53 protein-coding genes (2 of these 53 only partly in view) are annotated in these 56,988 nt (G+C 61.9%); 19 read left to right on the forward strand and 34 right to left on the reverse strand.

What is annotated here, in order from left to right; genetic code table 11:
- The 8 genes from rdgB to R5R33_RS08625 all read right to left on the reverse strand — a co-directional run.
- Window positions 1-431 carry the 5' portion of an RdgB/HAM1 family non-canonical purine NTP pyrophosphatase gene (gene rdgB / locus R5R33_RS08590; RefSeq protein ID WP_318955607.1) on the reverse strand. Its footprint begins 214 nt before the window's first position, so the window shows 431 of its 645 coding nt (coding positions 1-431); it begins with the start codon at window positions 429-431; its stop codon lies off the left edge, out of view.
- Window positions 432-546: 115 nt separating this feature from the next.
- On the reverse strand, window positions 547-996 hold the full coding sequence (locus tag R5R33_RS08595; RefSeq protein ID WP_318955608.1) for a DUF4426 domain-containing protein: 450 nt from the start codon (window positions 994-996) through the stop codon (window positions 547-549).
- Window positions 997-1,102: 106 nt separating this feature from the next.
- Window positions 1,103-1,696: a methionine biosynthesis protein MetW gene (gene metW / locus R5R33_RS08600; RefSeq protein ID WP_318955609.1), complete on the reverse strand. Its 594-nt coding sequence runs from the start codon at window positions 1,694-1,696 to the stop codon at window positions 1,103-1,105.
- Window positions 1,693-2,892: a homoserine O-succinyltransferase MetX gene (metX, locus tag R5R33_RS08605; protein ID WP_318955610.1), complete on the reverse strand. Its 1,200-nt coding sequence runs from the start codon at window positions 2,890-2,892 to the stop codon at window positions 1,693-1,695. The genes metW and metX overlap by 4 nt, the downstream gene beginning before the upstream one ends.
- Before the next feature lie 71 nt (window positions 2,893-2,963).
- Complete coding sequence (locus R5R33_RS08610; RefSeq protein WP_318955611.1) at window positions 2,964-4,940, reverse strand: dynamin family protein; 1,977 nt, start codon at window positions 4,938-4,940, stop codon at window positions 2,964-2,966.
- Between the two features lie 166 nt (window positions 4,941-5,106).
- Entirely contained in the window at window positions 5,107-5,712 is a 606-nt protein-coding gene (locus R5R33_RS08615; RefSeq protein WP_318955612.1) for a YggT family protein, read from the reverse strand.
- An 11-nt stretch (window positions 5,713-5,723) separates the two neighbouring features.
- A complete protein-coding gene (gene proC / locus R5R33_RS08620; protein ID WP_318955613.1) occupies window positions 5,724-6,551 on the reverse strand; it encodes a pyrroline-5-carboxylate reductase in 828 nt (275 codons plus the stop codon).
- A 46-nt stretch (window positions 6,552-6,597) separates the two neighbouring features.
- On the reverse strand, window positions 6,598-7,302 hold the full coding sequence (locus R5R33_RS08625; protein ID WP_318955614.1) for a YggS family pyridoxal phosphate-dependent enzyme: 705 nt from the start codon (window positions 7,300-7,302) through the stop codon (window positions 6,598-6,600).
- A gap of 99 nt (window positions 7,303-7,401) precedes the next feature.
- Between R5R33_RS08625 and R5R33_RS08630 the strand changes: the two genes are divergently transcribed.
- The 4 genes from R5R33_RS08630 (at window position 7,402) to R5R33_RS08645 (ending at window position 12,378) form a co-directional block, all read left to right on the forward strand.
- A complete protein-coding gene (locus R5R33_RS08630) occupies window positions 7,402-8,436 on the forward strand; it encodes a type IV pilus twitching motility protein PilT (protein ID WP_318955615.1) in 1,035 nt (344 codons plus the stop codon).
- Window positions 8,437-8,718: 282 nt separating this feature from the next.
- The gene (locus R5R33_RS08635; protein WP_318955616.1) at window positions 8,719-9,870 is read left to right on the forward strand and encodes a PilT/PilU family type 4a pilus ATPase; all 1,152 of its coding nucleotides are present in this window, start codon (window positions 8,719-8,721) and stop codon (window positions 9,868-9,870) included.
- A 156-nt stretch (window positions 9,871-10,026) separates the two neighbouring features.
- On the forward strand, window positions 10,027-10,644 hold the full coding sequence (locus R5R33_RS08640) for a LysE family translocator (RefSeq protein ID WP_318955617.1): 618 nt from the start codon (window positions 10,027-10,029) through the stop codon (window positions 10,642-10,644).
- 99 nt (window positions 10,645-10,743) lie between these two features.
- Window positions 10,744-12,378, forward strand: a complete 1,635-nt coding sequence (locus tag R5R33_RS08645; protein ID WP_318955618.1) for an amidohydrolase — start codon at window positions 10,744-10,746, stop codon at window positions 12,376-12,378.
- Between the two features lie 14 nt (window positions 12,379-12,392).
- On the opposite strand, the gene R5R33_RS08650 is transcribed toward R5R33_RS08645, so the two are convergent.
- Complete coding sequence (locus tag R5R33_RS08650; protein WP_404810391.1) at window positions 12,393-13,151, reverse strand: LytR/AlgR family response regulator transcription factor; 759 nt, start codon at window positions 13,149-13,151, stop codon at window positions 12,393-12,395.
- A complete protein-coding gene (locus R5R33_RS08655) occupies window positions 13,148-14,392 on the reverse strand; it encodes a sensor histidine kinase (RefSeq protein ID WP_318955619.1) in 1,245 nt (414 codons plus the stop codon). The genes R5R33_RS08650 and R5R33_RS08655 overlap by 4 nt, the downstream gene beginning before the upstream one ends.
- Window positions 14,393-14,501: 109 nt before the next feature.
- On the opposite strand from R5R33_RS08655, the gene argH reads away from it, so the two are divergent.
- Together argH and R5R33_RS08665 are read left to right on the forward strand one after the other, a co-directional pair.
- On the forward strand, window positions 14,502-15,923 hold the full coding sequence (gene argH / locus R5R33_RS08660; RefSeq protein ID WP_318955620.1) for an argininosuccinate lyase: 1,422 nt from the start codon (window positions 14,502-14,504) through the stop codon (window positions 15,921-15,923).
- A 134-nt stretch (window positions 15,924-16,057) separates the two neighbouring features.
- On the forward strand, window positions 16,058-17,047 hold the full coding sequence (locus R5R33_RS08665; RefSeq protein WP_318955621.1) for a glycerophosphodiester phosphodiesterase family protein: 990 nt from the start codon (window positions 16,058-16,060) through the stop codon (window positions 17,045-17,047).
- Between the two features lie 69 nt (window positions 17,048-17,116).
- On the opposite strand, the gene R5R33_RS08670 is transcribed toward R5R33_RS08665, so the two are convergent.
- The 4 genes from R5R33_RS08670 to cyaY all read right to left on the reverse strand — a co-directional run bounded on the left by R5R33_RS08670 (window position 17,117) and on the right by cyaY (window position 20,345).
- A complete protein-coding gene (locus R5R33_RS08670; RefSeq protein WP_318955622.1) occupies window positions 17,117-18,562 on the reverse strand; it encodes an alpha/beta hydrolase family protein in 1,446 nt (481 codons plus the stop codon).
- A 96-nt stretch (window positions 18,563-18,658) separates the two neighbouring features.
- On the reverse strand, window positions 18,659-18,865 hold the full coding sequence (locus R5R33_RS08675; protein WP_318955623.1) for an Arc family DNA-binding protein: 207 nt from the start codon (window positions 18,863-18,865) through the stop codon (window positions 18,659-18,661).
- Window positions 18,866-18,899: 34 nt separating this feature from the next.
- Window positions 18,900-19,769, reverse strand: coding sequence for an SPFH domain-containing protein (locus R5R33_RS08680; RefSeq protein WP_318955624.1), 870 nt, complete (start codon window positions 19,767-19,769; stop codon window positions 18,900-18,902).
- 234 nt (window positions 19,770-20,003) lie between these two features.
- Complete coding sequence (gene cyaY / locus R5R33_RS08685) at window positions 20,004-20,345, reverse strand: iron donor protein CyaY (RefSeq protein WP_318955625.1); 342 nt, start codon at window positions 20,343-20,345, stop codon at window positions 20,004-20,006.
- Between the two features lie 112 nt (window positions 20,346-20,457).
- Between cyaY and lptM the strand changes: the two genes are divergently transcribed.
- The 4 genes from lptM (at window position 20,458) to R5R33_RS08705 (ending at window position 23,642) form a co-directional block, all read left to right on the forward strand.
- Window positions 20,458-20,712: an LPS translocon maturation chaperone LptM gene (gene lptM, locus R5R33_RS08690; RefSeq protein ID WP_318955626.1), complete on the forward strand. Its 255-nt coding sequence runs from the start codon at window positions 20,458-20,460 to the stop codon at window positions 20,710-20,712.
- Window positions 20,709-21,962 (forward strand): diaminopimelate decarboxylase, encoded by a 1,254-nt coding sequence (lysA, locus tag R5R33_RS08695; protein WP_318955627.1) that lies wholly within the window; start codon window positions 20,709-20,711, stop codon window positions 21,960-21,962. Before lptM ends, lysA begins: the two co-directional genes overlap by 4 nt.
- 15 nt (window positions 21,963-21,977) lie before the next feature.
- Window positions 21,978-22,808, forward strand: a complete 831-nt coding sequence (gene dapF / locus R5R33_RS08700) for a diaminopimelate epimerase (RefSeq protein ID WP_318955628.1) — start codon at window positions 21,978-21,980, stop codon at window positions 22,806-22,808.
- A gap of 72 nt (window positions 22,809-22,880) precedes the next feature.
- Window positions 22,881-23,642 carry a DUF484 family protein gene (locus R5R33_RS08705; protein ID WP_318955629.1) on the forward strand — a complete coding sequence of 254 codons (762 nt, stop codon included), beginning with the start codon at window positions 22,881-22,883 and terminating at the stop codon, window positions 23,640-23,642.
- A 156-nt stretch (window positions 23,643-23,798) separates the two neighbouring features.
- Here R5R33_RS08705 and R5R33_RS08710 read toward each other — a convergent pair whose 3' ends face one another.
- From R5R33_RS08710 to R5R33_RS08730, 5 genes are all read right to left on the reverse strand, one after another.
- A complete protein-coding gene (locus R5R33_RS08710; protein WP_318955630.1) occupies window positions 23,799-24,011 on the reverse strand; it encodes a hypothetical protein in 213 nt (70 codons plus the stop codon).
- 424 nt (window positions 24,012-24,435) lie between these two features.
- On the reverse strand, window positions 24,436-24,774 hold the full coding sequence (locus R5R33_RS08715; RefSeq protein WP_043319767.1) for a P-II family nitrogen regulator: 339 nt from the start codon (window positions 24,772-24,774) through the stop codon (window positions 24,436-24,438).
- A gap of 114 nt (window positions 24,775-24,888) precedes the next feature.
- Window positions 24,889-26,148, reverse strand: coding sequence for an ammonium transporter (locus R5R33_RS08720; RefSeq protein WP_318955631.1), 1,260 nt, complete (start codon window positions 26,146-26,148; stop codon window positions 24,889-24,891).
- Window positions 26,149-26,239: 91 nt separating this feature from the next.
- Window positions 26,240-26,578 (reverse strand): P-II family nitrogen regulator, encoded by a 339-nt coding sequence (locus R5R33_RS08725; RefSeq protein ID WP_318955632.1) that lies wholly within the window; start codon window positions 26,576-26,578, stop codon window positions 26,240-26,242.
- A gap of 56 nt (window positions 26,579-26,634) precedes the next feature.
- Window positions 26,635-27,339 (reverse strand): TorF family putative porin, encoded by a 705-nt coding sequence (locus R5R33_RS08730; RefSeq protein WP_318955633.1) that lies wholly within the window; start codon window positions 27,337-27,339, stop codon window positions 26,635-26,637.
- A gap of 455 nt (window positions 27,340-27,794) precedes the next feature.
- Here R5R33_RS08730 and R5R33_RS08735 point away from each other — a divergent pair, with 455 nt between their 5' ends.
- Together R5R33_RS08735 and R5R33_RS08740 are read left to right on the forward strand one after the other, a co-directional pair.
- Window positions 27,795-28,022: an accessory factor UbiK family protein gene (locus tag R5R33_RS08735; protein ID WP_318955634.1), complete on the forward strand. Its 228-nt coding sequence runs from the start codon at window positions 27,795-27,797 to the stop codon at window positions 28,020-28,022.
- Between the two features lie 50 nt (window positions 28,023-28,072).
- Window positions 28,073-29,563, forward strand: a complete 1,491-nt coding sequence (locus tag R5R33_RS08740; protein WP_318955635.1) for a YifB family Mg chelatase-like AAA ATPase — start codon at window positions 28,073-28,075, stop codon at window positions 29,561-29,563.
- On the opposite strand, the gene R5R33_RS08745 is transcribed toward R5R33_RS08740, so the two are convergent.
- The 7 genes from R5R33_RS08745 to R5R33_RS08775 form a co-directional block, all read right to left on the reverse strand.
- Window positions 29,560-30,111 (reverse strand): GNAT family N-acetyltransferase, encoded by a 552-nt coding sequence (locus tag R5R33_RS08745; protein ID WP_318955636.1) that lies wholly within the window; start codon window positions 30,109-30,111, stop codon window positions 29,560-29,562. The genes R5R33_RS08740 and R5R33_RS08745 overlap by 4 nt on opposite strands.
- Window position 30,112: 1 nt before the next feature.
- Window positions 30,113-31,015, reverse strand: a complete 903-nt coding sequence (gene bla, locus R5R33_RS08750) for a subclass B3 metallo-beta-lactamase (protein ID WP_318955637.1) — start codon at window positions 31,013-31,015, stop codon at window positions 30,113-30,115.
- A 1-nt stretch (window position 31,016) separates the two neighbouring features.
- Window positions 31,017-31,517, reverse strand: coding sequence for a GNAT family N-acetyltransferase (locus R5R33_RS08755; RefSeq protein ID WP_318955638.1), 501 nt, complete (start codon window positions 31,515-31,517; stop codon window positions 31,017-31,019).
- Between the two features lie 23 nt (window positions 31,518-31,540).
- Window positions 31,541-31,996 (reverse strand): YaiI/YqxD family protein, encoded by a 456-nt coding sequence (locus tag R5R33_RS08760; protein ID WP_318955639.1) that lies wholly within the window; start codon window positions 31,994-31,996, stop codon window positions 31,541-31,543.
- Window positions 31,996-32,217 carry a DUF3565 domain-containing protein gene (locus tag R5R33_RS08765; RefSeq protein WP_318955640.1) on the reverse strand — a complete coding sequence of 74 codons (222 nt, stop codon included), beginning with the start codon at window positions 32,215-32,217 and terminating at the stop codon, window positions 31,996-31,998. The genes R5R33_RS08760 and R5R33_RS08765 overlap by 1 nt, the downstream gene beginning before the upstream one ends.
- Before the next feature lie 71 nt (window positions 32,218-32,288).
- A complete protein-coding gene (locus tag R5R33_RS08770; RefSeq protein ID WP_318955641.1) occupies window positions 32,289-33,713 on the reverse strand; it encodes a hypothetical protein in 1,425 nt (474 codons plus the stop codon).
- 69 nt (window positions 33,714-33,782) lie between these two features.
- A complete protein-coding gene (locus tag R5R33_RS08775; RefSeq protein ID WP_318955642.1) occupies window positions 33,783-34,661 on the reverse strand; it encodes a helix-turn-helix domain-containing protein in 879 nt (292 codons plus the stop codon).
- Window positions 34,662-34,823: 162 nt separating this feature from the next.
- Here R5R33_RS08775 and rep point away from each other — a divergent pair, with 162 nt between their 5' ends.
- On the forward strand, window positions 34,824-36,857 hold the full coding sequence (rep, locus tag R5R33_RS08780; protein ID WP_318955643.1) for a DNA helicase Rep: 2,034 nt from the start codon (window positions 34,824-34,826) through the stop codon (window positions 36,855-36,857).
- Between the two features lie 86 nt (window positions 36,858-36,943).
- Here rep and R5R33_RS08785 read toward each other — a convergent pair whose 3' ends face one another.
- The 8 genes from R5R33_RS08785 to R5R33_RS08820 all read right to left on the reverse strand — a co-directional run bounded on the left by R5R33_RS08785 (window position 36,944) and on the right by R5R33_RS08820 (window position 48,685).
- A complete protein-coding gene (locus tag R5R33_RS08785; RefSeq protein WP_318955644.1) occupies window positions 36,944-37,363 on the reverse strand; it encodes a c-type cytochrome in 420 nt (139 codons plus the stop codon).
- Window positions 37,364-37,560: 197 nt separating this feature from the next.
- Window positions 37,561-39,222, reverse strand: coding sequence for an amidohydrolase (locus R5R33_RS08790; protein ID WP_318955645.1), 1,662 nt, complete (start codon window positions 39,220-39,222; stop codon window positions 37,561-37,563).
- 55 nt (window positions 39,223-39,277) lie between these two features.
- Window positions 39,278-40,483: a 3-oxoadipyl-CoA thiolase gene (pcaF, locus tag R5R33_RS08795; RefSeq protein ID WP_318955646.1), complete on the reverse strand. Its 1,206-nt coding sequence runs from the start codon at window positions 40,481-40,483 to the stop codon at window positions 39,278-39,280.
- Between the two features lie 87 nt (window positions 40,484-40,570).
- A complete protein-coding gene (locus R5R33_RS08800; RefSeq protein WP_318955647.1) occupies window positions 40,571-42,874 on the reverse strand; it encodes a TonB-dependent receptor in 2,304 nt (767 codons plus the stop codon).
- 60 nt (window positions 42,875-42,934) lie between these two features.
- Complete coding sequence (locus R5R33_RS08805; protein ID WP_318955648.1) at window positions 42,935-44,968, reverse strand: sulfotransferase; 2,034 nt, start codon at window positions 44,966-44,968, stop codon at window positions 42,935-42,937.
- Between the two features lie 116 nt (window positions 44,969-45,084).
- Entirely contained in the window at window positions 45,085-46,464 is a 1,380-nt protein-coding gene (locus tag R5R33_RS08810) for an amidohydrolase family protein (RefSeq protein ID WP_318955649.1), read from the reverse strand.
- 11 nt (window positions 46,465-46,475) lie between these two features.
- Entirely contained in the window at window positions 46,476-47,789 is a 1,314-nt protein-coding gene (locus R5R33_RS08815; protein WP_318955650.1) for a Xaa-Pro dipeptidase, read from the reverse strand.
- Window positions 47,790-47,899: 110 nt separating this feature from the next.
- On the reverse strand, window positions 47,900-48,685 hold the full coding sequence (locus tag R5R33_RS08820; RefSeq protein ID WP_318955651.1) for an IclR family transcriptional regulator domain-containing protein: 786 nt from the start codon (window positions 48,683-48,685) through the stop codon (window positions 47,900-47,902).
- A gap of 112 nt (window positions 48,686-48,797) precedes the next feature.
- On the opposite strand from R5R33_RS08820, the gene R5R33_RS08825 reads away from it, so the two are divergent.
- The 6 genes in view from R5R33_RS08825 to R5R33_RS08850 are tightly spaced (at most 37 nt apart) and all read left to right on the forward strand, a layout consistent with a single transcriptional unit that may run on beyond the window.
- A complete protein-coding gene (locus R5R33_RS08825; protein WP_318955652.1) occupies window positions 48,798-50,135 on the forward strand; it encodes an aminotransferase family protein in 1,338 nt (445 codons plus the stop codon).
- Between the two features lie 37 nt (window positions 50,136-50,172).
- Window positions 50,173-51,729: an aldehyde dehydrogenase family protein gene (locus R5R33_RS08830; RefSeq protein ID WP_318955653.1), complete on the forward strand. Its 1,557-nt coding sequence runs from the start codon at window positions 50,173-50,175 to the stop codon at window positions 51,727-51,729.
- 13 nt (window positions 51,730-51,742) lie between these two features.
- On the forward strand, window positions 51,743-52,594 hold the full coding sequence (locus R5R33_RS08835) for a CoA transferase subunit A (protein ID WP_318955654.1): 852 nt from the start codon (window positions 51,743-51,745) through the stop codon (window positions 52,592-52,594).
- On the forward strand, window positions 52,591-53,418 hold the full coding sequence (locus R5R33_RS08840; RefSeq protein WP_449843692.1) for a CoA-transferase subunit beta: 828 nt from the start codon (window positions 52,591-52,593) through the stop codon (window positions 53,416-53,418). The genes R5R33_RS08835 and R5R33_RS08840 overlap by 4 nt, the downstream gene beginning before the upstream one ends.
- Before the next feature lie 22 nt (window positions 53,419-53,440).
- On the forward strand, window positions 53,441-54,763 hold the full coding sequence (locus R5R33_RS08845; protein WP_318955655.1) for an acetyl ornithine aminotransferase family protein: 1,323 nt from the start codon (window positions 53,441-53,443) through the stop codon (window positions 54,761-54,763).
- Between the two features lie 30 nt (window positions 54,764-54,793).
- Window positions 54,794-56,988 carry the 5' portion of a CehA/McbA family metallohydrolase gene (locus R5R33_RS08850; RefSeq protein WP_318955656.1) on the forward strand. Its footprint extends 361 nt past the window's final position, so the window shows 2,195 of its 2,556 coding nt (coding positions 1-2,195); it begins with the start codon at window positions 54,794-54,796; its stop codon lies off the right edge, out of view.

A 56,988-nucleotide genomic window follows, 5' to 3' on the forward strand; every position in this document is an offset into this window, starting at 1 on the left:
ATCAGGCCCTGCCAGCGCGCGGTACACACCAGCGGCACCGGGTCTTCCGGGGTGCGCACAAAGGCCAGCGCGCAGTGGAAGCTGGCAGTGCGCAATTCTGCCGGCACATTCTCCAGCGCCTCCAGCAGCTTGCGATTGTTGTCCGCGTCGCTGGCGCCGGCCCCTGCGTAGCGCGCGGAGTAGATACCCGGCGCGCCACCGAGCGCATCTACCGCAAGCCCGGAATCATCCGCCAGCGCCGGCAGGCCACTGGCGTGACTGGCGTGGCGGGCCTTGATCAGTGCGTTCTCGATAAAGCTGAGACCTGTCTCCGCCGCCTCTTCACTAACAAAATCCGACTGCGGCAACACCGCGATCTGCCAGCCCGCAAACAACTGGGAAAATTCTTTCAGTTTGCCCGCGTTGCCGCTGGCGAGAACAATCTTATCCATGGGGGCTTTCTATATCAGGGGATTTCTATTTTGGAATCAGACAATATCGGAATTGAGCGCCGGAAAACGCAAACAGCGAGCGCAATACGCTCGCTGTGATGGGATTCAGCACCAGTCAGTTTTTGTGCAGCTGGCGGCGGAAGGTAAGTTGCTGGGCGCTGCCGTCGGGCAATACCAGGTCGATATTAAAGGTGAGACTCTCTTCATTCTCAAACCGGAAAGGGGCCAGATAATACACCGCCTCCTGATCGCGAATTTCCTGGAACTCCAGCGCCCGTGACTGCTGGATCAGATTCGTGGCATTACCGGAAACACCCGCGCTGGTGCCCTGAAGCTCGCCCTTTTTACTGACGGAAATATTCACGAACGCGCGGTCGCGGGCGCGCACCAGATTGTAGAGCCGCGCAATATCCGGTGAGATGAAATCGCTGTTGAACACCGAATAGGTAACCCGGTACTCACCGAAATCCTGAAAGTTTTCGATGACCTTGGCACCCTGCGCCGCTGCGGTGGCTGCCCACAACAGCAAGGCGATGGAGATAAATGCAGCATACAGACGTTTCACAGCGTCCTCCTGGGATTCCCGTGTATTGCGCTTGCGCTAATTGCCACCGGAGCTCAATCAATAAAGACCTTGCGGTGACGTGTTATACAACCTACTGCCAGTAATATTAGCGAGTCAGATGGTAGATCGCCGTTTCACCGAACAGATTCGGTAAAAAATCCTTCAAAACGCCGGAAATGGTGGACTCAGAGACCACCTGCCGGTGCTGAATCTGCCAATTGTGTTCGCGACACAGCACCTCGAAATCTTTGAAAGTACAAAAGTGAATATTGGGTGTGTCGTACCATTCAAAAGGCAATAAATCCGATACCGGCATCCGCCCGGAAAACGCCAGGTGCCAGCGCGCCTTCCACTGTCCGAAATTGGGGAAGGTAATGATGCACTCGCGCCCCACCCGCAGCATTTCCTCCACCACCAGATGGGGAGAGCGCAGCGTCTGCAGGGCCTGCGTCATCACCACGGTATCGAAGCTCTGGTCGGCGAAATTCGCGAGCCCCTTATCCAGGTTCTGCTCCACCACATTCACGCCGCGCTCGACACACTTCTGGATCTGCACGGGATCGATTTCCAGCCCGTAACCGCTGACCTGTTTCTGTTTTGCCAGCTGGGCCAGAAGTTCGCCGTCGCCACAACCGAGATCCAGTACACGGGCCTTGGGTGCAACCCAATCGGCAATTATTGCGAGGTCCTTGCGCGTCATGCCTGCAGCTCCCCGTGCAATTCTTTGGCGACGTTGTTCATGTAGGCAGCAAACACTTTCTCATAGCGCTCGTTGGGCAGCAGGAAGGCATCGTGGCCCATGGGAGACTCCACCTCTGCGTAGGTGACCGGCACATTTGCGTGCATCAGCGCATCGGCAATTTCCCGCGAGCGCTCCGGCGCAAAGCGCCAGTCGGAAGTGAACGACACCAGCAGGAATTTACAGCGCGCGTGGGAAAACGCCGTTACCGGATCGTCTCCGTACTCCCGCGCCAGATCAAAATAATCCAGTGCGCGAGTCATCAGGATATAGGTATTCGGATCGAAGCTGCCGGAAAAAGAATCGCCCTGGTGGCGCAGGTAACTCTGTACCTGGAATTCCACCAGTTCCTCCACACCCTGCTCGAAGGTGCCGGAGCGCAGTTCGCGGCCAAACTTCTTGCCCAGGCCATCGTCGGACAGGTAAGTGATATGCCCAATCATGCGCGCCACCGCCAGGCCGTGGCGCGGCAGGGTATTTTCTTCCAGGTAGCGACCGTCGCGAAAATCCGGATCGGAGGTGATCGCCTGGCGCGCGGTCTCGTTGAACGCAATATTCTGTGCAGACAGCTTCATCGCCGAGGCAATAACCACACAGTGGTGCACGCGCTCGGGATATTCCAGCGACCAGCGCATCGCCTGCATACCGCCGAGGCTGCCGCCCACCACTGCGGCCCATTGCTGGATACCCAGCAGATCTGCCAGCTGCGCCTGGCTGTGTACCCAGTCCCGCGCACGCAGCGGCGGAAAATCCGGGCCCCAGGGTTTTCCGGTGGCAGGGTTGATGGACGCGGGGCCGGTGGAGCCGTGACAGCCGCCGAGGTTGTTCAGCGCCACCACAAAGAATTTATTTGTGTCGATGGGTTTACCGGGGCCGATATAGTGATCCCACCAGCCCGGGCGCTTGTCGCTTTCGCTGTGGTAACCGGCGGCGTGGTGGTGTCCGGAAAGCGCGTGGCATATCAGCACCCCGTTGCTTTTGTCGGCGTTCAGGGTGCCGTAGGTTTCATACATCAGGGTGTATTCGTCGAGCACGCGGCCGCAGGCCAGCTTGAACGGCCCGGGAAAAGTATGGCTTTGCGGCTCAACAATGCCGACCGAATCGGCCGGTATTCCCGAACGGGGAGATTGCGCTTCCGTGGTCAAAATCTTTCGCATGTGGTTGCTTGGCGGGGCGCCAAGTTTACGGAAGGAGGCGGCGTGAGTACACCGCCCCTGTCAGCACTTTACTAAACGCTGGCGGGCGCTTTCAGCGGTGTCACATTGTTGGTTACTGTCGCCACCGGCGCCGGTGCAATCGGCTGCGGTGCGACCTGGGTCTGCTTGAGCAGGTCTTCCAGGTCGCCCAGCGCACTGTGGTTGCGCAGCAGCTCTTCCTCCAGCGCGCGCAGGTCGGTGCGTTTGCTCTGGGTCTTCTGCTTCAGCTCTGTCAGCTTGATCAGGTGGCGGTTCAGCAGGTGCTTCTGGTACTGCACATGCTGCTTCAGCGGCTCCAACACCTGTTCCAGCCAACCATCCACCGCGGCAATCATCTGGCTGTATACCCGTCCCACCTCGTTCGCCAGCGTCGCCACAAAGCGTTCGGTCAGGCGGTTGCGGCGGGCCAGCAGCAGCTGCGGCGAGCGGCGCAACTGGGCCGCCTGCCGGTGGAGACCGCGCAGCGCCGCACGGAAACCGGCGATATCGAAATGGTGCTCGGCGGAGATGACGTTGCTCAGGCTGGAGCGGTCGTAGATCGCATCCACAAGGCGATTGGCCTGATCCACCTCGCGCTCGAGGTTGGACAACTGGTGCTCCACCCCGCCCATAAAGCCGTCGATGGCACGCGCCAGTCCCAGCGGCGACCAGCGCTCGTTCAGTGCACGGCGGGTCTCATCGATCAATTGCTGGAGCTGCTGGCTGGATATCGGCGCCAGCAGTGAGGCCCGCTGGCGGGCCAGCATGCGCTGGCTGGATTTGAGCGTCAGTAATTCCTGGTGGCAGTATTTGTGCTGTTCCTTGGCGGTCTGATGCAGCTGCTTCAGTTCCTCCAGTTGCTCCTGGCTGGTGGCACCGTGACGCTTCAAATGCTCGAGAGTGGCGCGGCCGCTGTTCAAGCGGCGTTTCAGCAGATCGCGGGTATCCGCCATCAGCATCAGTGCCTGGTGCAGCGAGCGGTGGTTGGCCACCTTTTCCCGGTGGTCCATCAGACGCTGCACCAGCAGCTCCTCGAACTCGCCAAAACGGCTCTGCTTGAGCAGCACCGGATCGCGCTCGGCGCGGGCCAGCAGTGCTTTCTTGGCGGACACACCCACCACACTTTCCTGCGGCAGATCCAGCAGCTTGCTCACCTCGGCGCGCATCTTGCGCACCATCTGCTCGCAATCCTCGTCCGGATCATCCCACAGCACATCGATCTTGTTCAGTAGCGCCATTACCGCTGTGCCGCGGTGATGTTTGAGCGGTACCAGATGGGTTTCCCACATATTCAGGTCTGTGCCACTGACCCCGGCGTCGGCAGAGAGCAGGAAGGCCACGGCCTGGGCGCTGGGCAGGGTGGACAGGGTCAGTTCCGGTTCGTTGCCCAGTGCGTTCAATCCAGGGGTGTCGATGATGCGCAGGCCCTGGGCCAGCAGCGGGTGCGGCAGCGAGATAAGTGCGTAGCGCCAGGCGGGAATCTGTACCAGATTGCCGTTGCCATCCAGGTGGCGGCGATCAAAACCATAGCGGGCGGCCTCTTCCGGGGTCACCGCCTTGGTCGCGGCCACTCTCATCAGCGCCTCGCGGGTGGCCTCGGCATCGTCCGGATCAAAATCGAAATTGACCCACTTCTGCGGGATGCGGCGGAAGCTCTCGAGGCTGGTGTTGGTGGCGAGCGTCTCGATGGGCAACAGGCGCACCGACGCCTGCTCGCTGCCATCACTGAAGATTTCCGTGGGGCACATGGTGGTGCGACCCGGGCGCGACGGCAGCAGGCGCTTGCCGTAGGTGTGGGACAACAGCGCGTTGATCAGTTCGGTCTTGCCGCGGGAAAACTCCCCCACCAACGCCACAGTGAACTGGTCATCGACCAGCAGCTGGCGGGCCTGCTGAACCACCTGGCGGGCGCCGGCTGAGTTGGGAAAATGCTCCTCCAGCCAAAAACTGAAGCGCTTGAACTGAGTGTCGAGCCCTTTTTTCCACCGGTCGTAATCGGCAATGTGCTGGCGCAAGGTCGCATCTTCCATGTTTGGAGTTCTTATTGTTACTACTTACGGATTTGCAGGCCATTTTCCAGCATGCAGACGGCGAGTGAAACCCCATTGCGAGGGTTTCGCGAACTGGTTGCAGAGACAGGATCAAAATTGGCAGGAAAGTCAGATGGAAGCCGGTCTCTCCGGCTCCCGGGACAAATCAAAACGGAATGTGCCAGAACAAGTTATACACCAGCTGTGGCATCTGGGCGCTGCGCGCAAAACCCATCAGCAGTTTGTCCGCCACCGTGAGCAGGATAAACACGAAGATCGGGCTGATATCGATCACCCCCAGCGGCGGGATGATCTTGCGCACCGGCGCATACACCGGCTCCAGCAGCTGACGCAGCAACATCAGGGCGGGATTGCTACTGTGAGGTGCAACCCAGCTGACCACGATGGAGATCAGCATGCCGACGAACAGAATGGCGATCAGCGTCATCAGGCAGCCAATCAGGGACCACAACAGGGCCGACAGCGGGTTCAACAGGCCGGCACCGGCGAGGATTCCCGCCCCCATGATCATCACCCAGCCCACCAGCAGTGCGAGCACAACCGAGGCCATATCGATGCCGAAGAATCCGGGAACGATCTTGCGCAGCGGGCGCAGCAGTGGATTGGTGACCTTGACGATGCCCTGGGAGATCGGATTGTAAAAATCCGCCCGCGCCAACTGCAGCATAAAGCGCAGGATGACCGCAAACAGGAACAGGATGCCGAGGGTGGCGAGAATGAACACGCCGATATTGCTGAAGGTACTGACCATCAAAAGTCCTTTTACTTATCCAGTTCTTTTGCCATTTCCGCCGCGCGTGCGGCACAGTCGCTCATGGCTTGCTCGACCAGCTCGGGCAAGCCACCGTCCTGAAAGCGCTTGATCGCGCGCTCGGTAGTGCCGTTTGGGGACATGACATTGCGTTTCAGTTGCGCCACATCGATGTCGCTGGCCACCGCAAGTTTCGCCGCGCCCAGTGCGGTTTGCAAGGTAAGGCGCGCTGCGTCGGCGCGGTTCATGCCGGCCTTCTCGGCGGCATCGATCATGGATTCCATAAACTGGAAATAATACGCGGGGCCGGATCCGGATACGGCGATCACCTGGTCGATACCGGATTCCTCATCCACCCACAGCGCGATACCCACCGCATCGGCCATCTGGGTGGCGACGGACTTGTGCTCACCGGTGACCCCGGCGCCCGCATAAAGACCGGTAACCCCGGTTCCGACCAGTGCCGGTGTATTCGGCATGGCGCGGATGATCGGCACCCCCGCGCCCAGCCAGCGCTGATAGGCAGCGAGCGGAATGCCCGCCGCCAGCGTGATGATCAGGGGTTTGCGAGCACTCACTTCTGCGACGATGGACTCACAGAGTTCTTTCATCACCTGCGGTTTCACGGAAAGTACTATGACATCGGCATTCCGGATGGCGCTGAGATTGTCGGTGCTGCCACGCACCCCGGTGCGCGCGACAAAATCCCTGAGTTTTTGCTCGTCGCGCCCGGTGGCGACAATGTTGTCCGCCGGATAGCCGCTCGCCACCAGCCCGCCGATGACGGCGCCGGCCATATTGCCCGCGCCACCGATAAAGACCATTTTGTAATCAGACATCGCTAGCTCCTTGTAATTCTGTCTGCAGCCTGTGCAATCCGCACGACTACTTTCTCGCGCCAAAAATATCGGTACCGATGCGCACAATCGTGGCACCACTGAAAATCGCCGCCTCCATATCAGCGGACATACCCATAGACAGGGTATCCAGCGGCTGCTCCGGCAGCTGCGCCTTCAGCGTCTCCAGCAGCACCGCCAGTTGCCGGAACGGAATACGCTGGTCCTCGCTGGCACCGCGCGGCGCCGGAATTGCCATCAGTCCGCGCAGCCTCAGATTCGGCAGCCCCGCCACCGCCGCCGCCAGCGCCGGCAATTCTTCAGGCGCAATACCCGATTTGCTCTCTTCAGCGTCTATATTCACTTGCAGACAGATATTCAGCGGCGGCAAATCTGCCGGGCGCTGCTCCGACAGCCGCCTGGCGACCTTGAGGCGATCCACCGTGTGCAGCCAGTGAAAATGCGCCGCCACATCCCGGGTCTTGTTGGATTGCAGCGGGCCGATGAAATGCCACACGATATCGAGGTCAGTCAGTTCTGCCTGCTTGTCCAGCGCCTCCTGCAGGTAGTTCTCGCCGAAATGGCGCTGGCCGGCCGTGTAGGCGGCGCGCAGATCAGCGGCTGGGCGAGTTTTCGACACCGCCAGCAGGGTGACGGCATCCGCCGGGCGGTTACAAAATCGACAGGCTGTGACAATCCGCTCAGTCACGGAATTAAGGTTTTCGACAATCGACCCTCTCAAGCCTTTACGCATATACTGGAACCCAAATTTTGCTCGGCGGGCATTCTATGCGCCCACTGCCCCCGCGTCACATCGACAAGAGAAAGTTAAGAGAACAATAAAGGTAGCAGTATGGACATTACAGAACTCCTCGCCTTCAGCGCCAAGCAGAACGCTTCCGACTTGCACCTCTCTGCCGGCCTGCCCCCCATGATCCGCGTCGACGGCGACGTCCGCCGCATCAACCTGCCGCCCATGGAGCACAAGCAGGTGCACGGCCTGATCTACGAGATCATGAACGACAAGCAGCGCAAGGATTACGAGGAGTTCCTGGAAACCGACTTCTCCTTCGAAGTACCCGGTGTCGCCCGCTTCCGTGTGAATGCGTTCAACCACAACCGCGGCGCCGGCGCCGTGTTCCGGACCATTCCCTCCAAGGTACTCACCATGGAAGATCTGGGGATGGGCCAGGTGTTCAAGCAGATCTCCGACACCCCCCGCGGCCTGGTACTGGTCACCGGCCCCACCGGTTCCGGTAAATCCACCACCCTGGCGGCGATGATCGACTACATTAACGACAACAAGTACGAACACATCCTCACCATCGAGGACCCGATCGAATTCGTACACGAGTCGAAGAAGTGCCTGGTGAACCAGCGCGAAGTCCACCGCGACACCCACGGCTTCTCCGAAGCCCTGCGCTCCGCACTGCGTGAAGACCCGGACATCATCCTCGTGGGTGAGATGCGCGACCTCGAGACCATCCGCCTGGCGCTGACCGCCGCGGAAACCGGCCACCTGGTATTCGGCACCCTGCACACCACCTCCGCCGCCAAGACCATCGACCGTGTGGTGGACGTGTTTCCGGCGCAGGAAAAGGCCATGGTGCGCTCCATGCTGTCGGAATCACTGCAGGCGGTGATCTCCCAGACCCTGCTGAAGCGCAACGGCGGCGGCCGTATTGCCGCCCACGAAATCATGCGCGGCACCCCGGCGATCCGTAACCTGATCCGCGAAGACAAGATCGCGCAGATGTACTCCGCCATCCAGACCGGCGCCAGCGTCGGCATGCAGACCATGGACCAGTGCCTGCAGGACCTGGTGGAAAAACGCATCATCAGCCGCGAAGTCGCGCGCGAAAAAGCGAAGATGCCGGAGAATTTCTAAGGGACCTATCCAAGGCACTTAGGAAACTGGATCCCGGCTCAGGGCCGGGATGACGAATAAAAGCAAGTCGATAGCTAATCGGCTTACGCAGTACAAAAACGTGAATTGAAGGTTGGGTACCGGGGGCGGGTTTTCAGGATCGTCGCAAACAGGATGTTTGCGCCGAAGCTCCCAGGGATGGGTTCACAGCGGTCCTGAAAACCCGCCCCCGTTGCCCAACCGCCACAGGACTCAATCAAAGCAGTCCCCCGGAACCAGATAAAAACGAAGCGGTGTTTAAACATGGAAATCGAACGACTCCTACAACTGGTGACTGAAAAAGGCGCATCCGACCTGTTCATCACCGCCGGTGTGCCCGCCTCCATCAAGCTGCACGGCAAAGTCGTGCCGGTCAGCACCACTGCGCTCACGCCGGAAAAAGCCCGCGAACTCGTTATCGGCATCATGAACGAGCGGCAGAAAAAAGAGTTCATCGAAAGCAAGGAACTCAACTTTGCCATCTCCGTGCGCAATGTCGGCCGCTTCCGGGTCTCCGCCTTCTTCCAGCGCAACCTCGTCGGCATGGTGCTGCGCCGGATCGAAACCAAGATCCCCACCATCGACGGTCTCGGCCTGCCCGAGCAGCTCAAAGAGCTGGCCATGACCAAGCGCGGCTTGATCATCTTTGTGGGCGCCACCGGTACCGGTAAGTCCACCTCACTCGCCTCCATGATCGGCCACCGCAACGAGCACTCCAAGGGTCACATCATCTCCATCGAAGACCCCATCGAATTTATCCACCAGCACCGCGGCTGCATCGTCACCCAGCGCGAGGTGGGCCTGGATACCGACTCCTTCGAGACCGCGCTGAAGAACACCCTGCGCCAAGCACCCGACGTCATCCTCATTGGTGAGGTGCGCTCGCGCGAGACCATGGACCACGCCATCGCCTTCGCGGAAACCGGCCACCTGTGCCTGTGCACCCTGCACGCCAACAACGCCAACCAGGCCCTCGACCGGATCATCCACTTCTTCCCCGCTGACCGTCATCAGCAACTGTGGATGGACCTGTCACTGAACCTCCGCGCCATGGTTGCCCAGCAGCTGGTACCCACACCGGATGGTGACGGCCGCCGTGCCTGTCTCGAGATCATGATCAACACCCCGCTGATGGCCGACCTGATCCGCAAGGGCGAAGTACACAAAATGAAGGAGCTGATGAAGCGCTCCACCGAGCAGGGCATGCAGACCTTCGACCAGGCCCTGTACGAACTCTACGACCGCGGCGAAATTACCTACGAAGACGCGCTGTCGCACGCTGACTCCGCCAACGACCTGCGCCTGATGATCAAGCTCAAGTCCGAGTCAGACGCCGAGTACCTGAACAGCGCCGCCGACGAACTCAGTCTTGCCAGCGACTCCGACGGCAGCGGCGGCGGCCCGCGCCTTTACTGATAAAAGCGGACGCCAGACGAAGGGCAGGCGCGGCAACGCCCCTGCCCTTTTTTATGCCGGAGAACGGGGCGAAGATAGAGTTGCCCCACCCGTCGACTGCCAACTTTACTACGACGATACGCGGTTATTTCTGCGGCCCCAAAATAGGAATTTCCCGTGACACTGCTAAGTGCACTCGCGCTGTTAGGCACCATGATTATTCTCGCCGCTATTCCCGGCCCCGGCGTGTTCACCGTGATTGCGCGCTCGGTAAGTGGTGGTGTACTCCATGGCACTGCCACCAGTATCGGCATTTTGTTTGGCGACTATGTATTTATCGGCCTCTGCCTGTCCGGGCTTGCCTATGTGGCGGATTTAATGGGCAGCGCATTTGTGGTGATCAAGTATCTCGGCGCAGCTTACCTGATCTGGCTGGGCATCAATCTGGTCCGCGCCCGCACCCGCTTTTCCGAAATCGAGACCACCGCAAATCACTCGCTGCATTCCAGTCTCAGCCTCGGCCTGCTGACGACCCTGAGCAACCCAAAAGCGATCCTGTTTTACCTGAGTTTTTTCCCGGCCTTTCTTCCCGTCAATGCCATTGATGCCGCGGATGTACTCACTATCTATGCAATAGCCACCCTGTCCGTCGGCGGTGTCATGCTGATCTATACCTGGGCCACAGTGCGGGCGCGCCGGTACTTGCAAAGCGGCTCCGCCAACCGTTCGTTCAACATGGTCGGCGGCAGTGTCCTGGTCTGCGCCGGCCTGTGGATGGCACTCCGTAGCAGTTAACTTTAAAAGCAGTAGTTGGCTCAAAAAATAATGCGATTCCCCAAGTGTTTTTCAAACAGTTTAAAACTCAGTCTGCTTCCGCTACTGGGATCTCTGCTCTTGGCCTGTGCGGAATCGCCAGACGCCGATCGCATCTATATCAATGGCGAGATCGTCACCCTCGACGATAAAGATTCCGTTGCCAGTGCGCTCGCGATCAAGGATGGAAAGATTACCGCGGTCGGTACCAGCGAAGAGATCTCGGCACTCGCAGGTGTGCGCACCGAAACCATCGACCTCAACGGCAAAGCCCTGCTGCCGGGTTTTATCGCGGTACACGAACACCCGGCCATCAGCGCGGTATTCCGCAACTTTGTCGATATGAGCGGCTTCCGCCACCGCACCGCCGCTGAGGCGTGGCAGCAGCTGGAAAGCGCGATTGCCGCCGCACCGCAGGGGGAGTGGATCTACGCCATGGGGCTGGACCCGGTATTACTCGAAGGACTGCAGCTGCCGGACCGCAATTCCCTCGACCAGATGGCGCCGCACAACCCCGTGTTTATTCTCGCCCAGAGCATGCACACCGCGTGGGTGAACTCCGCTGCGCTGGCCGCCATGGACATCGATGAACAGACACCCGACCCCGGTGAAGGCTCCTATTACGGCCGCGATAAAAATGGCCGCCTCAATGGCACCCTGGTAGAAAAGCAGGCACTGGAGCCATTTCTCGCCAAACACAAAAATCCGTTCAAAGTCACCAACGCCTATACCGGTGTACTGACGGATTTACGCAACGCGGGCTACACCAGCGTGGCGTCCCTCGGCTTCAACATGCCCGCATGGCTCGCGCGCTGGGCATCCCTGGAAAGCCTGCAGCCGCGTATCCGTCAGTTTTTCTATTACCGCGGCGACAACCTGAACAAGTTATCCGGCAGCCCGGAACAAGACGGCGAGTTCTTCCACGTGCGCGGCGCCAAGTTCTGGTTCGACGGTTCGCCCTACAGTGGCAGCATGGTGGTGGAGCAGCCATACCTGGATAGCCATCTGGCCGAAGAGCTGGGCATCGTCCACGGCAGCCACGGCGAACCAGTGATTTCTGCGGAGCAGTTACGCAACCAGTTTCAGGAATTGAATAAACGCGGCTGGCAGATTGCCACCCATGTGCAGGGCGACCGCGCTGCGCAGGAATACGTGCAGATTCTGCAGCAGGTCTATGAAAGTTTGCCGGAAACACAGCGGCAGGAATTTGTCGCCCGCCGACACCGCCTGGAACACGGACTTCTACTCCGCAAAGAAATGCTGCCGGCATTTGCCAGGCTGGGTATTTCGCCGAGTTTTCACATCAACCACATTTACTACTACGGCGACGCCCTGAACACCGCATTGCTGGGACCTGAGCGCACCCAGCGCACGCTGCCAGTAAAGAGTGCATTCGAGCTGGGCATGCACCCCACCCTGCACTCGGATAGCCCCATGTTCCCGGCGGAACCCTTCAGCCTGATGCAAACAGCGATCACCCGTCGCAGCCGCGCAGGCACCGCGATCGGGGAGGCCGAGGCGCTGACCCCAAGCCAGGCACTGCGCACCATTACCATCAACGCCGCCTGGCAGCTGGGAATGGAAGAGGAAATCGGCAGCCTGGAAGTGGGCAAGCGCGCCGATCTTGTGATTCTGGATAGAAATCCGCTGTCGACGCCAGCGGAAAACTGGCGGGAAATCCGTGTCCTGGAAACCAGAGTTGCGGGGAGACGGTGATAAACGCGATCGGTTTAAGCCATTTCTGCCAACAGTGACTTGATGCCGGCGAGCAACCGCCGCGACACTACCGGGGTCAACGCAATCCCGGCGAGTGTCACCCGATAGCCGTCACCGCCTTTCTGCAACCCGGCAATGAAATCCACCGCAACAATTGCGTTGCGGTGCACACGCACAAAGCGCTCGCCGAACTCCGCTTCCAGTTCCTTCAGCGACTCATCCAGCACCGTCTCACCGCCGCTGTGGTGGGCGATGACGTATTTGTCTTCGGCAATGAAACAGCGGATATCGTCCACATCCAGCAACTGCACACCGCGGCGGCTCACCGCCTTGATCTGGCGGCGGCCGCTGGCGTGTTGTGGAACTTGTGTGTGCAGCGCCTGGCGTTGCGGTTTGCTCAGTCTTCGCGCCTGGGCAATCGCCTGTGCCAGTTGCTCCACATTGACGGGCTTGAGCAGGTAACCCGATGCAGCAACCGCAAAGGCAGGGAGCGCAAACTCGTCGTGTGCGGTACAGAAAATGATCGCGGGTGGATTGGGACGGTTGGTAATTTGGGTGGCGAGTTGGAGCCCGTTTTCTCCGGGCATTTCGATGTCCAGTAACAACAGGTCCGGGTCGAGTGAATCCAGCTGTTGTAACGCGCTTTCCCCATCGGCAGCTTCTCCCAGCAGTTGGCAACCATTAATAGTCTGCAACTGTCGGGCCAGTCTGGCCCGCGCCAGCGGTTCGTCGTCGACGATCAGCACTCCCAGTGGATGTTCGGCAGCACTCATTGGGCCACCTCTTCCAGCACGGGGGTTTTTGCTGGCTCAGTTATTCTGGTTTCACTCGTCGAATTGATGGCTTTGAACGGCAATCGCAATTCCACGCGGTACTCTTTACCGCACTCCCCATCGTGGACTTCCGCGGTAAAGCGGAAACGACTGCCGTAAAACGCACTGAGACGCTGGCGAATATTTTCCACCGCCATACCGTTGCCGGTGCTCACACCAGGGCTGATTTCCGTCTCAACGTTCGACTCAAAAACTGCAACAGGATTTTGAATCGACAATAGCAGCTCGGGTGCGCGACTGCCAATGACATTTTGGCGACTCGCATCATCCTGGCGAATCGTAATTTCAATTTTCCCACCCCGGCGCAGACGTGCAATTCCGTGCAGTACCGCGTTTTCCAACAGCGGCTGTAACAACATGGACGGCAGTTGTGCCTCTGCCGGCAGCTCCCCGATCTGCCACTCCTGTTGCAGGCGATCGCCAAGGCGCAGGGATTCTATTTCGAGGTAGCGCCGCGCCAGTGCAACTTCCTGCTCCAACGGTACCAATTTTGAGTCCGCCAGAGATGCGCGGAACAGCGCCGACAAATCTTCCACCAGTTTTTCCGCGCGCTCGGCATCCACGGCGATCAGGCTGGCGAGGCTGTTCATGCTGTTGAACAGGAAGTGCGGGCGAATGCGCGACTGCAACGCGTCGATTCGCGCCCCCAGTTCCGCTTGCTGCTGGTTGTGCAACTGCTGCTGCACATAGGCATAGCGCAGCACCACGCCCGCACAAATGGCGCCGACCAGAAAATTCGCCAGCAGCGCCCAGAGGTCCACAGGTACACCTTCCATATCCGCCACCCACCAGTGCTGCGCCAGCAACACCGTCAACAGCACCGCGAGTACGGTGGAATAGCTGAGCGCGGCGGCGAACTTGTGAGAGAGGCGCGCCAGGCGCGGGCGCAGCCGGCACAGGATGGCGGCTGCGGGCAGCATCACCCACTGCACGGTGAGAGACACCAGCCCCAGGCGCTGCCAATTGAACGGATTGAGCCCGTCGGTGGCGAGCACCAGCACCAGCGCCAGCAGCTCGCCCATCAATACCAGCGCAGCCACGCCGGTCACACCGCACAGCTCTGGCAAGAAATGGGGGGGAGCAGCGGTCTCGTGACGCGCAGAATCTTTGCCTGCGGGGGCAGTTTCGTGAATTTCCTGCGCTATAATGCCCGCCGCTTGCGCGGGCCGGGAAGATGTCATATCAGGTTATCTTTATTCTGGACTCGCTCTAAGACGGTGAAGATACCGCCATCACTGGCGCAGTTCCACTACCCGGTCGACATCGCAATCCACACACATCAGAGGCAGCATGAGTAACGACAACGCATCCGCAAACAACGCCCAGAATCCGGCCGCAAAGCTGTGGGGCGGCCGCTTTAGCGAAGCCACCGATGCCTTTGTGGAGCGATTTACCGCCTCGGTGATGTTCGACCAGCGCATGGGACTGGAAGATATCCAGGGTTCCCTGGCGCACGCACAGATGCTGTCGGAAGTGGGCGTGCTGACGGTGGAGGAGTTCCAGCAGATCGAGGGCGGCCTCAAGGACATCGCCGAAGAGATCAAGGCGGGCAGCTTCCCCTGGTCGGTGGAGCTCGAAGATGTACACATGAATATCGAATCGCGCCTCACCCAGCGCATCGGCGCCACCGGCAAAAAACTGCACACCGGCCGCTCGCGCAACGACCAGGTGGCGACCGATATCCGCCTGTGGCTGCGCAACCGCATCGACCAGATCGGAGCCGAGCTGACCCGCCTGCAGACCGGTCTGGTGGATCTCGCCGAGCAGAACGCAGACACCATCATGCCCGGCTTTACCCATCTGCAAACCGCACAGCCGGTCACCTTCGGCCATCACCTGCTGGCCTGGAACGAGATGCTGAGCCGCGACTATGAACGTCTGATGGATTGCCGCAAGCGCGTCAACCGCTCTCCGCTGGGCGCCGCGGCACTGGCCGGCACCAGCTACCCGATCAACCGCGCCCGCACCGCGGAGCTGCTGGGCTTTGATGCGCCCACCGAGAACTCCCTGGATTCCGTCAGCGACCGCGACTTCGCCATCGAATTCTGCGCCTTCTCCGCGCTGCTGATGACCCACCTGTCCCGCGCCAGCGAGGAGCTGGTGCTGTGGACCTCCAGCCAGTTCGACTTTATCGATCTGCCGGACCGCTTCTGCACCGGCTCCTCGATCATGCCGCAGAAGAAAAACCCGGATGTGCCGGAACTGGTGCGCGGCAAGACCGGCCGGGTTAACGGCCACCTGATAGCCCTGCTGACCCTGATGAAGAGCCAGCCACTGGCCTACAACAAGGACAACCAGGAAGACAAGGAACCCCTGTTCGACGCCGCCGACACCGTGCTCGACTGCCTGCGTGCCTTCGCCGATATGGCACCGGCGCTGAAGCCGAAGAAGGAAAACATGTACGCCGCCGCCGGCAAGGGCTTCTCCACCGCCACCGATCTGGCGGACTACCTGGTGCGCAAGGGTGTCGCCTTCCGCGATGCCCACGAGATCGTCGGCCACTCCGTGGCCTTTGCCATCGAGCAGAAGTGCGACCTGGCGGAACTCAGCCTCGCGCAGCTGCAGCAGTTCTCCGAGGTGATCGGCGACGATGTATTTGACGTGTTGACCCTGGAGGGCTCGGTCGCCGCGCGCGACCATATCGGCGGCACCGCGCCGAACCAGGTGCGCGGCGCCTGTGAGCGCGCGCGCACGCTGATCGCCTCGCGCTAAATAGCCTGGTGCGGCGGGCCGCCGGGCCCGCCGCCATATTTCGCCACAATTCATCCCGCCCGGCGCCATCTTTGCAATAGCGTGACCCGCTAGACTCCTCCGATCACAAGCTCCGATCAGAACAAGAGTCTCCCATGCGCAAATACCTGTTGCTCGGCACCGCCGCCTTCGCCATTGCCATTTACCTCACCAACGCCTCGTGGCTTGCAGAAAAACACACGGGCAAGCCCACGCTGATTGCCCACCGCGGCGTCTACCAGACCTTTAACCGGGAAAACCTTGGTCGCGACGACTGCACCGCGACGCGGATGTATCAACCGGAACACGCCTATCTGGAAAACACCCTCGCTTCCATGCGCGCCGCGTTCGAGTTTGGGGCGGATATCGTCGAGATCGATGTGCACCCCACCACCGATGGCGAATTTGCGGTGTTCCACGACTGGACCCTCGACTGCCGTACCGAAGCTAGCGGCGTCACCCGCGACCATGCGATGAGTTATCTGAAAACCCTGGATATCGGTTACGGCTATACCGCGGATAACGGCGAGACGTTTCCTTTTCGCGGCAAGGGCGTGGGGCTGATGCCAACTCTGGAAGAGGTCTACCGGGCATTTCCCGACAAGAGGTTCCTGGTCAATATCAAAAGCGGAAGACCACAAGAGGCGAAGCTGCTGGACAAGTACCTGCGCGAGCGCCAGTTACCGCTGCAGGGTCCGCTGCTCGTCTACGGCAGTGAGAAGGTAATGCAGAAGATACGTGCGTTGCGTCCGGATGCCTGGAGTTTTAGCCGCGAGAGCGTGCAACAGTGCACGGTGCGCTACCTGATGTTGGGCTGGAGTGGCTATGTGCCGGAAGCCTGTCGTAACGGCGCGGTGGTTGCGCCGAATACCTGGCAGTGGGCGCTTTGGGGCTGGCCGGATCGATTTATGCAGCGCATGCAAGACGCGGGCTCGCTGGTAATGGAACTGGATTTCGCGGGCCGCGGCCGCGGAATGCACGGCATATATAAACCTGAGGAGCTGGAGTTCCTGCCGGCGGATTATCGCGGCGCGCTGTGGGTCGAGAAAATCGAACGCATTGGGCCCTATGCGAAAACCAAATTTACCAGCGGACAACACCAATAACAGCAGAAGCCAATGTAGAGACGTTCCGCCGGGCTTGCGCAGGAATACCCTATATTTATTTTAAGAGACTCACTTGCGCAGCCCCGGCTGCGCAAAGTGTTTATCCAGCCACTCGTTGATGAGATTCAACGCCTTTGGCGCGATCGTTTCCTCAATGTTTCCGTACTCGGAAACAGCACCCGTCTCAGCGGTCTGGAACAGGTGATTCAGTTTATCCAGTTCCACCACCTGAACATCCCCATTGCCGCCATCCTCCAACGCCTGCCGGATTCCATCGAGGTTCTGTTTGGCGGCAACCTGGATATCCAGGCTGCCGTTCAGTGCCAGCACCGGCATTTCAAGTTTCTTGAGGTAGGTTTCCGGATCGAATTTCAGGAAATATCTGAACCAGGGAGAGGTTAAAATTTTCTCCTGCGCAGCAACCTGATTTTCGACGGCGCTCTCGTCTTTCTCACTCATGGCGCGGGAGATTTCGCGCATGGTATCGCGCATTGTCGGAGTCAGATTTGCGCCGTTCGGCAGTCGATTGAGATCCTGAAACAAGACCTCGTCGAGCTGCCTGATCTTGCTTAGGTTCAACGGCGGCACGCCCATCATCCGGAAAACGTTTGAGCGCTGCTCGATAAACAGGTCGATCACCTCAACACCCGGCGCGGCCATCAGGATGACAAACGCGATATCCGGCCTGCTCGATGCCACCATCGGGGCAATCATTCCGCCCTCACTGTGGCCAATCAGGCCAATGGTATTCGCCGGGATATCCGCGCGTCCCTTCAGGAAATCCACGGCGGCATTGATATCACCGGCAAAGTCTTCTGAGGTGGCGTTGTCAAAAACGCCGGAAGATTTACCAACGCCTCGATCATCCAGCCGGAGTACGGCATATCCCTTTTGGCTCAGGTGATCGGCAAGCACCGCAAACGGTTTGTGCCCGACAATGGATTCGTCGCGGTCCTGCGGACCCGAGCCGCTGATCAGTACCGCGGTGGCCTTGATTGGGCCCGAGGGTTTGGTCAGGGTTCCCGCGAGAATGATATCGGCCTTGGCGTTGTGCACCTCGACCTCTTCGGTTTTATAGGAAAAGGGCGCAACGGGCATTTGTGGACGGACAGGCACGCTGGCGTTGTTGTCTGCCGGATTTTGCCGGGAAAAAATCAGTTCAAATGACATTCCCTGGGTGAAAGTGCCGCGAATACTATCCGTACTGGAATCGTGTGTACCCCGGTACTTCGCCTGTAATCCGGAAATCTCGAAGCTCAACTGCTGCCCGACCACCTCGACGTTGGTCATGGGGATGGCAAATGCACCCTGAGCCGGGGAGTCCATTGACCCCTGCCATTTACCCGCGTTTTGCTGCAGGTGAATAACCAGTGGCAACTCCGCAGCTGCACTGACTTTCAGGTTGCCGGCCCAATTTCCTTCGAGACCGGCGGCGTGCGCCGTAAAAGGCAGTAACGCCATCATCACACTGACCATCGAATTTTTGAGTTTCTTGATCCATTGCGGGTATTGCATGTTCGATCCTTGGACTCGGCAGAGTTATATTTTTATCAGGTGCAGGGCTGTTTTCGCTGTGCGAAAAAATCTGCACATCCGCACACCCCGGCACGCTTACGATTCCTCAGGCTTTGCGTTTTTTTCCTCTATCTCTGTCACTACTTTCTGCACCAGCTTCACGCGGCCTGACTTCACCAGCGCATCCCGCAACACATATTCAATCTGTGCGTTCAGGCTGCGCAGGTCATCGTCCGCCCAGCGCTGCATCGCCGCCAGTACCTGCTCGTTGATACGCAGTGGGAAAGCTTTCTTTTTCGTCATGTTGATCCTGATCGTTCAGTAACCGCGTGGTCGATCAGTAGAGGCTGCCGCTGTTGATCACGGGCTGCGCCTGCTGTTCGCCACAGATGACCACCATCAGATTGTTGACCATATTTGCCTTGCGCTCGTCGTCCAGTTCCAGTGCGTGGGACTCCGCCAGGGTGGTAATCGCATCGGTGACCATTTCCACCGCACCGCGCACGATCAGCTTGCGTGCCGCGAGCACCGCACCGGCCTGCTGCTTGCGCAACATGGCCTGGGCAATTTCCGGCGCGTAGGCGAGATGGCTGATCCGCGCCTCGATCACCTGAATACCGGCACTGCCGAGACGCTCCTGTACCTGGTCGCGGATTTTTTCCGCCACCTCGATGGGATCACCGCGCAGGGACAGCGTGTCCTCACTGTGATTGTCGTAGGGGAATTCATTCGCCACGTTGCGCAGCGCCGCCTCGCTCTGGATGGTGACAAAGCTCTCGTAGTCGTCCACCTCGAAATAGGCCTCGGCCGAATCGACCACCTTCCATACCACCACCGTGGCAATCTCGATCGGGTTGCCGTTGGCGTCATTGACCTTGAGCTTGCCGCTCTCGAAATTGCGGATGCGCAGGGAGATGGGTGTGCGCTTGAAAATCAGCGGATTGGCCCAGCGCAGGCCGGTGACATGCTCGGTGCCCACGTATTTACCGAACAGCTGCAGTATTTTCCCCTGATTGGGAGCCACCATAAACAGTCCGAACCAGCAGAATGCAACAATTGCCGCCGCCAGGCCCCAGCCTGCGGCGAACGGGAATTCCGTGGCGGCCAGGTTTCGCAAAGCCATTACCACCGTAAACACCTGCAATACCAGAAGCAGCGCCAGCATTCCGTAACCATTGACGGTAAATGCGCGTTTTTCTCTGATCATCGAAATCTCCTTTTGATGTCAATTTGATATCAAATTAGCACCAAGATTGTGAATAGCCAAGTTTTTGTGCACATACAGTGGGTTCTGGCATGGACGGAGATGGGCGGGGAAGTCTTAACGGGCGGGAAACAGGTGTGGGGTATCAGGGGCGTTGCAGACGGGAAAAAGGCGAGCAGGCGGGGGGCTTGAACACGGACGCCCGCCAGTGCGGGCGACCATCGCGAGCCTGCGGGATCAGTCTGCTCCCAGCGCCAGCGATACCGGCGCACCCTGCTGTTCGCTCAACACCCGGTCCAGCAGCGTCGGCAGGTCCTCACCGGTGGTGGTGCACTTCCAGCCCGGGTTTTCAAACTTGAGGTGGTAGCCACCGGAGCGCGCCGCCACCCACAGTTCCTGTACCGCGCTCTGGCGCGACAGGATCACCTGGGTTCCGCTGTCTTCCAGGGTGATGGTGAGCACCGCGTCCGCACGCTCGTAATCCATATCCACATCGCAATTGTCGAGGGCGTCCTCGATCGCGATCAGGGTCTGTTCGATGGCGGCGTTGTAGGTTGCTTGAGAGGCGGCCTGGGTCATGATCCGGTTACTTCTGTTACGGTGTTGTTCATAGACGGGGGTCGCTATACTAGCAGGCTTTTCCAGTCTTCTCGTCCCGCGAAACGCGGCAGGTACTATCCAGGTAACACCGATGCGCACAACGTTGCTTTCAATGGCCTCTATCGTCGCCCTCACCACGTTGTTGAGCGCCTGTGGCCAGAAGGGCCCGCTCTACCTGCCGCAGGATCCGGCCTCGCCGACCACATCCCCGGCGTCCGCTACCCACAGCCACGGCCAGCCCGCAGGCAAGCGCAGCGAGGAGACCGAAAAAAATAATGACCCGGGTCAGCAAAACACCGAACAACAGTCCGAGCAACACACGGAAGCAGAAGCAGTATCGCAATGAGTGAATTCCACTATCAGCAGGGAAGCCTGTGGGCCGAGGGCGTGAACCTCGAGCAGATCGCCGAGCAGTTCGGCACCCCCACCTACGTCTACAGCCGCGCACATTTTGAAAGCCAGTACCAGGCCTACGCCGACGCACTCGGCGATCACCCGGGCCTGATCTGTTACGCCATCAAGGCCAACAGCAACCTGGGGATCTTGTCCGTGCTGGCACAACTGGGGGCAGGTTTCGATATCGTCTCCGCCGGTGAACTGGAGCGGGTACTGATGGCCGGCGGCGACCCGGGCAAGATCGTTTTTTCCGGTGTCGGCAAGACCGCGGCGGAAATGCGCCGCGCGCTGGAAGTGGGCGTGCACTGCTTCAATGTGGAATCGGAAGCGGAGCTGGAGCGCCTCGACGCGGTGGCCGCCGAGATGGGTGTCATCGCCCCGGTATCCCTGCGGGTCAACCCGGATGTGGATGCCAAGACCCACCCATATATTTCCACCGGCCTCAAGGAAAACAAATTCGGCATCGCCATCGAGCGTGCCCGCGACGCCTACCGCAAGGTGGCGGCCTCCCCCAGCCTCAACGCCGTGGGTGTGGACTGCCATATCGGTTCCCAGCTCACCGATATCGCTCCCTTCCTCGACGCCCTCGATCGCCTGCTGGTACTGATCGACGAGCTGGCCGAAGACGGCACTGTGCTCAAGCACCTGGATCTGGGCGGCGGCCTCGGTGTGCGCTACCGCGGTGAGGAGCCGCCGCTGGTGAGCGACTATCTCGGCGCAGTGAAAGAAAAGCTTGCGGGACGCGATCTGGCATTGGTGCTGGAACCCGGCCGCTCCATCTCTGCCAACGGCGGTGCTCTGTTGACCCGGGTGGAATACCTGAAGCGCACCGAGGGCCACAACTTTGCCATCGTCGACGCCGCCATGAATGACAATCTGCGCCCGGCGTTGTATCAGGCGTGGCAGGATATCGTTGCGGTGACGCCCAGCAACGGCGAGACCGAGAGCTGGGACATCGTCGGCCCGGTGTGTGAAACCGGCGACTTCCTCGGCAAGCACCGCCCGCTGGCGCTGCAACAGGGCCAACTGCTGGCCATGCTCTCCGCCGGTGCTTACGGTTTCACCATGAGTTCCAATTACAACTCCCGCACCCGTGCCGCTGAAGTACTGGTGGACGGCGACAAGACCTATCTGGTGCGCGCCCGCGAAACCCTCGCGGATCTGGTGCGCGGCGAAACCACGGTACCGGCCAAGGACTGACGGGAACGAACAACAATGCGGCTCAAGTTCACCAAAATGCACGGCCTCGGCAACGACTTCGTGATGATCGACGGCATCACCCAACGGGTGAAGCTGACGGCAGACAAGGTACGCCAGATCGCCGACCGCCACATCGGTATCGGCTGCGACCAATTACTGCTCGTGGAAGCGCCCCGGGACCCTGACGTGGATTTCCGCTACCGCATCTACAACGCCGACGGCAGTGAAGTGGAAAACTGCGGCAACGGCGCGCGCTGTTTTGCGCGCTTTGTGCGCGAGCGCCGCCTTACCAGCAAGGAAAAGATCCTGGTGGAAACCGCCGCCGGCATCCTCGAGCTGAATGTGCAGGGTGCGGACCAGGTGAGTGTGGACATGGGGCCACCGATTCTGGAGCCCGCGAAGATTCCGTTCCAGGCGGATATTCAGGCGGAGAGCTACCCGCTGGACGTGGACGGCGAAACCTACACCGTCGGCGCTGTTTCCATGGGCAACCCGCACACCGTACTGCTGGTGGAAGATGTGGACACGGCGCCGGTACACAGCCTCGGCGCGGCCATCGAACGCCACCCGCGTTTTCCCGCCCGGGTAAACGTGGGCTTCCTGCAGATTCTTGACCGCAAACGTGCGCGCCTGCGGGTATTCGAGCGCGGCGTTGGCGAAACCCGCGCCTGCGGCACTGGCGCCTGTGCGGCCATGGTCGCCGCGCGCATCCGCGGCCTGGTGGACGAAGAGGTCCAGATCACCCTCCCCGGCGGCACCCTGACAATCCACTGGCCGGGCCCCGGTGAGCCGGTTACCATGACCGGACCCGCGACCGCGGTATATCACGGACAGATAGTGGTTTAGGCAACGGGAGGTTTGACCTCCATTGCCAGAATACAGTCCCGGAACCAGCGACCGAGCAACGACGATACCGTAATGACCGAGCACAGCGACGCCCCCCTGATCGACAGCGCCGTCGAGGCAAGCCTGGAAAAACAGCAGGCCGCCGACAGCGAAAACCAGCGCAACAAAAAGGTGCTGGCCCGGCAGGTGGCGCGATATCTGATGCAGAATCCCACTTTCTTCGCGGAAAACCTGGATCTGCTGGAAACCATCCAGGTCCCCAGGGAATCCGGCAAAACCGTGTCGCTGATGACACACCAGACCAACCTGTTGCGCGAGCGCAATATCGAGATGCGCCAGCGTCTCGATCAGCTGCTGCAGAATGCCCGCGATAACGACCAGCTGTTTATGCACAGCCGCCGTCTGGTGCTGGCGCTGCTGGAGGCGCGCACCGTGGCCGAAGCCGGACGTGCGCTGTTGCAGAGTTTCCGCGATGACTTCAATGTCGAGGTCACCGCGCTGACCCTGTTCGGGCCGCTGCCCGGTTCCGGCAAGCAGCTGGGCGACGTGCGCAGTTATTCCCGCGCAAGTGCGGAAACCTCCATCGGCTCCATTCTGCGCAATGGCCGCACCGTGTGTGGCACCCTGCGCCCTGCGGAAACCAGCTTCCTGTTTGGCGACGATGCCGAGCGTGTCGCCTCCGCCGCCGTAGTACCGCTGGCAAACCAGCTGGGTATTCTCGCGGTGGGCTCCAGCGACCCCAATCACTACCGTTCCAGCCTCGGCACCCTTTTCCTGTCCTATATCGGCGAGATTCTTGAGCGCCTGCTGCCGGATATGCTGGCACGCAGCTGAATACATTCTTCCCGGCGACCACCGGGCAAAAATGAGACAAGGAAATTCTGGGAGAAGCGCGATCCATTGAAAACTGGACCCCGGCCTGGGCCGGGGTGACGCGTTTGCCGTCATGCCGGCCGGGCCGGCTCCAGTATCACCTGTTGCGCTAAGTTTTCAGATGGGCCTGCTGCCGTACTTTGGCTGCGGCTTGCGTGGAGGGTCTGCGGTGATATCCGGTGCTATCTCGTTGATGGCGCCGCCGCTGGCGAGGAAGGCCTCGACTTCGGCACTCAGTTCACTGCGGGCCCGCTGGCGGGAGGTGATTGAGCGTTCTTCGCCGAAGTCATCGGAGTCCTTTACCCGAACGCTGTACTGATCGTCTTTCATGTCACTTTACCCTGTAACTTGATACCCCTTGTTACAGAGGGAATACCCCTGTTGCCGCAGCTTGGCGCGGAAAACTCCGCTACTGCCCCACAGCACTATCTGCAAAAAAATAATCACGCGGCTGCGCCGTGTGATTACTGCAAATAAAATCCGCCGGGCAGAAGAATTCCTGCGGCGAAATAGTTATAGGCAGTGTCCAATCAGCCTGCCAGAAATGGTTCCCGGAATTGGTAGAACATTTTGATCGTTTTTTGTGCGATTTATCGCAGTTGGTTATGCAGAGTTTGGCGCCACAAATCGGACGACATTCGCAGCGGAGACGCCGTGCTCCAGCCACGCAACGTCAGATTCTTTTTTCACTTTTATCGCGCATAAAAAAGCCCCGCATTGCGGGGCCCTTAAAACACTGTGTCGGATTCTTTGATCAGACCGCTTCGCTGCCGGTTTCCCCGGTGCGGATACGGATAACTTCTTCGAGCGCAGTGATAAAGATTTTGCCGTCGCCGATCTTGCCGGTCTGGGCCGCTTTGGTGATCGCTTCCACGGCGCTGTCGACCATGCTGTCGTCCACTGCCAGTTCCAGTTTGACCTTGGGCAGGAAGTCCACCACATATTCCGCGCCGCGGTACAGTTCGGTGTGGCCTTTCTGGCGGCCGAAGCCTTTTACTTCGGTCACGGTCATTCCCTGTACGCCGACCTCGGAAAGAGCGGTGCGCACGTCGTCCAGTTTGAATGGCTTCACGACAGCCGTAATCAGTTTCATTGACTTATCCCCTGATATTGTTTCTTACGGGCACCGGCCCAGAAGTGAATCGGTGCCGGAAGATTCTTGCTGCTACCGGGCCTGGCTCAGGCCCGGTAGCGAGATTATGAGCGATTACTTGCTCATAAATTCCGGATAAGCTTCCATTCCGCACTCGGTCAAGTCAACACCTTGCTGCTCTTCTTCCTCGGTAACACGGATACCGGTGATGAGCTTGAGGGCGAACCAGGCAGCGAAGGAGGCGGCGAATACCCAACCAAAGATGGTTGCGGCGCCGATCAGCTGACCGCTGAAAGAGGAGCCGTCATTGGTAACCGGTACCAGCAGCAGGCCCAGCAGACCGACCACGCCGTGCACGGAGATGGCGCCGACAGGATCGTCGATCTTCAGCTTGTCCAGGGTGATGATGGAGAACACTACCAGCACGCCACCGATGGCACCGAACAGGGTGGCCTGCAGCGCAGTCGGGGTGGAGGGTTCAGCCGTGATGGCTACCAGGCCAGCCAGCGCGCCGTTCAGCAGCATGGTCAGGTCGGCCTTGCCGAACAGGATGCGACCGGTGATCAGTGCGGCAACCGCACCGCCGGCAGCGGCGGTGTTGGTATTCAGGAATACCATGGCCACGGAGTGTGCGTTGGCGGCGTCGCCCAGTTTCAGTACGGAACCGCCGTTGAAGCCGAACCAGCCCATCCACAGGATGAAGGTACCCAGGGTAGCCAGCGGCAGGTTGGCGCCGGGGATGGCGTAGACTTCGCCGTTCGGGCCGTATTTACCTTTACGTGCGCCCAGCAGCAGTACGCCGGCCAGAGCAGCGGCAGCACCCGCCATGTGCACGATGCCGGAACCGGCAAAGTCAGAGAAGCCCAGGTCGCCCAGGTTGTACAGGCCGAAGACTTCTTTACCGCCCCAGGTCCAGGAACCTTCCAGCGGGTAGATCACACCGGTCATGACCACCGCGAACACCAGGAAGCTCCACAGCTTCATGCGCTCGGCTACCGCACCGGAGACGATGGACATGGCCGTTGCCACGAACACCACCTGGAAGAAGAAGTCGGAAGCACCGGAGTAAACGGAGTCGCCTTCGAAACCATTTTCAGCAGAACTTGCCAGAACGCCTTCCAGGTCGAAGGTTTCAATGCCGTTCAACAGCCAGCCGCCGTCGTACATGATGGCGTAGCCGCACACCAGGTACATGATGCAGGCGATGGCGAACAGCGCCACGTTTTTGGTGAGAATTTCCGTGGTGTTTTTGGAACGCACCAGGCCCGCTTCCAGCATGGCAAAGCCAGCTGCCATCCACATGACCAGTGCACCGCACACGAGGAAATAAAATGTATCAATTGCGTACTGCAACTGAAAAATTTGATTTTCCATTTTTCGCTCCGTTTAACCCAAACTTTCCCGAGTTGCCCCGGCAGTTATTTCTGTTGATCAAAGAATCGTTACTGGCAATCGTTTGTGATTGTTAGATCGCTTCCGGGCCGGTTTCACCGGTACGGATACGGATTGCCTGCTCAAGGTTTGCAACAAAGATCTTGCCGTCGCCGATCTTGCCGCTCTGCGCCGCGCTGCCGATGGCTTCCAGCACAGCGTCGAGCTGGCTGTCATCCACGGCAATCTGCAGCATGGTTTTGGGCAGAAAATCCACCACATACTCGGCTCCACGATAGAGTTCGGTATGCCCTTTCTGCCGCCCAAAGCCCTTCACTTCACTCACGGTGATGCCTTTGACACCAGCCTCAGCCAGCGCATCGCGCACCGCGTCGAGTTTGAAAGGTTTGATAATTGCGGTTACCAGTTTCATGGTCTCCCCCCTAAGATGAAGCCCACTCGAGGAGCGGGCTTATGTCGTTATGGCTGTTACCAGCTGTAAGTGGCACCGGCCAGTACAGTTGCTTCACACCAGTCCAGGTTGTAACACTCCGCCTTGCTGGCATCGGTGCCAACCAGGGAAGCGCTCAGCGCCAGGCCACCAAACTCCTTGCCGATCGACACTGAGTAATCGATGTAGGAATCAGATTCACTCAGGAAGATTTCTTCATCGAACAGGTTCAGGCCGGCGCTCAGGTCCAGAGTGATATCGTTGGCCAGGCTGAAGGAGTAGCCCGCGTTCAGGTACACGAACTCGCCCGCCTGGTACCAGTAGTCGTCGGAGTAGGCAAAGCCCAGGCTCAGGTCGCCAAAACTCACGCTGCCATACACTTCCTGGTAGTCTTCATCCTGGCTGCTGCCGTGGTAGGCGTAATAGATGTAGCCCACGTCATAGCCCATACCACCGGCGGTTTCACCGGAGTAACCGCCGTAGAAGTCCTGTTCGAAATCGGTTTCGTCGGTACCGTAGGCGAAGTCGACCTGGGATGCCCAGGTGCCCAGATAGAAGCCATTGCCCATATCCAGGTCCACGCCGCCCTGAATGGCCGGGCCGGTGTCGGACTGGGAAACGCCACGGAATTTGTAGTCACTTACCACACCAAGGTTGGCGCTCAGGCTGGGACCGGAGTCCTGCGCAATCGCACCTGCGGAAATGGCCATTGCCAGTACGCTTCCGGAAACGATTGCTGCCATTTTATTGTTCAGCTTGCCCACTTTTGGTTCTCCTTGATCTCTGTGTGAAATGCTCGTTTTGTTTTTTATCTTTGCGGTCACAACTACACCGGGGAGACGGTATGCACCACATATCGTCCGGCACTTCACTTGAAGGCCTATCCCCGCCTTCACTACCAGGACGATTTGCACAGGACTACTTGCAGAGTTAGTGCCAACTCTGATATTTCACAATTAAATCAATTAGTTAGGGGATTTTTGCGGAGACTCCACGGGGCAAATGCGAGGTTGCGCCAGCGGCGTGCGCAAAAAAAGTGCGCACCAAAATTGAACCTGCACCGCATTTGCGCATTTGACTGGTGAATTGTGGGGCTCGCGAACCAAGAGTGAGCACTGACTCCGCCGCTTGGTGAGAAATAGCCGCTGCGGTACTATTTGCCGCTGTCGAAACCGGAGTTTGTAGTGGAGAATTGCGCGTGGCCGCGGAAAAATTGCAACAGTTACTAAGTGAACTGCAACAACAAGGGGCAGTTATCAGCAGCGATCTGCGCGACGCCCTCGAAGTGGCACTGGGGAAACTGCCGCTGGTAAACCAGCGGGAATTTGACATCCAGGCCGCCAAACTGGCGCGGGCAGAGGAAAAGTTGGCCCGACTCGAACAACAACTGCAGGCGCTCGAAGCGCAGTTGGACAACCAAAACTAACCAGTCATCCTAGCCAGGATTTCAGGGACGACCATTTTTCAGGAAGAAAAGTGAGCCTATCTATCACCTATGCCCGCGCGCAGCTGGGCATTCATGCGCCACTGGTCACCGTGGAAACCCATCTCGCCAACGGTTTGCCGGCATTCAATATCGTCGGCCTGCCCGAGGCAGCGGTGCGCGAAAGCCGCGACCGGGTGCGCAGCGCCATCGTCAACAGCCACTTCGAATTTCCCCAGCGGCGTATCACCGTCAACCTGGCACCGGCAGACCTGCCCAAGGCCGGCGGCCGCTACGACCTCGCTATCGCACTCGGCATCCTCGCTGCCTCCGGGCAGGTACCCGGCGATGCCCTCGAGCAGCACGAATTTATCGGCGAGCTGGCGCTGTCCGGCAGCCTTCGCCCCATTCCCGGTGCACTGCCCGCAGCCATCGCCTGCGGCGACTGCGACCGCACCCTGGTGATTAGCGCGGAATCCGCCAGTGAGGCGGCACTGATCGACACCCCGGTGAAGGCTGCCACCTCCCTGTTGCAGGTGTGCGCACAGCTGCATGGACGCGAACCGCTGCCGGACGCGGTGAGCGATGACACGCTGGAAGAAGTGCTGTGCGCGGATCTAGCGGATGTGCGCGGGCAACTGAAGGCCCGGCGCGCACTGGAAGTCGCAGCTGCCGGTTCACACAACCTGTTGCTCTATGGTCCGCCTGGAACGGGAAAAACCATGCTGGCCAGCCGCCTGCCCGGAATACTGCCGCCGCTCAGCGAGCGCGAACTGCTTCAGGTAGCTGCGCTCTACTCCAGCGCCGGGCTTGCGCGTATTCGCCAGCGGCCATTTCGCGCCCCGCACCACTCGGCCTCCCCCACTGCACTGGTCGGTGGTGGCAGCGACCCGCGCCCGGGAGAAATCAGCCTCGCGCACCGCGGCGTATTGTTTCTCGACGAGATGCCGGAGTTTCCCCGCGCAGCGCTGGAAATATTGCGCGAACCGCTGGAAAACGGTGAAGTCAGGATTTCCCGCGCCCGTGCCCAGGTCACTTTTCCCGCGGATTTCCAGCTGGTGGCCGCGATGAACCCGTGCCCTTGCGGTTACCTTGGCGAGCCGCGCTGCCGCTGCACGCCCGATCAGATACATCGCTACCGCAACAAACTATCGGGCCCGTTACTCGACCGCATCGACATGCAGGTAGAAGTTGCGAGCATGAGCGCCGCGCAACTGCAGGAATCCCCGCCCGGAGAAAAATCCGCAACCGTGCGCGAGCGGGTGCGCGCCGCGCGGGAAATCCAGCTGCGGCGGCAGGGAAAAATCAACGGCGAGCTGAAAGGCAGCGAGCTGGATGAGTACTGCCCACTGGGCAAGGCGGAAAGTGCGCTGCTGCGGGTGTCGGTGGAAAAACTCGGCCTGTCCGCACGCAGTTACCACCGGGTATTGAAAGTGGCGCGCACGCTGGCGGATTTATCTGGGCAGGAAAATATCGGTACCGCACAAATTGCCGAGGCACTGGCATATCGAAACCTCGACAGAAAAACCGCGGTGTCGGTTTAACACGAAACCATGCTGGTACCGGCTCGCAGGCGATAGAGCACATGTTCCTGCATCGGATGCCCCGCAGGCAATGCCGGGTGCAAAAAATTTTCGCGGTACTGCATGCCCAGTTTTTCCATTACCGCTCGCGAGCGCCAATTCTCGGGCACGGTAAATGAAACAATTTCCGGCAGCCCCAGCTGGTCAAATCCGACCTGCAGGCATGCGCGCGCGGCCTCGGTGGCGAAGCCCTTTCCCCAGGCATTTTTCGCCAGACGCCAGCCGATTTCCACCGCCGGAGCAAACGGCATATTGTCGGCAACGTGCTTGATGCCGACGAACCCAATAAACTGTTCGTCCCCCAGTGTTTCCACCGCCCAGAAACCCCAGCCATATTTTTCGATATGCGCGATCTGCCGGTCGATGCCCGCATCGCTTTCGGTGCGATCCAGCAACGCGGGGAAAAATTCCATCACTGCAGGGTCGGTATTCATCGCCGCAAACGGTGCGCGATCGCTGTCGCACCACTGGCGTAGCCGCAGGCGCCGGGTTACTGGTTCAATCACCATTTCAGTGTTTAGCCTGTTTCTTTTTTAACTGGCGCTGCTTTTCCAGTTGCTTATCCAATTGCAGCTGCGCCTGAACCGCGTAGTCTCTGCAGTCCATTTCTTTTTGCTGCCTTGCCTCAACGGTGTAGCTCCAACCACTGGCCCCCGGGTGGGGCGTCAATAACAGGTCACAGGGAAGATCGCGAACCTTGGCAAAGGTAAAGCCAAAGTCTTGCAGGAGATTCGGATAACGCGGGTTGTCCAGCAACTGGTAACCCGGGGCGGTCAAGCTGTCGACATAGGCCACATCCACGGTTTTGCCATTGCGACGATCCTGCCAGGTCCAGGCCATACTGCCGGGCGTATGGCCTGGAATAAAATGCACATTAAATTGGAAACCACCGAGTTCGACAGTTTCTCCGTCCAACACATAGCGATCAACGTCCACCGGCGAAAACAGCAGCGCGTCGCCAAAATGAATATCGCCGGCGCCCCCGCTGGCGAGCAGCCGCCCAGATTCGGCATTACTCACCAGCCGCGCGCCGGTTGCGCGGCGGATTTCCGCCAGTGGGCCTGCATGATCGATATGGGCGTGACTGTGAAGAATCCACTTCAGATCCTGCGGCCCCACCCCCAGCTTGCGCATGTTGTCGAGCAGGTGCGCTGCAGCCTGCGGCATACCACCGTCTATCAATACTGCACCGGCGTCGGTTTTAATCAGCAGCGCGCTGAGTTCCTGAGTGCCAATCTGCCAGGTGTGCTCGCTGATCTGCAACGGCGCCACCGGCGTGCGCCAGGGTTCTGGCACCTCGTAGGCTTTGAGCTGTGGCAGCGGTTGCTCGGCCGCTGTGGCAAAGGCTGCCGCGGTAATCACCGCGCCCGTCAGTAATATTTTCGCTGCACCCACCCCGAAAAAATTGCTCATTTCAATTTTCCATAACCAGTAATTTCTGCATCGGCGCGACCATGTAATGGCACATATCCAGCCACTCCATTTCCTCCGGGTAGCTGCACACTTCGAAGCCCATTTTTTCATACAGCGCTTTTGCCGCTCGATTATTTTTCAACACAAACAGCGAGCACTGCTCAAGACGCAATACCTCTTTTGCCTGCGCCGCCAGCTGGCGTATCAACTGTTGACCCACCCCGCGCCCGCGGGCATGAGGTGCCACGATCAGTCTGCCGAGATGGCAACAGTTCAGCCGTCGGTAAAACTGACCGAATGCCAACGGCTCGCCCTGTGCATCGAGCACGACAAAACTCGGCAATTCTCGCCAGCGGCTGTCTGTGGAAAAACTTTGCGTGTCGAACGGGTAGCGAAACTCCGGTCCGCCCCACTGCCGGCAATCCACTTCCGAATCTATCCACCCCATGAGGGCGGCAAGATATTTTTCCTTGAACGGAATGAGTGAACACGGGCTTTTCATCGCAACTCCGGGACTTGCTGTATTTATTTTTTCTTCGCCTGCGCCAGCCAGCGGTCCAGCTGATCCGCAAACGCCTTGCGCTCCTGCTGTCCAAGCGGTGGTGGGCCACCGGTGTGGACGCCACTGGAACGCAGGGTTTCCATGAAATCGCGCATGTTCAGGCGCGCGCGGATATTTGCCTTGGTGTATTTCTCGCCACGGGGGTTGAGCGCGGTAGCACCCTTGTCGATCACATCTGCCGCCAGCGGCAGATCGGCGGTGATCACCAGATCACCCTCCTCGCAGCGCTGTGCGATCTCATTGTCGGCAACATCGTAGCCGGAGGAGACCTGCAGCGAACGGATAAAGGGTGACGGCGGCACCCGGATAAACTGGTTGGCCACCAGCGTCAATTCGGTCTGGGTGCGCTCGGCGGCGCGGAACAGAATTTCCTTCATGGCGGTGGGGCAGGCGTCTGCGTCGACCCATATTTTTGCCATCAGATAAGCTCCTGCGGCTGTTCGTCGGCGGGGGCGCCTGCATCACATTTTTTGCACTCGAGGTTCACTCCCAGCATCTTCGCGCGCCCTTCCGGCGTGGTGACCCAGGGGCGATTCTGCCAGGGCGGGTCGTGCCGTACATGCTGGTTGTGGCCACAGGCGAGCTGTGCCACCCAGTGGTCTTGTTCGTCGCGGTGATAACCGCGAATAGGTTGTAACATGGTCGGCTGCTGCATAAAAAAGGCACCTCATGGAGGTGCCTTTATAGACAAATCGGGGTAGGAGGTAAAAGCTATTCGCGCAGTTTGGCGGCAGCGTCGAGGCCCGCGCCCCGGTTCCAGCGCGGCAGGTTGCCATTGATGCAGACCAGCAGAAACACCGACGCGGCGAGCGCGGTCCACACGTCGAACATGGCCAGCATGTAGCCGATCACCAGGGCGCACACCATTTCCAGCGGCTTTTTCACCAGCGGCGCGGCCACCAGGATACACGCGAAGGCGGTGAGCGCGAGGGTGAGCATCAGGGCGATGGCCATGATCGGCTTGATCAGGCTGATCCAGGGCCAGCACAGATAGATCAGCGGCAGGCCGAACCCGTAGTAAGAACCGATGCCGCTGTGCAGGTCCGCCATCTTGTCGCGGCCGCAGCGCCAGGTCTGGATGATGACCGCGTGCACCCCAGTCCACAGGATGCCCTGATAGGGAAACAGCGGCGCGATCAGCGCGGAGACGCCATTGCGCGCGGCCACCGCCAGCTGGCTGCGCTCGAAGTCGGTATCGACGGGATCGTCTTCCCGCGCCGGTTGTGCGCTGCGAATCATTTCCGAGCCGGTGACGAAGTCACCGAACAGTATCACGTAGGCCACAAACGCCAGCGGCAAAACCTCCAGGTACATACCGAGGGGCGGCCAGCCGATGGCAAACGGGGACACCTTGCCAAGGGTCTCCACCACTGGCGGCAGAAACAGGCCCCAGCGGATATCAAACTGCACTTCACCAACGACCCACCCCACCGCGGCGGCGGCGACAAATCCCGGCAACAGGCCGAGGCTGCAGAAGCTGTCGATCCACCGGTAGCGTGTCCGCAATATCTGTATCGGCGCGGAAAAGGTAAACAGCAGGGCCACCAGCAGCGCGGTAGAGGCACTGAAAGGGTGACTTGAAAACAGGGCCACATCTTTCACGAATACCCGGTCCAGTGCGGAAATCGCGGCGCCAAAAATGATCCCCGCCTTCAACGCGACCGGCAGTGCCGCGATCAGCCGGCGCGACAGCCCCGAGAGGCTGAACAGCACTGCGATGGCTGCAAGGATTAGCGAAAGCGCGGTCATTACCTGGAAGCGCGCGGGCCCTTCCGGGTAGCCGCTAACGATGAACGTGAGCACCAGCGGAAACGCCGGGGTCAGCATGCCCGGCGCGAAGGGTTCGCCAAACACCAAGAACGAGGCGCATAAAAGAGTATTCGCCAGCAGCAACAGCGCCAGGGATTCCTCGAAGCTGAGACCGAAGTAACCGATCATCACCGGTGCCATGATCAGGCTGGTGCCGCTGGCCACCACCACGCCCTGCAGAAACTGCGACGGCACGAACTTCAGGTGCAGGAACGGAACCCGAAAGGTGAACGGGCCCCAGCGCCAGCCCGGGCTTCGCGGACTGGCCACGGACGGGTCGGAAACGGGGGGATCGGCTGCGCCGCGGGTACTGGGGGTCTGGTTCATCGCCATGTGCTCGTTATTTTTATTGACGCTTCGAGCTTAGGTGGCCCCCGTTGCCGCGACCATTATTTGTCAGGTAATCGCCGCGCTCATCAGCGGGCGGTACAGCAGCGGGTGATCTTCCGGCACCGACGCCAGCTCCGCGTCACTCACTACCCGCTGGTTATCGTCGCGGTATATGTGCCCGATCAGCAGTCGCGGCTGCACCAGCTGCGAGGTGGAAGACAGGGTGTCGTTGTACACCGTGAGGTTGACGATGCCAGTTTCGGTGTTGAGCGCCAGCGGATAGTCGCTGGTGTGGATCAGGCGTCGCGCCAGCTGCTGCCAGTTGTCCGGCAGTGCCCCGGCCGCCTGCAACCGCTCCAGTATCGCCCACCCTTCGGGGGCATCGCTCTGCAGGGTTTCCATGGTGAGGTACAGGGCGAGGCCACAGGACAGCGCGGTGCCATTATGCAGATGCGGGCGCAGGCCCTGGGGATGCATTACCAGCTCGTAGATGTTGGGATCTTGCAACAACGTCGGGCTCACCCGCGACAGCATAAATGCCAGCCAGGCGCGGTTGGCGGAGATAACGCGGCCGAAATTATCCAACGCGAACGCGGGTTCCGGTTCCGCCCGCGCCATGGCGTTCTGCATCGATTTGTTCATCCACGCCGCCAGTTCCGGGGAGTCAAACACCGACTGGTCAGCGGAGAAGCCCGCCGCGGTGAGCAGGTAGGCGCGATCGCGCCCGCTCAGGCCAAAACAGTCCGCCAGCGACGCCGCCACCAGCCGCGAGGGCTGCGAACGGCCGGTCTCGAGAAAGCTGATGTGGCGGGTGGACACACCCAGCTCTTCCGACAGCTGCTCCTGGGACATACCCAGGGTCTTGCGCCAGAAGTGCATCAGGCGCCCGAACGCGCTTTCGCCGCGGGATTGGTCCACCAGGGACAGCGGTGTACTGGTCTTCATGGGGTCGGCCCGTATTTTTGTTATGTGCGCCTGCAACGCAGGCCGCTCTCTCGTCGCGTTGATCAATATAAATCCAACTCCGGGCGCAGCCAACCCGGGGCGCGGCTGATAGAATCCCCTCCTTCGAGTCGTTTCAGTCCTTCCCAACCCCGCTGTACCCCTATGACCAAACTCAATCCGCGCCAGGCGGAAGCAGTCAAATACGTCGACGGACCCTGTCTGGTGCTGGCCGGTGCCGGCTCCGGCAAGACCAGTGTAATTACACGCAAAATCGCCTATCTGATCGAAGAGTGCGACTATCAGGCGCGAAATATTGCCGCCCTGACCTTTACCAACAAGGCCGCGCGGGAGATGAAGGAGCGGGTCGGCAAGCTGATCGTCGGGCCGGACGGCAAGAAATCCAAGGCCTCCCACGGCCTCACCGTGTCCACCTTCCACAACCTGGGCCTGAATATCCTGCGCAAGGAGCACCGCGCCGCCGGCTTCAAGCCGGGTTTCTCCATCTTCGATGCCGAGGACGCCCGCGGCCTGATCAAGGAACTGATGCTGCGCGACGGCGATCTGGACACCGACCTGCTGGACCGGGTGCAGAACCAGATCTCCAACTGGAAGAACGACATGCTCACCCCGCGCAAGGCGCTGGAACTGGCGCAGAGCCCGGGGGAGCAGGCGATGGCGGTGGCCTACGGGCGCTACTGCGAGGCACTCAAGGCCTACAATTCCGTCGATTTCGACGATCTTATTTTGATTCCAGTGCAGCTGTTCGAATCTGATCCCGAATTGCTGCACCGCTGGCGGAGAAAAATCCGTTACCTGCTGGTGGACGAATACCAGGACACCAACAGCTCTCAGTACCTGATGGTCAAACTGCTGGTGGGCGACCGCGGCGGTCTCACCGTGGTGGGCGACGACGACCAGTCAATCTACGCCTGGCGCGGCGCGCGCCCGGAAAACATGAGCCAGCTGAAGCAGGACTACCCGAACCTGCGCCTGATCAAGCTGGAGCAGAACTACCGTTCCACCAGCCGCATCCTCAAGGTGGCCAACCACCTGATCGCCCACAACCCGCACGAATTCGACAAGGCGCTGTGGTCCGACAAGGGCCTCGGTGACGAGATCCGCGTGCTCAAGACCGCCAATGAGAACGAAGAGGCGGAGCGGGTTGCCAACGAGATCTTCCTGCAGAAGGCCCGCCGCGGCGCCAAGTTCATGGATTTCGCGGTGCTGTATCGCGGCAACCACCAGGCGCGCCTGATCGAAATGAAACTGCAGGAAAACCAGATCCCCTACCAGATGTCCGGCGGCACCTCCTTCTTCGCCCGCGCGGAGATCAAGGACGTGATGGCCTACCTGCGCCTGCTGGTGAACCCGGACGACGACAACGCCTTCCTGCGCATCATCAACACCCCGCGCCGGCAGATCGGCACCAGCAGCCTCGAAGCGCTGGGCAATTACGCCAAGGGCCGAGAGATCTCCATGCTGCGCGCCTGTTCGGAAATCGGCTTCAAGGAACACATCACCGAACAGGGTTACGAGCGCCTGGACCGCTTTGCCCACTGGCTCGAGGGCGTGGCCCGCAACTGCGCCGACAACAGCCCGGAAACCGCGCTGCGCGAGATGCTCGACGACATCGATTACGCCGGCTGGCTGTCGCAGAACGCCAGCAGCGAGAAGGTGGCGGAGAAGCGCATGGAGAACGTCTACTGGCTGCTGGACAGCCTGATGAAGACCATGGAGGGCACCGACGACGAGCTGGAGCAGGACGTGCGCCTGGAACAGGCCATCTCCAAGCTGATCCTGCGCGACATGCTGGACCGCCAGGAGGAAGAGGAAGCCACCGACAAGGTCAGCCTGATGACCCTGCACGCGGCCAAGGGTCTGGAGTTCCCCTACGTGTTCATGATCGGCATGGAGGAAAATCTGCTGCCGCACCGCAACAGTATCGAGGACGACAATATCCAGGAGGAGCGCCGCCTCACCTACGTGGGCATCACCCGCGCGCAGCGCACCCTGACCATGACCCTAGCGGGCAAGCGCAAGATGTTCGGCGAGAACCAGGACACCACCCCCAGCCGCTTCCTCGACGAAATGCCGCAGGAGGACTGTATCTTCGAAGGGTTTGGCAAGGCGACCCCGGAACAGAACCAGGCCAAGGGCGCGGAGACCCTGGGCTCGCTGCTGAGTATGTTCGACTAGTAACGGGACGTCGCTGCCCGCCGGATTCCGGATACAAAAAAGCCGCTCAGTGAGCGGCTTTTTTGTATCCAGCAGTAAGCGATCGCTTACTTGCTGTTTTCTACCATATGGTCAACGGCAGCTTTCACCTCATCCTCGGAACAGGTCATACACAGACCTTTCGCCGGCATCGCGTTGAAACCGTTCAGCGCGTGGGTGTAAAGCGTGTCCATGCCCTTGGCAATACGGGGACCCCAGGCAGCGGCGTCGCCGAACTTGGGGGCGCCAGCCGCGCCAGTACCGTGACAGGCAGCGCAGTTACCGGTGTAAACATCGCTACCGCTGCGGGCACCGCCAGAAGAGGCCGCTGCCGCCGGCGCTGCCGCCGCGCACTCGTCGCCTTTCATGCAGGTCTTGCCTACCGGGGCGGTTCGCTCGGAGATCTGCTCATCCACAGACTGCGCCACTGCAACCGCTGCGCCAGCCACCACGGCCAGCGCCGCCACGAAATTCAATACTACTTTCATCCTTTCCCCCTAAAGGCCCAGCCGGCCCGTAGATTTCGGCGCAATCGCCACAAACCTCTACCAAACAGCCGCGCATTATAAGCATAGCGCCCGCCCCTGCGAAGGCCCGCGCACCATTAGCAACCAATTCCCCGTCATTTCCCTTTGCCCCGCCACTCCGCCTGTGCGGCGAAGATAGGCAACGGCGCGGTTATACCCTAGTTATCCACAGATACCCGCTGACCGTCGAGGTAGGTGGCCAATACTCGCGCCTGGCGCAATTGTGCCGCGTCCAGAGTGCCCGGCTGCTTGTCCAGCAGGGTGAAATCGGCGGGCATACCCAGCTGCCACGGACGACTGAACATCGACAGGGCCTGTTCCAGCGGCAGCTTTTGTTCGGGGTGCCAGCCTGCGCGCGGGAATCCCTGGTAATTTTGGCGGGTCACGGCGCTGTACATGTCCGAGAGAGGGCCGGTGGGCAGGGTAAAGGCATCGCTGCCGCCCAACAGGCGGTTGCCGGCCTTGAGCAGGCTGGCGAATGCGTATACCCGGTCCGTGTCACCCAGTCGGGCATCCTCCATAGCATGCCCCTGGTCGTCGGGGTAGACGAAATTGGGTTGTACCGACAGCGAAATGCCCAGGCCTGCGGCACGGGCGCTGTCTTCATCGGACAGATACGAGGCGTGCTCCAGTCGCAGGCGTTCGGGACTAATATCGGGGTGGCTTTGCAATACGAATTCGAAGGCATTGAGCACGCGGTGGACGGCGTCATCACCAATGGCGTGGGCGGCAAGGCCGAGGCCTGAGTCCAGTGCGCGCTGGGTCCACTGGACAATTTCGTCGTCGCTCATGCGCATCAGGCCGCGGGTGGAGGGATCGTCGTTAAACGGATGGGTGAGCGCGGCACCGCGGCTGCCGAGGGCACCGTCGGCAAACAGTTTGATGTGGGTGACAGTCACCCGGGGTGAGCCCGGCCGCGGCGCACCGCTGACCAGTTGCTCGGCCAGGGCCGACGGCGCGGGAATCATCAGGTTGATTTTCAGTGGCAGCGGGTGTGTCCGGTCGAGCGCCAGCAGCGCGTCGAGAATGTAGCCGCTGTCCAGATTCAGCCCGACGATACCCGGAGGCGCCAGAAAGCCGGCGTCGTAGACTTCGGTATTGCCGGCCCGCGCCAAGGTCCGGGCGGCGGCCGCAAATGCCGACGTCAGCTCTGCGACATCTGGTTTGGGCAGCAGCGCCAACACAACTTCGTTGGCGCGCTCGAGCAGGACGCCGGTGGGCTCGCCATCGGGCCTGCGTAAAATCCGCCCCCCCGCGGGATCCATGCTCGCGCGGTCGATCCCCGCCAGGGTTAGTGCCGCACTATTGGCCCAGCCCGCATGGCCGTCCACGCGGGTGAGAAAAACCGGGCGGTCTGGTACCGCTTCATCGAGCCATTTGCGATCGGGGAGTTCGGTCGCGCCCCACGCCCCCTGACTCCACCCCTTGCCTAGCAACCACTGGCCTTGGGCCAGTTGGCTGGAGCGCGCGCGCAAACGCTCCACCAGCGCCGCTTTTGACGTGATGCCGGACAGATCCACAAACAGGGCTTCACCATTCTGCCGGTTAACCAGCGACCGCCCGACATTGAGCAGGTGAATATGGTGATCTACAAATCCGGGCAACAGCGTCGCGCCGGCAAGATCTTCCTTTGCCGTGGCGGCGCCCGCCATCGGTAAAATTTCCCCGTCCCTGCCCATGGCCAAGACTTTGCCGTCTTTGATGGCGACGGCAGCGGGGATGCCGGCACCGTTATACAGAATCCTGTCGGGGGCCTGCTGGCTGCAGGCGCTGGTCAGCAGCCAGCTGAACAGTATGAGTAGCTTGCGAATATGGGGCATGGAAATGCAGCTCCTTTATTTTTATGGATTCGATATCAACGGCATCAACGGCGCATCAAATCCGCTCGATCACCACCGCGATGCCCTGCCCCACACCGACACACATGGTGCACAGCGCATAGCGCCCACGGCGGCGGTGTAACTCCGCGACCGCGGTGTTGATGAGGCGCGCACCGCTCATTCCCAGCGGGTGGCCGAGGGCAATGGCGCCGCCATTCGGGTTTACCCGCGGGTCGTCGTCCCGCAGCCCCAGTTCACGCAGTACCGCCAGAGCCTGGGCCGCGAAGGCCTCGTTCAGCTCGATTACATCCAGCGCCTCAAGGCTCAGGCTCAGCTGCCGCAGCAGCTTGCGCACCGCCGGCACCGGGCCCATGCCCATCAGCCGCGGCTCCACCCCCGCGCTCGCCATACCCACGACCCGCGCGCGCGGCGTCAGGCCGAATTGGCGGGCCGCGTCCTCGCTCGCCAGCAGCAGCGCACAGGCGCCGTCATTGACGCCGGACGCATTGCCCGCGGTGACGCTGCCGCCGTCGCGAAACGGCGCGCGCAGTGCGGCGAGCGACTCCAGCCTGGTGTCCGCGCGCGGGTGTTCGTCACGGGCCACCAGCAGCGGCTCGCCTTTGCCGCGCGCCACCGGCACCGCTACCAGTTCTTCGTCAAACAGCTTCTCCGCCTGGGCGATCGCGCACTTCTGCTGGCTGCGCAGCGCGAAGCGGTCCTGGTCCTCGCGGGAAATCCCGTAGCGTTCGGCAACATTTTCCGCGGTCTCCGGCATGGAGTCGGTGCCGAACATGCGCTGCATCTGCGGGTTGATGAAGCGCCAGCCGATGGTGGTATCGAAAATTTCCGCCTGCCGCGAGAAGGCCGTGTCGGCCTTCGGCATTACCAGCGGCGCGCGACTCATGGACTCCACCCCGCCGGCGATGGCCAGTTGCGCCTCGCCGCAGAAAATCGCCCGCGCCGCCTGCCCCACCGCCTCCATGCCGGAACCGCACAGACGGTTGACGGTGACCGCAGCGCTGGCGACCGGCAGCCCGGCGAGCAGTGCCGCCATGCGCGCGACGTTGCGGTTGTCCTCACCGGCCTGGTTGGCACAGCCGTAAAACACCTCGTCCAGTGCCTCCCAGTCCACGCGCGGATTGCGTTCGATCAGCGCGCGCAGCGGAATTGCCCCCAGGTCATCGGCGCGCACCGACGCCAGCGCGCCGGCATAGCGGCCGATCGGGGTGCGGATACCATCGCAGATCAGTGCCTGTTTCATTGTTGTTTTTTTCCCAAGGATGAATCACACAAAAGGGCATCAAAAAAAGCCGCACCCGGGGGCGCGGCTTTTGGGAGTTGCCTCAGATCAGAAGCGGTAGCCGAGGCGGACGCCAATGCTGCGCGGCCGGTTGGTGGTGATGCGCGCGTCGTAGTCATTCTCGTTGCGATAGATCTCGGCGCGCTCATCGGTGAGGTTGCTGACGAACATATCCGCCGACCACTGCTCGCCGCTGAGGCCCGCCGACATATTCACCAGGTCGTAGGCGGCCTGCTTCTGACGCAGGCTCACGTCCAGGCTGTTCCAGGAATCGTCGGTGTGCGACCAGGCCATCTGCACATAGGCGGGCATGGAACCCAGCTCCATTTCGTAGCGCGCGGTGGCGCTCAGCTGGGTCTCGGGCACGAACGGCATGGCGGTGCCGGTGGGCGCACTGACAATGCCCTCGAGGCGATCGTCGTCGGTCTGGTAGTAGTCGTCCTGCAGTTCCGCCGCGTTGAACGAACCGGACAGCGACAGCAGCAGCTGTTCGCTGGCGGCGTAGGTCAGGTCAAACTCCATACCGTTGGTGCGCGACTGGCCCACGTTGGTGATCAGGGTCAGCGGCGATACCTGGTAGTCCAGGTAGGCGTACTGGAAGTTTTCCCAGTCGACCCGGTAGATGCTGCCGTTGAAACGCATGCGGTTGTCGAGCAGTGTCGCCTTCCAGCCGAACTCGTAGTTGTAGACCCAGTCCGGGGAATAGGCCGGCGACACCACACCCACCTGGGCGCGGTTGACACCGCCGGGGCGGTAGCCTTCCGAGTAGGTGGTGTAGAGCATCACATCGTCGTTGAGCGCATAGCTCAGGTTGACCTTGTAGGTCTCGCCCTTGTCGTCGGTGACCGCGTCCACGTTGGGGTAATCCACACAGGGGAAATCGGTACAGCGACCGAGGGTGCCGGCAAAGCCCACCAGGGAGTTTTCCAGATCGAAATGGCGGATACCCACCATCCCGGTCAGTTTCTCGGTAAGGTCGTAGCTGACTTCACCGAACAGGGCGCGGTCGGTGTCCTTGCGCACCTGGGCGGTCTGCCACACCACATGGCCATTCTCGATTACCGAGTCGTCGGTGCTGAGCTCCGGCACCTGCCAGCGCATATCGAAATCGTGCACCTGCTCCTGGTAGAAGGCACCGGCGATCCAGCGCAGGCGATTCTCCTGGTCCGACTGCACCCGCAGCTCGTGGCTGGTGCGACGATATTTACTGTTGTCGTCGATGTACTGGGTCGGATCGGCACAGCCACCCATGCTGTTGTAGTAGAGACAGTCGTAACCGTAGTCCGCGTACAGGTTTTCCAGGTACTCGGCGTAGGCGGAGTAATCGGAAGCCCAGTCACTGTCGCGATCCAGGTGGGCACCGGCGTAGGTCACCTCGAGGCCGCCGACGCTGCCCGTCAAGGTCAGCGAGCTCTGGGTCCAGCTTTCCTCATATTTGTCCGGGCCGAAGCGCACCACTTCGAGATCGCCCACGTCTTCCGGGTCATGGTCGAAGACGCCGTTGGTCTCCTGCTGCTGGGTGTTCACCCCGAGGTTCGCGGTCCAGTTATCGTTCAGGTCGACCTTCAACTGCGCGCGCATACCCTCGGTCACGCTGTCGTTGAAGTCTTTCTCCACATACTGGTCGTTGGTGACGGTGATACCGGAGGCGGCGTAGGTGCGGCTGCCGGCGACGCTGTCGATATAGCCCGCATCTTCCTGGCGCCAGCCCACCACACGCAATGCAGCCCGCTCATTGATCGGCAAGTTTACAAAGCCCTCGACGGAATTGCCCACACCGCCGTTTTTGGTGCTGTTCACGCCCACATCCATGGCCGCTTCAAAGCTCTCGGTGGTCGGCTGGTTGGTGATGATGCGCAGGGTGCCGGCCTGGGCACTGGAACCGAACAGGGTGCCCTGGGGACCAGACAGGGTCTCGATACGCGCGACGTCGTACACGTGCACATCCAGCACCTGGTTGATGGTGGTCACCGGCTGCTCGTCCAGGTACACCGCCACACTCGGCTGCGAGCCGGAGTGGTTGCCGTCACCGCCGGAGGAGATGCCGCGCATGTACACCTGTGACACGCCCGGGCGGGTGGACTGGAAGGACACCGCCGGCATGAAATTGATGTAGTCGCTGAAGTTGTTGATGTTCTGCTGTTCGAGCTTCTCGTTGGTCAGCGCCTGCACTGCAATAGGAACATCCTGCAGATTTGTTTCGCGCTTGGTGGCGGTCACCACCACTTCTTCCAGGGAGGCGTCCGCCCAAACCAGCGCGGGAGCCAACAGCGAGGATGCGATCACCACCGGCAGGCGCTTTTTCACAAAGCCGCCGAATTTCGGTGCGCAGAGTTTTTTATCAATTGTCATTAACACTCTCCGTTGGTATTGCAGTTTTTTCTGTTGTTTTTGATTGCTCGTCATTTCCATTCAAAGCGGATAGCGGGCCATAACCTCCTGCCCCAGTGCCTCGATCAATGGTTGCAGCTGCGGCACAAACGGCCGGAACTGCGACAGGCCGTCGCGGTATACCGGCTGGCGCACCTGCTCGGAACTCGCGGTGTGCACCGCGCGTTTGTTGTTGTGGAAATCCACACAGGCCTGTTCGAACGGCAGCCCGCAGTAGTCGAGCAGCCGCTGCACCTGCCCCTCGAGATCCGCCACCGTATCCTCGTACTGCACACGCAGCACGCGGCCGGGCAGTACCGCTTCGAAGTGGTCCATCAGGCGCAGGTAATCGCGGTAGTAGTGACCGAGCTCTTCCAGGTCATAGCTGAAGCGCTGGCCGCGGGCAAAATGCTGTTTGAAATTGGAAAAACAGCAGGCGATGGGATGGCGCCTGGCGTCGATGATTTTCGCGTTCGGCAGCATCTGGTGAATGAAGCCGATATGGGCGAAGTTGTTTGGCATCTTGTCGATGAAAAACGGCTTGCCGCGGCGCTGCACGCGCGTGCGCTCGAGATATTCCTCGCCGAGTTCGCGCCACTGCGCCGGCGACAGTTCCGCCAGCACGCCGGGGTAGCGCGATGCTTCGCGCATGTCCCTGCGCCCGCCGAGACGGCGCGCCATCGCGATCACGTCCGGCAGTTCCATGGTGCCCTCGATCTGCGAGTGGCTGGCGAGGATCTGCTCCACCAGGGTGGAACCGGAGCGCGGCAGGCCGAGGATAAAAATCGGATCGCTTGCGCTGCAACCTTGGTCGGCACGCGCGGCGAAAAATTCCGGGGTAAACAGTTCGATCGCCGCGTCTGTGCGCTCGGCATTTTCCTGCGCGGAATAGTGCAAGGTGCCGCGGCGCAGGTGGTTGCCGTCGGCGTAGTGCCGGAACGATTCCTCGTGCTGCTCCGCATCCTCACACGCCTTGCCGAGGGCAAACAGCAACTGCGCGCGCTGCTCCACGGATTTTGCCGGCCGTGCGAGACGGTCGCGCATCGCCGCCGCATCGGCATCGTCGAACTTCACCGTCTTCAGGTTGGCGAGGCTCCACCACGCCTCCCCCAGTTCCGGGTCCAGTGCGGCGGCGCGGCGGTAGGCGGTAACCGCTTCGGCCTGGCGCCCTACGGTCTTGAGGGTGTGGCCGTAACTCAGCTGTACCTGTGGCTGCGCGTCGCTCTGCGCCAGCAGCTGTTCATAGATGGCCAGCGCTTCGTCATTGCGGGCCAGGCGCACCAGGGTGGCGCCTTTCAGGATCAGGTAGTTGGGGTTGTCGGGCTCGGCACTGAGCAGACGCTGCAGTTGGTCGAGCGCCTGGGCGTGGCGGCCAAGGCGAATCAGCGCGAAGGTGTAGTTATAGCGCGCCAGCAAAAAGTCCGGCGCCAGTTCCAGGCAGCGCGACAGCAATTTTTCCGCATCGGCATAGCGCCCGAGTTTCAGGCCGAGCTCCGCCAGCAGGCGAATCGCGGTGACATCCGCGGGCCGGCGCTTCAGGTAATCACGGCTCAGCTGTTCCGCCAGCGCCAGCTGGCCCTGCTGCAGTGCCTGCAGCGCGCGGCGCAATTGCGGGTCGCGCGCGGTGAGCGCGGCAAACTGGCCGAGCGCCGCTTCGCCCTCGTCGGTTTTATCCAGCGCCAGCAGCGCGTCGCCGAGGGATTTCCACGCGGGGGCAAAGTCGCCCCTCAGGGTAACCGCGCGGCGCAGGGCTTCCGCGGATTCCGCCAGCCGCCCCAGGGCGCGCAGGCTCAGACCCAGTTCGTACTGGGCCTCGGCAAAACCGGGGTGTTCGCGCACCAGCGGCTCGAGCACCGCCAGCGCCTCGGGTACCCGCGCCAGCAACCGCAGCGCCACCGCCTGCAGCTGGCGTGCGTAAACCGACTGCGGATTGTCCGCCAGCAGCGCGCGCAGTTGCGCCAGCGCCGCTGAGGGCTCGCGCGCCAACTCCTGCGCTATGCGCTGCAGGGCAATATCCGCGCTCTGGGCAGTGTCCGCGCTCTGGGCACTCTGTGGTCGGGTAGCTGCTGAAGGCATAACCGGGTTTCGCTTGGCGTTTTGATTATTGATAGCTGCGTCCAAGACTACTTCCATCCACAAATGTTCACAATAAGAATGTTTGTGCGATTACCGCACAAACGGCGTTAACCGCCTCACTCAACATCCCGCCACTTGAAGACGTGGCCGCCCTTCACCACCAGCGACACCTGCTCCAGGCGGCGGATATCCGCCAGCGGATCCCCTTTCACCGCAATCAGGTCGCCGAGCAGTCCCGGCTTGAGTGCACCTACCTGACCTTCCCAGCCCATAAAGTGCGCCGCCACGCTGGTGGCCGACTGGATCGCCGCCATCGGCGACTGCCCGCGGGCCACGGCATAGCTGAACTGGCGCGCGTTCCAGCCGTGGGGATAGACCGCGGAATCGGTGCCGTAAATCAGTGGCACGCCGGCGGTCACTGCCGCACTGAACACCTGGCGCTGGGCCTCGGTGGTCTCGTCACCCTTGCGCACGAACTCCTCCGGCCAGCCCTCCTTGCGCCCCACTGCGGAGATGTAATCTCCGTCGTAGATATCCATGGAGAAAGCCACACCGCGCGCAGCGGCCAACCGGATGGACTCGTCATCCGCCAGCGACGCGTGTTCGATGGTGTCGGCGCCGGCGAGGATGGCGTCCTTGATGGATTCCGCGCCATGCGCATGCGCTGCAACTTTCAGACCAGCGGCGTGGGCCTCGCGCACCACCGCGGCAATTTCCGCACGGGTCATTTCCGGCGCGCCGGGGACCCCGCCGTAAGCGAGTACCGCGCCGGAAGCGATCACCTTGATCACGTCCGCGCCGCCGGCGATGGCCGCGCGCGCCTTCTCGGCAAACTGTTCGGGGCCGCGCGCAACACCCGCGCGCAACACCGCGGGAATCGTCTCCGGCGCCCGCCCCGGCACAATGGTGTCGCCGCCGCCGCCGGGGATCGTCAGGTAGAAACCGGCGGTCTGGATGCGCGGGCCGATGTCCTCGCCGGCGTTGATCCGGTCGCGGATGCCGTTGACCCCGAACGCCAGGTAGCTGCCCAGGTCGCGCGCAACCGTATAGCCCGCCAGCAGGGTGGTGCGGGCATTGGCGCGGCTTAGCGGCAATTGCTGTTCGGGCGTGAGGATGTCGAGCACGTCGGCGGAATCGATACCGCTGTCGGCGAGGTGGGTGTGGGTATCGATCAGGCCCGGCAGGCAGGTGTGGGTCGGCAGTGCCAGCAGCGGCAGGTCCGCGGGGGCGGCGTCCGCCGGGGCGACGGAGGCGATGCGGCCGTCGCGGATGATCACCAGCTGGTCCCGCAGCGGGGTGTCGCCAACCCCGTCGATCAGGCGGCCGCAGCGGATGGCGATGCTGCCGGAGTCCGGCGTGAACGGCAGGCGGGTCACGGCGATGTCGCCGCTGCCTTCCTCGCCGATACCTGTACCTACACCCGTACCAATACCGGCACCGATGGCGGCAGTGCCGGCGCAGAGCGCCAGCACCAGGGAACGCCACTGTTGTTTCATGGCGCTCACCCTCAGTTGATCACGGTAACCCGTCCGGACTGCACCACGGTATCCACCTGCTCGAGCACCGCCACGTCCACCAGCGGATTACCCTTAACGGCAATCAGGTCGGCGCGCTTGCCCGCTTCCAGGCTGCCGATGTCACTTTCCAGTCCCAGCAGCGCGGCGGCGTCCAGGGTCGCGGCGCGAATGGCTTCCGCCGGGCTCATGCCGTACTTCACCATCCAGCTCAGCTGGCGCGCATTCTGGCCGTGGGGATAGACACCGGCGTCGGTGCCGTACGCCAGCTTCACGCCGGCGCGGTGGGCGCGGCGGAAATTCTCGCGCTGGGCTTCCGCCACCAGTTTTTCCTTCTCCAGGGTTTCTTCCAGCAGGCCCGCCTTGCGGCCCTCCTCGCGAATGAACTCGTCGTTGTAGATGTCCATCACCAGTGCAACACCGCTCTGCTTGGCCAGGCGAATGCCCTCGGCGTCGATCAGGCTGGCGTGCTCGATGGAGTCAACGCCGGCGCGGATCGCGGTCTTGATGGCATCGGCACCGTGGGCGTGGGCGAGGATTTTTTTGCCCATGCGGTGGGCCTCGTCGACCATCGCGCTCATTTCCTCGAAGGTCAGCTCCTGGGTGCCCGGGTGATCGCCCTTGGTCATCACGCCGCCGGAGGCACAGAACTTGATCACGTCCACGCCGTACTTGGCGTTCTCACGCACCTTCGCGCGCAGTGCCCAGGGGCCGTCGGCGACGCCCTCGTCGCGGTGTTTGAATTCCTGTGCCAGCAGGTTGGTGTCGCAGTGGCCGCCGGTCATGCCGAGGAAGTTACCCGCGGCCAGGATACGCGGGCCGGGCACTTCGCCCTTGGCGATGGCATCGCGCAGGGCCACGTCCACATAGCTGTTTTCACCGGCGCTGCGCACGGTGGTGAAGCCGGCCTTGAGGGTGGTGAGCGCGTTGGCGGTGGCGGTGATCGACTGCGACGGCACGGAAATGGTGACAAAACTGTAGGCGCCACTGTAGGCATCCGCCCCCAGATGCACGTGGGCATCGATCAGCCCCGGCAGCACGGTGCTGTCACTGAAGTCGATTACCTTGGCACCTTCCGGAATCGCGTCGCGGCCGACGGAGCGGATAACCCCGTCCTCGACCCGAATCACCTGCTCGGCCAGCAGCTTGCCACTGCGCACGTCGAGCAGTTGCCCGGCCTTGATCCACACCTCCTCGGCGCTGGCCAGGGCGGGAGCGGCGAGAGGCATCGCGGCCATGGCCGCCAGCAACAGCGGGCGCGCAAAACGGGTGACTCGTGACCGTGTATGAGACGTTGCATATGACATAGGAAGGCTCCTGATCGGATTTATTGTTGTGGTCTCACCGGGCGGGTGGGAACGGCATCCACACCCTGCGGATATATTTTTTGTGGCGCGTAACTCTTCATTCGTTAAATTCAATGGGAGGCCGCGAGACTGCGACCGATGGCCTCGGCGGTGCTGGTCAATTCCGGCAGCAACTCGGCGAGCGCGCGCTCGCGTACCCCTTCGCCGTAGGGAAGGCCGATATTCAGCGCATAGGCGATACGGCCACTGCCGTCGCGCACCGGCACCGACAGCGAGCACAGGCCCAGCTCCAGCTCCTGCTCGACATAGCAGTAGCCCTGGTCGCGCACGCCGGCGATCACCTCATGCAGGCGTGCGGGCTCGGTGACGGTATAGGGGGTGCGCGACGCGATCGGCGCCTCCGCCAGCCACGCGTCCAACTCGGTATCCGCGAGTCCGGACAACAGTACGCGGCCCATGGAGGCGCAGAAGGCGGGCAGGCGCGCGCCGGCACCGAGGCTGACGGTCATCACCTTGCGCACGGCGACGCGCTGTACGTAGACGATGTCGAAGCCGTCGAGCACCGACAGCGAGCAGGACTCGCCCACCCGGTCCGACAGCGCCTGCATCAGCGGCTGCGCCAGTTCGGTCACCGGCAGCGAGCCCAGGTAGGCAAAACCCAGTTCGAGGATGCGCGGCGACAGCGAGAACAGCCGCCCGCGGCTGGTGACATAGCCCAGGTACTGCAGCGTCAGCAGCAGGCGGCGCACCACCGCGCGCGAAAGCCCGGTGCACTCCGCCAGTTCCGACAGGGTCATGGCCGGGCGCTCGGAGTTGAACGCACGGATCACCTCCAGTCCGCGGTGCAGCGATTGGACGTAGTCCGCGCTCTGGTTGAAATCTTCTGGGCTGCTCAAGCCGCTTTCTCCTCCGTTGGGGGGAATCCGTTGACAGTCGAATCTACTGCCCCCTAAACTCGTTCGCAATAAGAATAAATGTTCGTATTGCGAACGTCTACCGGAGGTAAGCATGGATTCGGCGGACATCAAGCCCGAACGGGAAACGGTACTGCACAGCTGGTGCCGACAGGCAGACTGGCGCGCACCCACCATTGTCGGCGGCGAGGGCGCATTGCTGATCGCGCAGGACGGCCGCCGTATCCTGGATATGAGCAGCCTCGCCGAGTGCAGCAATCTCGGCCACCAGCACCCGAAACTGGTGCGCGCGATTCGCGAGCAGGCCGAGCAGCTGTGCTTTGTCACCGCGGCCTGGGGCGCCGAGCCGCGCGCGGCACTGGCGCAGGCGCTGCTGGAAAAATCCGGCTTCGACGGCGGCCGCGTCTTCTTCACCCTCGGCGGCGCCGACGCCAACGAGAACGCGATCAAGTTCGCCCGCCAGGCGGCGAACAAACCCCGCGGCAAAGTCATCACCCGCGACCGCTCCTACCACGGCGCCAGCTACGCCGCCATGGCCCTGTCCGGCGACGCGCGCACCCGCGCCCAAGTCGATGCCGAAGCCTTCGGCGTCATTCACGCGCACCCGCCCTACGCCTACCACTGCCCGTTCAACAGCCAGACCGAGTCCGAGTGCGGCGAGCTGGCGGCGCTCGAAGTGGCGACCCTGATCGACGACGCCGGCGCCGGCAATGTGGCCGCGGTACTGATGGAACCCAACGCCGGCACCAACGGCATCGTCGCCCCGGACAACTACTGGCCGGCGCTGCGCACACTGACCCGTGCGCGCGGTATTTACCTGATCGCCGACGAGGTGATGAGCGGTTTCGGCCGCTGTGGCGAGTGGTTCGCATGGCAGCGCTACGGCGCCGATGCACGCCCGGACCTGATGACCGTGGCCAAGGGCCTCACCGGCGCGCACCTGCCGCTGGGTGCGGTGGTGCTGTCGGCGGAAATCTCCGTGCGCCTCGAACACGAAATGCTCTACACCGGCCTCACCTACTGCGGACACCCGCTGTCCTGCGCCGCTGGCGTCGCCGCCATTGCCGCCTATGAAGAGGAAAACCTGATCGCGCGCTCGCGCGCCCTCGGCGCCGCGCTGTTTGCGGAACTCAAGAAATTGCAGCAGCGCCACGCGCTGATCGGCGACGTGCGCGGCGGCCACGGGCTGTTCGCGGTGGTGGAACTGGTGAGCGACCGCGAGCACCGCACACCCCTGTCGCCGTGGCCGCAGGCGCACCCGGCACTGACCAACTTGCTGAAGAGCGCCATGGAGGCCGGGGTGTCTTTTGCCAGCCGCGGCAACCTGCTGATCCTGGCGCCGCCACTGGTGATCTCCGAGGCGCAGCTCGCCGATGCGGTGGCACTGCTGGACGAATTACTGGCGGCCATGGCCGCGGAACTGGCGGCCTGACGCAACAGCCCCGAAATAACGATAAGAGAGGGAAAACATGAGCTTCAAACTCACCTACGCGACCATGTTCAATCCGCCGGAAGAAATGCATCAGCGCTACGAGGCGGCGCTGGCGGAACTGAGCGCGGACCTCGGCGGCCGCTTCCATCTGTATATCGACGGCGAGGACCGTCCGGCGGAAGCCTACGACACCCGCGTCAGTCCCCTCGACCGCGAGCTGGTGCTCGGCGAATTTGCCGCCGCCGACAGCGCCGATGTCGACGCCGCCATGGGTGCCGCGCAGGTGGCGTTCAAGGGCTGGCGACACACCCCCGCGGCCGAGCGCATCGCGATCATGCGCCGCATCGCCGACCTGCTCGACGAAGAGGTCTACCTGCTCGCCGCCGCGCTGACTCTGGAGACCGGCAAGAACCGGTTCGAAGCCCTGGGCGAAGCGCAGGAGACCGCGGACTTTTTCCGCGTATACGCCGACAGTTTCGAGCAGCAGGGCTTCGACCACATGCTGCCGAACGACCCGCTGCCGGACTGGACCTCCACCAACCGCAGCGTGATGAAACCCTACGGTGCCTGGGTGGTGATCGTGCCGTTCAATTTCCCGCTGGCGCTGGCCGGTGGCCCGGTGGCCGCGGCGCTGGTGACCGGCAACACTGTGGTACTGAAAGGCGCCAGCCATACACCACTGGCCGGCCGCCTGCTGGCGGACTGCCTGCACCGCGCCGGCCTGCCCGCCGGGGTGTTCAACTACCTGAGTGGCCCCGGCAGCCGCATCGGCGATGCGCTGGTGGCGCACCCGTCTACCGCCGGCGTCACCTTCACCGGTTCCTATGAAGTGGGCATGCGCATTTCCCGCTTTATGGTCGCCGGGCGCTACCCGCGCCCGTGCATCGCCGAGATGGGCGGCAAGAACCCCTGCATCGTCACCCGCAATGCGGACCTGGAGCGCGCCGCCATCGGCATCGTGCGCTCGGCGTTCGGTATGGGCGGACAGAAGTGCTCGGCGCTGTCGCGCCTGTATGTGCACTCGGCAGTGGCGGATGAACTGATCGCGCGTATCAAGGGCGAGCTGGGCAAGCTCAATATCGGCGACCCGCGCCAGCGCGAGAACTGGCTGGGGCCGGTGACCACCGCACAGGCACACGCCAATTACGCGCGCTACGCGGCGCAGCTCGGTGAGAGCGCGGAAATACTGCACGGCGGCCGCCAGCTCGACGACTGCGGCGACGGCTACTACGTGGAACCGCTGCTGGCCGAGGCGAGCCTGGAACACCCGCTGTGGCGGGAGGAGATGTTCCTGCCGATCCTGCTGCTGGCGCGCGTCGACAATTTTGAGCAGGCACTGGAGCTGGCCAACGACACGGATCTGGGACTGACCGCCGGCGTCTACGGCGACCAGCGCGAGGTAAACCAGTTCCTCGACGAAATCGAGGCCGGCGTGACCTATGTGAACCGCCCGCAGGGTGCCACCACCGGCGCCTGGCCCGGGTACCAGTGCTTCGGCGGCTGGAAGGGCTCCGGCACCACCGGCAAGGCCATCGGTTCCTTCTACTACCTCGCGCTGTACCAGCGCGAGCAGTCCCACACCATCGTCGAATGAGTGGAGAGAGACCATGGCAACGTTTGTCAGCCTGAGTACCGCCATCGCCGAACTGGTGCGCGACGGCCAGCAGTTGGCGCTGGAGGGTTTCACCCACCTGATCCCGTTTGCCGCCGGCCACGAGATCATCCGCCAGGGCCGGCGCGACCTGCACCTGGTGCGCATGACCCCGGACCTGATCTACGACCAGCTGATCGGCATGGGTTGCGCCAGCAAGCTGACCTTTTCCTGGGGCGGCAACCCCGGCGTGGGCTCGCTGCACCGGCTGCGCGACGCGGTGGAAAACGCCTGGCCGCGCCCGCTGGACCTGTGTGAATACAGCCACGCGGAACTGGCGGCGGCCTACAGCGCCGGCGCCGCCGGCCTGCCCAGCGGCCTGCTGCAGGGATTTCGCGACACCGACCTGTACACCGCCAACCCGGATGCCACCCGCGCCGTCGCCTGCCCGTTCAGCGGCACCGCGCTCACCGCGGTGCCGGCGATCCGCCCGGATGTGACCATCCTGCACGCGCAGTGCGCGGATCGCGCCGGCAACGTGTTGCTGCGCGGCATCACCGGCGCGGCGCGCGAGGCCGCGCTGGCGGCGCGCGCGCTGCTGGTCACGGTGGAGGAACAGGTGGAGAGCCTGGATGCGGGGATGAATGCGATCGTGCTGCCGAGCTTCCTGATCGACGCCATTGCGGTGGTGCCGGGCGGCGCCTATCCGTCCTACACCCAGGGCTATTACCCCCGAGACAACAGCTTCTACCAGGCCTGGGACGGCATCGCGCGCGAACGCGAGAGCTTCCTCAGCTGGATGAACCGCCACGTGCTCGACAGTCCCGATCACTCGGCGCTGCTGCACAAGCTGGGGGTCGCCGCATGAGCCAGCCAGCCGCAGACATTCAATACACCCAGGACGAAATGATGACGGTGACCGCGGCGCGCCAGCTCGCCGACGGTGCCGTGTGCTTCGTCGGCATCGGCCTGCCGAGCGCCGCCTGCAACCTGGCGCGCGAGCTGCACGCGCCCAACCTGGTGCTGATCTACGAATCCGGCACCGTCGGCACCAAGCCGCGGGTGCTGCCGCTGTCGATCGGCGACGGCGAACTGGCGGAGACCGCCGAGGTGGTGATCCCGCTGCCGGAGATCTTCACCCACTACCTGCAGGCCGGGCGCGTGGACCTGGGCTTCCTCGGCGCCGCGCAGATCGACCGCTTCGGCAATCTCAACAGCACCGTCATCGGCGCCTACGACGATCCCAAGGTGCGCCTGCCCGGCGCCGGCGGCGCACCGGAGATCGCCACCCACGCCAACAGTGTGCTGGTGATCATGCGCATGTCGCCGAAGAGTTTCGTCAGCGAGCTGGGCTTTCGCACCAGCAGCGGTTTTTTGGGTGGCCGCGGCGAGCGCGCCGCCAGGGGCTATCCCGGGCGCGGCCCGCAGGCGGTGATCACCGATTTCGGTGTGCTGCGCCCGCACCCGGACAGCGACGAGCTGGTGCTCACCGACATCTACCCCGGAGTGGACCCGGCGGCGGCCGTCGCCGCGTGTGGTTGGCCACTGCAGGTCGCCGCGCAGCTGCAATTGCTGGCGCCGCCCACCGCCACCGAACTCGCGCAACTGCGCGCCCTCAACGAGCGCACCCGTGTTGCGCACGCCACGCCGGTGAAAATTCACCTGGCATCAAATTCATCCAATGCAGTATAAGGATCAGGATATGAACAGCGATATGAAAAACAATAAACGCATTGTCACCCCCCTGCCCGGCCCCAAGGCCAAGGCCATGATCGAGCGCGACAGCAAAGTAGTGTCGCCCTCCTACCCGCGCGATTACCCATTTGTGATGTCCCACGGCGAAGGCTGTGATGTGTGGGACGTGGACGGCAACCGCTTCCTGGATTTCGCCGCCGGTATTGCGGTGTGCTCAACCGGCCACCGCCACCCCGCGGTGGTCGAGGCGATCAAGGGCGCCGCCGACCAGTTCCTGCATATTTCCAGCGACTACTGGCACGAGCACCAGGTGCGCCTGGGCGAGCGCGTCAACGAGTTGTCGCACATGGGCGAGGTGCTGTCCTTCATGTGCCAGAGCGGCACCGAGGCGGTGGAAGGCGCGCTGAAGCTCGCGCGCTATGTCACCGGGCGCTCGCGCTTTATCGGTTTCCTCGGCGGCTTCCACGGCCGCACCATGGGTTCGCTGGCGTTTACCTCCAGCAAGTACACCCAGCAGAAGGGTTTCTTCCCCACCATGGCCGGGGTCACCCACATCCCCTTCCCCAACAATTACCGACCGCTGCTGGCGGGTGACGACCAGGGCAAGGCGGTGCTGGATTATCTGGAACAGGTGCTGTTCCAGTCCAATGTCCCCGCCAACGAGGTGGCCGGCATCTTGGTAGAACCGATCCAGGGCGAGGGTGGCTACATCGTGCCGCCGGACGGCTTCCTGCAGGGGCTGCGCGACCTGTGCGATCGCCACGGCATCATGTTGATTTTCGACGAGGTGCAGTCCGGCGTCGGCCGCACCGGCAAGATGTTTGCCGCAGAGCACTGGGACGTGGCCCCGGACATCATGTGCCTGGCCAAGGGCCTGGGCTCCGGCATGCCGATCGGCCTTGTGGTGTCGAAAAAGGAACACATGGCCAAGTGGCCGCGCGGTGCCCACGGCAACACCTATGGTGGCAACCCGCTGTGCTGTGCCGCCGCACTGGCGACGCTGGACCTGGTGGAACAGGAATACGCAGACAACGCCGCCAAGGTGGGTGCCTACTTTATCGAGCGCCTGCGCGAGCTGCAGGGCCGTGTCGACTGCATCGGTGAGGTGCGCGGCCGCGGCCTGATGATCGGCATGGAGCTGGTCACCGACCGCGACAGCAAGGAACCGGCCAAGGAACTGTGCGATCGCCTGATCACCCGCGCCTACCACAATGGCCTGCTGCTGCTTTCCTGCGGCCAGAGCACCCTGCGCTTTATGCCGCCGCTGTGCGTGACCCGCGCGCAGGTGGATGAAGCACTGGAAATGATCGAGACCAGCCTGGCGGAGGCACTGGTGGGCTAGGTTTCCAACCACATGACCGGGAAAACAATAATGACGACCCGCTCCCTGACCCTGCTGGCAGCACTGCTGCCGGCAGCCATTGCCACCGCGCAGTCCGGTACAGTGCAGTCCGACATCGCGCAACAGGCAAATGTACCGGCGCGCGCGCCGGTCCTCGCCCACGTGGACCATCCGCACAGTTACTACTGGCGCGAGATGTATATTCCGCAGCTCACCAGCGGTCCCGGCCAGGCGGCGTTTACGCCGGATGGCAAGGCGCTGCTGTACAGCATGGCGGGCAGCCTGTGGCGGCAAGCCCTGGACAGCGACGAGGCCTGGCAGCTCACCGCGGGTCCCGGTTACGACTACCAGCCGGAGGTTTCCCCCGACGGCCGCTACGCCATCTACACCCGCGCCGATGGCGATGCGCTGGAGCTTTGGCGGCTGGACCTCGACAGCCTCGAGAGCCGCCAGCTTACCCGCACCGGCGCCGCCAATTTAGAGCCGCGCATCTCGCCGGACGGCAAGCGCGTGGTGTTCACCTCCAGCCGCGACGGCGGTCACTTCAACCTGTTTATCGCGGAACTGGGGGAGAGCGGCCTCGGCGATGTGCGCCCGCTGCTGGCGCCGCGCCAGAGCGACATCGACCGCTACTACTACGGCCCCACCGACCACGCGATCAACCCGAGCTGGAGCCCCGACGGCACGCGTATCTATTACCTGGCCAACACCGAGGTGGCCTGGGGCAGCGGCGACCTGTGGTCGGTGGCGGTGGACAACCCCGCCAACCGCCAGAAGATCCTGGTGGAAGAGACCACCTGGGCCGCCAAACCGGAGATGGCGCCGGACGGCAAGCGCCTGCTGTACGCCAGCTACCAGGGCCGCCAGTGGCACCAGCTGTGGCTCACCACCCCCAGCGGCCAGTCGCCGCTGCCACTGACCTTCGGCGAGTTCGACCTGCGCCAGCAGCGCTGGTCGCCGGACGGCGAGCAGATTGTCTACATCAGCAACGAAGCCGGCGGCACCGAACTGTGGCTGCAGACGGTGATCGGCGGCGAGCGCAAACGCATCGCCGCGAAGCAGCGCCACTACTTGCAACCGATGACGCAGCTGACCCTGCAACTCGCCGGGCCCGACGGCAAACCCATTGCCGGGCGGGTGATGGTGCAGGACGCCAGCGGCCGCCACTACGGTGCCGAGGCGGATGCGCACAACAACGGCTGGCTGCACGGGGACGACTATTTCCAGCCGGGCCAGCAATCCCACGAAAACCACTACTTCCACTGTCAGAAACGCTGTGAACTGCAGGTGCCGCAGGGCGAAATTACCGTTACTGCGCTGCACGGTTTTGCCACCGCACCGGCACAGCAAACGCTCACCGTCGCCGCGGACAGCCAGACCCTGAACCTGCTCCTCGGCGACCTGTCGCTGCCGCGCAAGTTCGGACCGCACCAGAGCGCCGATCTGCACCTGCACATGAATTACGGCGGCCACTACCGCCAGCAACTGGCTGGCCTCGCCGACCAGATGAGCGCCGAGGACCTGGACATCGGCTACAACCTGATCGTCAACAAGGAGCAGCGGATTCCGGATATCGCGGCTTTCTCCACCGCGCCGTTCAACCGCAACGGCCGCACCATTTTCCAGGGGCAGGAGTACCACACCAGTTACTGGGGCCACCTTGGCCTGCTGCACCTGGACGACCACTACCTGACCCCGGACTTTGCCAGCTACCGCCACACCGCACTGGCCTCGCCCTACCCGCACAACGGCGCGGTGAGCGAGCTGGCGCACAAGCAAGGCGCGCTGGTGGGCTATGTGCACCCGTTTGACTGGTCCATCGACCCGGCAAAAGAAAAGAAACTGAGCCACAGCCTGCCGGCGGACGCGGCACTGGGACTCACGGACTACCTGGAAGTGGTGTCGTTCGCCGATCACAAGGCTACCGCCGAGGTCTGGTACCGGCTGCTGAACCTGGGCCTGCGCCTGCCCGCCGGTGCCGGTACCGACGCCATGACCAACTACGCCAGCCTGCGCGGCCCGGTGGGCCTGAACCGCATCTTCCTGCAGGGCGCGGCGCGGGATGCCGATTCCCTCAAGCGTGCGATCCGCGAGGGACAGAGTTTCGTCAGCAACGGGCCAATGCTCGGCCTGCGCGTGAACGGCCAGCTGCCCGGGCACAGCGTGCGGCTGCAGCAGCCCGGCAAAGTAAAAGTGGACGCGGCACTGCGCTCGCTGGTGCCGCT

It is taken from the genome of Microbulbifer pacificus, assembly GCF_033723955.1.
GTDB lineage: Bacteria > Pseudomonadota > Gammaproteobacteria > Pseudomonadales > Cellvibrionaceae > Microbulbifer > Microbulbifer pacificus.

What these genes read in the sequence shown, in the direction of transcription:
- R5R33_RS08810 (WP_318955649.1), bottom strand. Translation starts at nt 46,464, where the DNA reads ATGAAACAACAGTGGCGTTCCCTGGTGCTGGCGCTCTGCGCCGGCACT.
- R5R33_RS08745 (WP_318955636.1), bottom strand. Translation starts at nt 30,111, where the DNA reads ATGGTGATTGAACCAGTAACCCGGCGCCTGCGGCTACGCCAGTGGTGC.
- R5R33_RS08770 (WP_318955641.1), bottom strand. Translation starts at nt 33,713, where the DNA reads ATGAACCAGACCCCCAGTACCCGCGGCGCAGCCGATCCCCCCGTTTCC.
- R5R33_RS08705 (WP_318955629.1), top strand. Translation starts at nt 22,881, where the DNA reads ATGACCGAGCACAGCGACGCCCCCCTGATCGACAGCGCCGTCGAGGCA.
- metX (WP_318955610.1), bottom strand. Translation starts at nt 2,892, where the DNA reads ATGCGAAAGATTTTGACCACGGAAGCGCAATCTCCCCGTTCGGGAATA.
- R5R33_RS08615 (WP_318955612.1), bottom strand. Translation starts at nt 5,712, where the DNA reads ATGGTCAGTACCTTCAGCAATATCGGCGTGTTCATTCTCGCCACCCTC.
- R5R33_RS08725 (WP_318955632.1), bottom strand. Translation starts at nt 26,578, where the DNA reads ATGAAACTGGTAACCGCAATTATCAAACCTTTCAAACTCGACGCGGTG.
- proC (WP_318955613.1), bottom strand. Translation starts at nt 6,551, where the DNA reads ATGTCTGATTACAAAATGGTCTTTATCGGTGGCGCGGGCAATATGGCC.
- R5R33_RS08670 (WP_318955622.1), bottom strand. Translation starts at nt 18,562, where the DNA reads ATGCAATACCCGCAATGGATCAAGAAACTCAAAAATTCGATGGTCAGT.
- R5R33_RS08805 (WP_318955648.1), bottom strand. Translation starts at nt 44,968, where the DNA reads ATGCCTTCAGCAGCTACCCGACCACAGAGTGCCCAGAGCGCGGACACT.
- R5R33_RS08720 (WP_318955631.1), bottom strand. Translation starts at nt 26,148, where the DNA reads ATGGAAAATCAAATTTTTCAGTTGCAGTACGCAATTGATACATTTTAT.
- R5R33_RS08835 (WP_318955654.1), top strand. Translation starts at nt 51,743, where the DNA reads ATGGCAACGTTTGTCAGCCTGAGTACCGCCATCGCCGAACTGGTGCGC.
- argH (WP_318955620.1), top strand. Translation starts at nt 14,502, where the DNA reads ATGAGTAACGACAACGCATCCGCAAACAACGCCCAGAATCCGGCCGCA.
- R5R33_RS08675 (WP_318955623.1), bottom strand. Translation starts at nt 18,865, where the DNA reads ATGACGAAAAAGAAAGCTTTCCCACTGCGTATCAACGAGCAGGTACTG.
- R5R33_RS08715 (WP_043319767.1), bottom strand. Translation starts at nt 24,774, where the DNA reads ATGAAACTGATTACGGCTGTCGTGAAGCCATTCAAACTGGACGACGTG.
- R5R33_RS08630 (WP_318955615.1), top strand. Translation starts at nt 7,402, where the DNA reads ATGGACATTACAGAACTCCTCGCCTTCAGCGCCAAGCAGAACGCTTCC.
- R5R33_RS08655 (WP_318955619.1), bottom strand. Translation starts at nt 14,392, where the DNA reads ATGACATCTTCCCGGCCCGCGCAAGCGGCGGGCATTATAGCGCAGGAA.
- R5R33_RS08815 (WP_318955650.1), bottom strand. Translation starts at nt 47,789, where the DNA reads ATGTCATATGCAACGTCTCATACACGGTCACGAGTCACCCGTTTTGCG.
- metW (WP_318955609.1), bottom strand. Translation starts at nt 1,696, where the DNA reads ATGACGCGCAAGGACCTCGCAATAATTGCCGATTGGGTTGCACCCAAG.
- rep (WP_318955643.1), top strand. Translation starts at nt 34,824, where the DNA reads ATGACCAAACTCAATCCGCGCCAGGCGGAAGCAGTCAAATACGTCGAC.
- pcaF (WP_318955646.1), bottom strand. Translation starts at nt 40,483, where the DNA reads ATGAAACAGGCACTGATCTGCGATGGTATCCGCACCCCGATCGGCCGC.
- R5R33_RS08665 (WP_318955621.1), top strand. Translation starts at nt 16,058, where the DNA reads ATGCGCAAATACCTGTTGCTCGGCACCGCCGCCTTCGCCATTGCCATT.
- R5R33_RS08760 (WP_318955639.1), bottom strand. Translation starts at nt 31,996, where the DNA reads ATGGCAAAAATATGGGTCGACGCAGACGCCTGCCCCACCGCCATGAAG.
- R5R33_RS08775 (WP_318955642.1), bottom strand. Translation starts at nt 34,661, where the DNA reads ATGAAGACCAGTACACCGCTGTCCCTGGTGGACCAATCCCGCGGCGAA.
- R5R33_RS08765 (WP_318955640.1), bottom strand. Translation starts at nt 32,217, where the DNA reads ATGTTACAACCTATTCGCGGTTATCACCGCGACGAACAAGACCACTGG.
- R5R33_RS08610 (WP_318955611.1), bottom strand. Translation starts at nt 4,940, where the DNA reads ATGGAAGATGCGACCTTGCGCCAGCACATTGCCGATTACGACCGGTGG.
- R5R33_RS08680 (WP_318955624.1), bottom strand. Translation starts at nt 19,769, where the DNA reads ATGATCAGAGAAAAACGCGCATTTACCGTCAATGGTTACGGAATGCTG.
- R5R33_RS08635 (WP_318955616.1), top strand. Translation starts at nt 8,719, where the DNA reads ATGGAAATCGAACGACTCCTACAACTGGTGACTGAAAAAGGCGCATCC.
- lysA (WP_318955627.1), top strand. Translation starts at nt 20,709, where the DNA reads ATGAGTGAATTCCACTATCAGCAGGGAAGCCTGTGGGCCGAGGGCGTG.
- R5R33_RS08800 (WP_318955647.1), bottom strand. Translation starts at nt 42,874, where the DNA reads ATGACAATTGATAAAAAACTCTGCGCACCGAAATTCGGCGGCTTTGTG.
- R5R33_RS08785 (WP_318955644.1), bottom strand. Translation starts at nt 37,363, where the DNA reads ATGAAAGTAGTATTGAATTTCGTGGCGGCGCTGGCCGTGGTGGCTGGC.
- lptM (WP_318955626.1), top strand. Translation starts at nt 20,458, where the DNA reads ATGCGCACAACGTTGCTTTCAATGGCCTCTATCGTCGCCCTCACCACG.
- R5R33_RS08845 (WP_318955655.1), top strand. Translation starts at nt 53,441, where the DNA reads ATGAAAAACAATAAACGCATTGTCACCCCCCTGCCCGGCCCCAAGGCC.
- R5R33_RS08710 (WP_318955630.1), bottom strand. Translation starts at nt 24,011, where the DNA reads ATGAAAGACGATCAGTACAGCGTTCGGGTAAAGGACTCCGATGACTTC.
- R5R33_RS08825 (WP_318955652.1), top strand. Translation starts at nt 48,798, where the DNA reads ATGGATTCGGCGGACATCAAGCCCGAACGGGAAACGGTACTGCACAGC.
- bla (WP_318955637.1), bottom strand. Translation starts at nt 31,015, where the DNA reads ATGAGCAATTTTTTCGGGGTGGGTGCAGCGAAAATATTACTGACGGGC.
- R5R33_RS08790 (WP_318955645.1), bottom strand. Translation starts at nt 39,222, where the DNA reads ATGCCCCATATTCGCAAGCTACTCATACTGTTCAGCTGGCTGCTGACC.
- R5R33_RS08830 (WP_318955653.1), top strand. Translation starts at nt 50,173, where the DNA reads ATGAGCTTCAAACTCACCTACGCGACCATGTTCAATCCGCCGGAAGAA.
- R5R33_RS08755 (WP_318955638.1), bottom strand. Translation starts at nt 31,517, where the DNA reads ATGAAAAGCCCGTGTTCACTCATTCCGTTCAAGGAAAAATATCTTGCC.
- dapF (WP_318955628.1), top strand. Translation starts at nt 21,978, where the DNA reads ATGCGGCTCAAGTTCACCAAAATGCACGGCCTCGGCAACGACTTCGTG.
- R5R33_RS08840 (WP_449843692.1), top strand. Translation starts at nt 52,591, where the DNA reads ATGAGCCAGCCAGCCGCAGACATTCAATACACCCAGGACGAAATGATG.
- cyaY (WP_318955625.1), bottom strand. Translation starts at nt 20,345, where the DNA reads ATGACCCAGGCCGCCTCTCAAGCAACCTACAACGCCGCCATCGAACAG.
- R5R33_RS08730 (WP_318955633.1), bottom strand. Translation starts at nt 27,339, where the DNA reads ATGGCAGCAATCGTTTCCGGAAGCGTACTGGCAATGGCCATTTCCGCA.
- R5R33_RS08625 (WP_318955614.1), bottom strand. Translation starts at nt 7,302, where the DNA reads ATGCGTAAAGGCTTGAGAGGGTCGATTGTCGAAAACCTTAATTCCGTG.
- R5R33_RS08650 (WP_404810391.1), bottom strand. Translation starts at nt 13,151, where the DNA reads ATGAGTGCTGCCGAACATCCACTGGGAGTGCTGATCGTCGACGACGAA.